Origin of the sequence: Micromonospora sp. NPDC023644 (genome assembly GCF_040640115.1) — a bacterium.
Lineage (GTDB): Bacteria > Actinomycetota > Actinomycetes > Mycobacteriales > Micromonosporaceae > Micromonospora.
In genome coordinates, this window is the sequence record NZ_JBFABA010000012.1 from 57672 (window position 1) to 114428 (window position 56757).

At 71.9% G+C, this 56757-nt stretch carries 48 protein-coding genes, 3 tRNA genes and 2 pseudogenes (2 of these 53 running past the window's edge); 29 read left to right on the forward strand and 24 right to left on the reverse strand.

The features are described from left to right. Both AB0G08_RS12200 and AB0G08_RS12205 read right to left on the reverse strand, forming a co-directional pair. Nucleotides 1-4224: the 5' portion of an amino acid adenylation domain-containing protein gene (locus AB0G08_RS12200; RefSeq protein ID WP_358086528.1), read on the reverse strand. It extends 18 nt beyond the left edge of the window; the window shows 4224 of its 4242 coding nt (coding positions 1-4224); the start codon lies at nucleotides 4222-4224; its stop codon lies beyond the left edge, outside the window. Further along, nucleotides 4221-5558, reverse strand: coding sequence for an MFS transporter (locus tag AB0G08_RS12205; protein ID WP_358086530.1), 1338 nt, complete (start codon nucleotides 5556-5558; stop codon nucleotides 4221-4223). The genes AB0G08_RS12200 and AB0G08_RS12205 overlap by 4 nt, the downstream gene beginning before the upstream one ends. 680 nt (nucleotides 5559-6238) lie before the next feature. Between AB0G08_RS12205 and AB0G08_RS12210 the strand changes: the two genes are divergently transcribed. Beyond that, complete coding sequence (locus AB0G08_RS12210) at nucleotides 6239-7684, forward strand: serine hydrolase (protein ID WP_358086532.1); 1446 nt, start codon at nucleotides 6239-6241, stop codon at nucleotides 7682-7684. Here AB0G08_RS12210 and AB0G08_RS12215 read toward each other — a convergent pair. Next, a complete protein-coding gene (locus AB0G08_RS12215) occupies nucleotides 7636-8442 on the reverse strand; it encodes a hypothetical protein (RefSeq protein ID WP_358086534.1) in 807 nt (268 codons plus the stop codon). The genes AB0G08_RS12210 and AB0G08_RS12215 overlap by 49 nt on opposite strands. Before the next feature lie 483 nt (nucleotides 8443-8925). On the opposite strand from AB0G08_RS12215, the gene AB0G08_RS12220 reads away from it, so the two are divergent. Beyond that, complete coding sequence (locus tag AB0G08_RS12220; RefSeq protein WP_358086536.1) at nucleotides 8926-9975, forward strand: MupA/Atu3671 family FMN-dependent luciferase-like monooxygenase; 1050 nt, start codon at nucleotides 8926-8928, stop codon at nucleotides 9973-9975. A gap of 198 nt (nucleotides 9976-10173) precedes the next feature. Here AB0G08_RS12220 and AB0G08_RS12225 read toward each other — a convergent pair whose 3' ends face one another. The 3 genes from AB0G08_RS12225 to AB0G08_RS12235 form a co-directional block, all read right to left on the reverse strand. Further along, on the reverse strand, nucleotides 10174-10545 hold the full coding sequence (locus AB0G08_RS12225; protein ID WP_358086671.1) for a metalloregulator ArsR/SmtB family transcription factor: 372 nt from the start codon (nucleotides 10543-10545) through the stop codon (nucleotides 10174-10176). Between the two features lie 200 nt (nucleotides 10546-10745). Beyond that, nucleotides 10746-10818, reverse strand: a tRNA-Arg gene (locus AB0G08_RS12230). 36 nt (nucleotides 10819-10854) lie between these two features. Next, a tRNA-Ser gene (locus AB0G08_RS12235) sits at nucleotides 10855-10945 on the reverse strand. 1210 nt (nucleotides 10946-12155) lie between these two features. Between AB0G08_RS12235 and AB0G08_RS12240 the strand changes: the two genes are divergently transcribed. Next, nucleotides 12156-12758 carry a hypothetical protein gene (locus tag AB0G08_RS12240; RefSeq protein WP_358086538.1) on the forward strand — a complete coding sequence of 201 codons (603 nt, stop codon included), beginning with the start codon at nucleotides 12156-12158 and terminating at the stop codon, nucleotides 12756-12758. A gap of 154 nt (nucleotides 12759-12912) precedes the next feature. Here AB0G08_RS12240 and AB0G08_RS12245 read toward each other — a convergent pair whose 3' ends face one another. Next, on the reverse strand, nucleotides 12913-13683 hold the full coding sequence (locus tag AB0G08_RS12245; RefSeq protein ID WP_358086540.1) for a CPBP family intramembrane glutamic endopeptidase: 771 nt from the start codon (nucleotides 13681-13683) through the stop codon (nucleotides 12913-12915). 145 nt (nucleotides 13684-13828) lie between these two features. On the opposite strand from AB0G08_RS12245, the gene AB0G08_RS12250 reads away from it, so the two are divergent. Further along, nucleotides 13829-14947 carry a globin domain-containing protein gene (locus AB0G08_RS12250; protein WP_358086542.1) on the forward strand — a complete coding sequence of 373 codons (1119 nt, stop codon included), beginning with the start codon at nucleotides 13829-13831 and terminating at the stop codon, nucleotides 14945-14947. Nucleotides 14948-15111: 164 nt separating this feature from the next. On the opposite strand, the gene AB0G08_RS12255 is transcribed toward AB0G08_RS12250, so the two are convergent. Next, nucleotides 15112-16629 (reverse strand): peptide deformylase, encoded by a 1518-nt coding sequence (locus tag AB0G08_RS12255; RefSeq protein WP_358086673.1) that lies wholly within the window; start codon nucleotides 16627-16629, stop codon nucleotides 15112-15114. A 296-nt stretch (nucleotides 16630-16925) separates the two neighbouring features. Between AB0G08_RS12255 and AB0G08_RS12260 the strand changes: the two genes are divergently transcribed. Next, complete coding sequence (locus AB0G08_RS12260) at nucleotides 16926-17708, forward strand: IucA/IucC family C-terminal-domain containing protein (protein ID WP_358086675.1); 783 nt, start codon at nucleotides 16926-16928, stop codon at nucleotides 17706-17708. Nucleotides 17709-17721: 13 nt separating this feature from the next. Here the strand turns inward: AB0G08_RS12260 and AB0G08_RS12265 are convergent, their stop codons facing one another. Then, complete coding sequence (locus AB0G08_RS12265) at nucleotides 17722-19542, reverse strand: hypothetical protein (RefSeq protein WP_358086544.1); 1821 nt, start codon at nucleotides 19540-19542, stop codon at nucleotides 17722-17724. 212 nt (nucleotides 19543-19754) lie between these two features. Here AB0G08_RS12265 and AB0G08_RS12270 point away from each other — a divergent pair, with 212 nt between their 5' ends. Further along, a complete protein-coding gene (locus AB0G08_RS12270; protein ID WP_358086546.1) occupies nucleotides 19755-20465 on the forward strand; it encodes a class I SAM-dependent methyltransferase in 711 nt (236 codons plus the stop codon). Nucleotides 20466-20580: 115 nt separating this feature from the next. Here the strand turns inward: AB0G08_RS12270 and AB0G08_RS12275 are convergent, their stop codons facing one another. Then, nucleotides 20581-21114 (reverse strand): YbhB/YbcL family Raf kinase inhibitor-like protein, encoded by a 534-nt coding sequence (locus tag AB0G08_RS12275; protein ID WP_357874804.1) that lies wholly within the window; start codon nucleotides 21112-21114, stop codon nucleotides 20581-20583. 469 nt (nucleotides 21115-21583) lie between these two features. Further along, nucleotides 21584-21859, reverse strand: a complete 276-nt coding sequence (locus AB0G08_RS12280; protein WP_358086548.1) for a hypothetical protein — start codon at nucleotides 21857-21859, stop codon at nucleotides 21584-21586. A 608-nt stretch (nucleotides 21860-22467) separates the two neighbouring features. On the opposite strand from AB0G08_RS12280, the gene AB0G08_RS12285 reads away from it, so the two are divergent. The 5 genes and pseudogenes from AB0G08_RS12285 (at nucleotide 22468) to AB0G08_RS12305 (ending at nucleotide 29214) form a co-directional block, all read left to right on the forward strand. Continuing rightward, entirely contained in the window at nucleotides 22468-23202 is a 735-nt protein-coding gene (locus AB0G08_RS12285) for an HAD-IA family hydrolase (protein WP_358086550.1), read from the forward strand. Nucleotides 23203-23362: 160 nt separating this feature from the next. Continuing rightward, nucleotides 23363-24109, forward strand: a pseudogene (locus AB0G08_RS12290) (class I SAM-dependent methyltransferase); the annotation flags it as partial. 757 nt (nucleotides 24110-24866) lie between these two features. Then, a complete protein-coding gene (locus AB0G08_RS12295; RefSeq protein WP_358086552.1) occupies nucleotides 24867-26726 on the forward strand; it encodes a TOPRIM nucleotidyl transferase/hydrolase domain-containing protein in 1860 nt (619 codons plus the stop codon). A 786-nt stretch (nucleotides 26727-27512) separates the two neighbouring features. Then, on the forward strand, nucleotides 27513-28121 hold the full coding sequence (locus tag AB0G08_RS12300) for a hypothetical protein (RefSeq protein ID WP_358086554.1): 609 nt from the start codon (nucleotides 27513-27515) through the stop codon (nucleotides 28119-28121). Beyond that, on the forward strand, nucleotides 28087-29214 hold the full coding sequence (locus tag AB0G08_RS12305; protein WP_358086556.1) for an ImmA/IrrE family metallo-endopeptidase: 1128 nt from the start codon (nucleotides 28087-28089) through the stop codon (nucleotides 29212-29214). Before AB0G08_RS12300 ends, AB0G08_RS12305 begins: the two co-directional genes overlap by 35 nt. A 73-nt stretch (nucleotides 29215-29287) precedes the next feature. Here AB0G08_RS12305 and AB0G08_RS12310 read toward each other — a convergent pair. After that, nucleotides 29288-29761: pseudogene (locus AB0G08_RS12310) on the reverse strand (HAD family phosphatase); the annotation flags it as partial. A 3-nt stretch (nucleotides 29762-29764) separates the two neighbouring features. Between AB0G08_RS12310 and AB0G08_RS12315 the strand changes: the two are divergent. The 7 genes from AB0G08_RS12315 to AB0G08_RS12345 all read left to right on the forward strand — a co-directional run bounded on the left by AB0G08_RS12315 (nucleotide 29765) and on the right by AB0G08_RS12345 (nucleotide 36416). Continuing rightward, nucleotides 29765-31846, forward strand: coding sequence for an FtsK/SpoIIIE domain-containing protein (locus AB0G08_RS12315; RefSeq protein WP_358086558.1), 2082 nt, complete (start codon nucleotides 29765-29767; stop codon nucleotides 31844-31846). Between the two features lie 148 nt (nucleotides 31847-31994). Continuing rightward, nucleotides 31995-32312, forward strand: coding sequence for a hypothetical protein (locus tag AB0G08_RS12320; RefSeq protein WP_358086560.1), 318 nt, complete (start codon nucleotides 31995-31997; stop codon nucleotides 32310-32312). 20 nt (nucleotides 32313-32332) lie between these two features. Then, complete coding sequence (locus AB0G08_RS12325; protein ID WP_358086562.1) at nucleotides 32333-32653, forward strand: hypothetical protein; 321 nt, start codon at nucleotides 32333-32335, stop codon at nucleotides 32651-32653. Then, nucleotides 32653-32955 carry a hypothetical protein gene (locus tag AB0G08_RS12330; RefSeq protein WP_358086564.1) on the forward strand — a complete coding sequence of 101 codons (303 nt, stop codon included), beginning with the start codon at nucleotides 32653-32655 and terminating at the stop codon, nucleotides 32953-32955. The genes AB0G08_RS12325 and AB0G08_RS12330 overlap by 1 nt, the downstream gene beginning before the upstream one ends. Nucleotides 32956-33232: 277 nt before the next feature. Beyond that, on the forward strand, nucleotides 33233-33763 hold the full coding sequence (locus AB0G08_RS12335) for a hypothetical protein (RefSeq protein ID WP_358086566.1): 531 nt from the start codon (nucleotides 33233-33235) through the stop codon (nucleotides 33761-33763). A gap of 98 nt (nucleotides 33764-33861) precedes the next feature. Continuing rightward, complete coding sequence (locus AB0G08_RS12340) at nucleotides 33862-34863, forward strand: bifunctional DNA primase/polymerase (RefSeq protein ID WP_358086568.1); 1002 nt, start codon at nucleotides 33862-33864, stop codon at nucleotides 34861-34863. Then, nucleotides 34860-36416 (forward strand): hypothetical protein, encoded by a 1557-nt coding sequence (locus AB0G08_RS12345; RefSeq protein WP_358086570.1) that lies wholly within the window; start codon nucleotides 34860-34862, stop codon nucleotides 36414-36416. The genes AB0G08_RS12340 and AB0G08_RS12345 overlap by 4 nt, the downstream gene beginning before the upstream one ends. Nucleotides 36417-36698: 282 nt before the next feature. On the opposite strand, the gene AB0G08_RS12350 is transcribed toward AB0G08_RS12345, so the two are convergent. Then, entirely contained in the window at nucleotides 36699-37178 is a 480-nt protein-coding gene (locus tag AB0G08_RS12350; RefSeq protein WP_358086571.1) for a hypothetical protein, read from the reverse strand. A gap of 236 nt (nucleotides 37179-37414) precedes the next feature. Here AB0G08_RS12350 and AB0G08_RS12355 point away from each other — a divergent pair, with 236 nt between their 5' ends. Genes AB0G08_RS12355 through AB0G08_RS12365 form a run of 3 tightly spaced genes read left to right on the forward strand, consistent with a single transcriptional unit; the run spans nucleotide 37415 to nucleotide 39152 of the window. Beyond that, the gene (locus AB0G08_RS12355; protein WP_358086573.1) at nucleotides 37415-37582 is read left to right on the forward strand and encodes a hypothetical protein; all 168 of its coding nucleotides are present in this window, start codon (nucleotides 37415-37417) and stop codon (nucleotides 37580-37582) included. Continuing rightward, nucleotides 37579-37779, forward strand: coding sequence for a helix-turn-helix domain-containing protein (locus tag AB0G08_RS12360; RefSeq protein ID WP_358086575.1), 201 nt, complete (start codon nucleotides 37579-37581; stop codon nucleotides 37777-37779). Before AB0G08_RS12355 ends, AB0G08_RS12360 begins: the two co-directional genes overlap by 4 nt. Further along, complete coding sequence (locus tag AB0G08_RS12365; RefSeq protein ID WP_358086577.1) at nucleotides 37776-39152, forward strand: tyrosine-type recombinase/integrase; 1377 nt, start codon at nucleotides 37776-37778, stop codon at nucleotides 39150-39152. The genes AB0G08_RS12360 and AB0G08_RS12365 overlap by 4 nt, the downstream gene beginning before the upstream one ends. 134 nt (nucleotides 39153-39286) lie before the next feature. On the opposite strand, the gene AB0G08_RS12370 is transcribed toward AB0G08_RS12365, so the two are convergent. After that, nucleotides 39287-39373, reverse strand: a tRNA-Ser gene (locus AB0G08_RS12370). A gap of 97 nt (nucleotides 39374-39470) precedes the next feature. Between AB0G08_RS12370 and AB0G08_RS12375 the strand changes: the two genes are divergently transcribed. Then, entirely contained in the window at nucleotides 39471-40010 is a 540-nt protein-coding gene (locus AB0G08_RS12375) for an AAA family ATPase (protein WP_358086578.1), read from the forward strand. A gap of 9 nt (nucleotides 40011-40019) precedes the next feature. Next, nucleotides 40020-40997, forward strand: a complete 978-nt coding sequence (locus AB0G08_RS12380) for an NAD(P)H-quinone oxidoreductase (protein WP_358086580.1) — start codon at nucleotides 40020-40022, stop codon at nucleotides 40995-40997. 48 nt (nucleotides 40998-41045) lie between these two features. Here AB0G08_RS12380 and soxR read toward each other — a convergent pair whose 3' ends face one another. Further along, on the reverse strand, nucleotides 41046-41510 hold the full coding sequence (soxR, locus tag AB0G08_RS12385; protein WP_358086582.1) for a redox-sensitive transcriptional activator SoxR: 465 nt from the start codon (nucleotides 41508-41510) through the stop codon (nucleotides 41046-41048). Nucleotides 41511-41556: 46 nt separating this feature from the next. Here soxR and AB0G08_RS12390 point away from each other — a divergent pair, with 46 nt between their 5' ends. Together AB0G08_RS12390 and AB0G08_RS12395 are read left to right on the forward strand one after the other, a co-directional pair. Next, on the forward strand, nucleotides 41557-42318 hold the full coding sequence (locus AB0G08_RS12390; RefSeq protein ID WP_358086584.1) for a transketolase: 762 nt from the start codon (nucleotides 41557-41559) through the stop codon (nucleotides 42316-42318). Nucleotides 42319-42320: 2 nt separating this feature from the next. Further along, nucleotides 42321-43223, forward strand: coding sequence for a transketolase (locus AB0G08_RS12395; protein ID WP_358086586.1), 903 nt, complete (start codon nucleotides 42321-42323; stop codon nucleotides 43221-43223). A gap of 66 nt (nucleotides 43224-43289) precedes the next feature. Here the strand turns inward: AB0G08_RS12395 and AB0G08_RS12400 are convergent, their stop codons facing one another. Beyond that, the gene (locus AB0G08_RS12400; protein ID WP_358086588.1) at nucleotides 43290-43994 is read right to left on the reverse strand and encodes a glycosyltransferase family 2 protein; all 705 of its coding nucleotides are present in this window, start codon (nucleotides 43992-43994) and stop codon (nucleotides 43290-43292) included. Nucleotides 43995-44115: 121 nt separating this feature from the next. On the opposite strand from AB0G08_RS12400, the gene AB0G08_RS12405 reads away from it, so the two are divergent. Together AB0G08_RS12405 and AB0G08_RS12410 are read left to right on the forward strand one after the other, a co-directional pair. Further along, entirely contained in the window at nucleotides 44116-46341 is a 2226-nt protein-coding gene (locus AB0G08_RS12405) for a hypothetical protein (protein ID WP_358086590.1), read from the forward strand. 213 nt (nucleotides 46342-46554) lie between these two features. Continuing rightward, complete coding sequence (locus AB0G08_RS12410) at nucleotides 46555-48153, forward strand: ricin-type beta-trefoil lectin domain protein (RefSeq protein WP_358086591.1); 1599 nt, start codon at nucleotides 46555-46557, stop codon at nucleotides 48151-48153. 96 nt (nucleotides 48154-48249) lie between these two features. Here the strand turns inward: AB0G08_RS12410 and AB0G08_RS12415 are convergent, their stop codons facing one another. From AB0G08_RS12415 to AB0G08_RS12440, 6 genes are all read right to left on the reverse strand, one after another. Continuing rightward, nucleotides 48250-48840, reverse strand: a complete 591-nt coding sequence (locus AB0G08_RS12415) for a hypothetical protein (protein ID WP_358086593.1) — start codon at nucleotides 48838-48840, stop codon at nucleotides 48250-48252. Nucleotides 48841-48895: 55 nt separating this feature from the next. Then, the gene (locus AB0G08_RS12420; protein WP_358086595.1) at nucleotides 48896-50317 is read right to left on the reverse strand and encodes a HAMP domain-containing sensor histidine kinase; all 1422 of its coding nucleotides are present in this window, start codon (nucleotides 50315-50317) and stop codon (nucleotides 48896-48898) included. Further along, nucleotides 50310-51002, reverse strand: coding sequence for a response regulator transcription factor (locus AB0G08_RS12425; RefSeq protein ID WP_358086597.1), 693 nt, complete (start codon nucleotides 51000-51002; stop codon nucleotides 50310-50312). The genes AB0G08_RS12420 and AB0G08_RS12425 overlap by 8 nt, the downstream gene beginning before the upstream one ends. 67 nt (nucleotides 51003-51069) lie before the next feature. After that, nucleotides 51070-51582, reverse strand: a complete 513-nt coding sequence (locus AB0G08_RS12430) for a hypothetical protein (protein WP_358086599.1) — start codon at nucleotides 51580-51582, stop codon at nucleotides 51070-51072. 135 nt (nucleotides 51583-51717) lie between these two features. Next, nucleotides 51718-52719, reverse strand: coding sequence for a phosphotransferase (locus tag AB0G08_RS12435; protein WP_358086601.1), 1002 nt, complete (start codon nucleotides 52717-52719; stop codon nucleotides 51718-51720). Nucleotides 52720-52771: 52 nt separating this feature from the next. Continuing rightward, on the reverse strand, nucleotides 52772-53944 hold the full coding sequence (locus AB0G08_RS12440; RefSeq protein ID WP_357875144.1) for an acetyl-CoA C-acyltransferase: 1173 nt from the start codon (nucleotides 53942-53944) through the stop codon (nucleotides 52772-52774). 88 nt (nucleotides 53945-54032) lie between these two features. On the opposite strand from AB0G08_RS12440, the gene AB0G08_RS12445 reads away from it, so the two are divergent. After that, nucleotides 54033-54461: a PH domain-containing protein gene (locus AB0G08_RS12445; RefSeq protein WP_358086603.1), complete on the forward strand. Its 429-nt coding sequence runs from the start codon at nucleotides 54033-54035 to the stop codon at nucleotides 54459-54461. A gap of 63 nt (nucleotides 54462-54524) precedes the next feature. On the opposite strand, the gene AB0G08_RS12450 is transcribed toward AB0G08_RS12445, so the two are convergent. Beyond that, entirely contained in the window at nucleotides 54525-55439 is a 915-nt protein-coding gene (locus tag AB0G08_RS12450; RefSeq protein WP_358086605.1) for a rhomboid family intramembrane serine protease, read from the reverse strand. 94 nt (nucleotides 55440-55533) lie between these two features. Then, nucleotides 55534-56064 (reverse strand): peptidylprolyl isomerase, encoded by a 531-nt coding sequence (locus AB0G08_RS12455; RefSeq protein ID WP_357875150.1) that lies wholly within the window; start codon nucleotides 56062-56064, stop codon nucleotides 55534-55536. 84 nt (nucleotides 56065-56148) lie between these two features. Between AB0G08_RS12455 and AB0G08_RS12460 the strand changes: the two genes are divergently transcribed. Further along, a protein-coding gene (locus tag AB0G08_RS12460; protein WP_358086607.1) for a hypothetical protein crosses the window boundary here: on the forward strand, nucleotides 56149-56757 show its 5' portion. 207 nt of this gene lie beyond the right edge of the window; the window shows 609 of its 816 coding nt (coding positions 1-609); its start codon is at nucleotides 56149-56151; the stop codon falls past the right edge of the window.

Sequence of the window (56757 nt, forward strand, 5' to 3'; positions counted from 1 at the left end):
GGCCCCGGCGCCCTCGGCCACCAGGCGCCGTACGAGTCCAGACAGCCCGGCGAACGTCGGTGCCCGCACGAACTGCGGCAGGCGCAGGGTGATGCCCAGCCGGCGGCGCAGGTCGGCGAGCACCCGCACCGCGCCGAGCGAGTCACCGCCGAGGCGGAAGAAGCTGTCCGACCCGCCGAACCGGTCGTGGCCGAGCACGCGGATCCAGGCCTCCCGCACGGCGGACTCGACGGGGTCGGCCGGCTGCTCGCCGGGTTCCCGTCGTGTCCGCAGGTCCTCGAGGACCAGCTGCCGGGCCCGGTGGCGGTCGACCTTGCCGCTGGGCAGCAGCGGCAGGGCGGCGGCCGGCACGATCACCTGGGGCACCATGTAGGAGGGCAGGACCTGACGCAGCCGGTCGACGGCGCCCTCCGGGTCGAAGCCCGCCGCCGGGGACGGCCGCGGCTCGCTGACCAGGGCCCGGCCCGGGTCCACCGGCGCCCGCGCGGCGTCCTGCTCCGCGTGCCGGCGGGCCCGCTGCGCCGACCGGTCGAGGTAGGCGCAGATCAGGGTGGCGTCCCGCGGGTCGACGCGCACCACGGCGGCGCAGCCGTGGGCGCGGGCGAGCTCGACCAGGGCCGCCGGCGTGGGCGCCGCCTGCGGTGGGTCGGCCAGCCATGCCGCGTTCTGGCCGTGCGGAATCGCCCGGACCACCGCGCCGACCCGCCCCTCGCGGACCCGGGAGCAGACGTCCGCGAACCACTCCGGTCCCTGCCAGTCGTGTTCGTCGAGGGCCGGGTCGGGCGGCTCCGGCACCGGGACCCGGGCCAGCACGGCGTCGAACCGGAACGCGGACATCTCGCTCCACTCGCGCAGGTGCTTCGGGCGGAGGGAGACCGTCAGGTCACCCCGCTCCCGGGCGAGCCGGTACAGGTACGCGGGGTCGATGAGCAGCTCCCGCTCGGCGGCGGCGAGCCGGTCGGCCACCGCGGCCAGTCGCTGCTCGTCCGCGCCGGGATGACGTGCCTGCGCCGTCGCGCGGTACTGCGCCGGCGCCAACGGCCACGAGCGGACGTCGCCGATGAAGATCCGGCCGCCGGGGGACAGGTGGTCCAGGCAGGCGTCCACGACCTTGTCGAGGTACTCGCGGGACGGGAAGTACTGGACCACCGAGTTCAGCAGGATCAGGTCGAACCGGTCCGGCAGCCCGTCCCATTCGTCGGCCGACCGCAGCAGTGCCGCGAAGCCCGGCCCGAGCGCCGCCCGCTCCGCGTTCAGCGCCGCGACCGCCCGGGGCGAGATGTCGGTCGCCAGCCACGTGGCCGCCTTCCGGGCCAGTGGCCGGGTCACCATGCCGGAGCCGGCGCCGATCTCCAGGACGTGCTCGAATCCGAGGCGGGCGACGACGCCCACCGTGTGGTCGGCCCACTCGCGCATGACCGCGTCCGGGTAGCGTTCGCCGGTCAGGTTGCTCGTCCAGCCGCTGAACACCGACTGGTCGAGGTCGGTGTAGGTCTCGTCCCACTGGGTGCGCCAATCGTCGACGGCACCGCTCTCCCCGTCGCGCCCGCCGGGCACCACCACGGCCGCGAGGCTGCGGTTGTCGTCGACCTCCACCTCGACGACCACGCACGCGTGCACCCCGGGCAGCCGGTTGACGGCGCTCTCGACCTCGCCCGGCTCGATCCGATGGCCCCGGAGCTTCAGCTGGTCGTCCACCCGGCCGCGTACCTGGTAGCGGCCGTCGCGGGTGCGCCGGCCCCGGTCGCCGGTGCGGTAGCCGCGGCCGACCCCGTCGAGGTGCACGAACGCCCCGGCGGTCAGCTCCGGGCGGTTCAGGTAGCCCCGCGACAGGGCGGGGCCGCTGATCCACAGGTCACCGAAGGTGCCGTCGGGCGCCGGCCGGCCCCACTGGTCGCGCACCAGGAAACGGTTGCCGCGCAGCGGCACGCCGATGGAGATCTCACCCGGCTCGAGCTGCCACGCCGACGACCAGATGGTGGTCTCCGTCGGGCCGTAGACGTTGAAGGCGACGTCGGCGAGGCCGAGCAGCGCGTCGCGGACGTCCTCGGTCAGCGGTTCGCCGCCGCAGAGCGCGACCCGTACGCGGGTGCCGAGATGCTCCGCCAACACCCGCCACACGCTCGGTGTCGCCTGCACCAGCGTCACGCGCCGGTCCCGGACCAGCTCGGCGAGCCGCACCGGGTCGGCCGCCGTCGCGGACTCCGCGATCACGCACTCGACGCCCGTGGTCAGGGGCAGCAGGAGCTCCACCAGCGAGATGTCGAAGGTGACCGTCGTCGACGCGACCATCCGGTCGGCCGGCTCCGGCCGGACCAGGCGCGCCATCTCCGCGATGAGCCCGGCCAGGCTGCCGTGCTCCACCAGGACACCCTTCGGGCGACCGGTGGAACCCGAGGTGTACATGACGTACGCGAGTGAGTCGAGGCCCGTCCCGGGTTCGCCGCCGATCGGGGCGGTGTCGTCGTCCTCGCCCAGCAGTACCGCCGTGCGCCGGCCCAGCTCGGGAACCGCGCGGTCGGTGACCAGCACGTCGATCCCCGCGTCGTCGAGGACGAACAGGTTGCGCGGCAGGGGGTTCTCCGGGTCCAGCGGCACGTACACCCCACCGGCCGCCCAGACACCCAGCATGGACACGACGAGGTCGACGCCTCGGGGAAGGTACGAGCCGACCAGCGTCCCCTCCACCACCCCGGCGCGGCGTAGCCGGGCGGCCAGCTGGAGGCCGGCCCGCCACAGGTCCGCGCGGCTGAGCCGCGTGCCACCGCAGCTCACGGCGACCGCGTCGGGCGCCGCCCGGACCGCCTCCGCGATCGTGACGAGCACCGGTGGCGTCGTGGCCGCCGGCCGGTCCGCGCCGCCGGGCAGTTCGGCGGACGGCTCCCCGGCGGGCAGGTCGACCTCCCCGATCCGGACGCCGGGGTCGGCGAGGCACCGCCGCAGGACGTCGCCGTACGACCGGGCCGCCTCGGCGATCGACCGGTCGTCGAACATGGCCGTGCGGTACTCGAACCGCACGTTCATCCCGTCGCCCGCCGGCGCCACGTCGATCAACAGGTCGAACTTCGCGCCCGACGGGAAGACGGGAAGGGCGTGCGCCCGGGTGGCCCCGAGCCGCAGCCGGATCTCCGGCACGTTCTGGTAGGTCATCATGACCTGGAACAGCGGGTGGACCCCGGAGGTGCGGTCCAGTCCCAGCGAGCCGATGACCTGGTCGAGCGAGGCGTCACGGTGCAGCAACGACTCGATCGTACGGGCCTGGACCCGGCCGATCACCTCGTCGAAGGACGGGTTGCCGCCGAGTTCCAGCCGGATCGGGAGCGTGTTGACGAAGAAGCCGACCGCGTGCTCGGTCGCCTCGTCGCGGTCGTCGGCGACCGGCACGCCGACCACCAGGTCCGCCACGTTGCACCACCGGGCGAGGAAGACGCCGAGCGCCGACATCGCCACCACGAACGGCGTGGTGCGGCGTTCGGCGGCCCGCTTCCGCAGTGCCTGTGCCGTCGGCCGGTCCAACCGGTGGACGTGGATGCCGCCGTCCCAGTCGAGACGGTCGCCGCGCCGCGCCCGGTCGACCGGAAGGTCGAGTTCAGCCGGCACCCCGCTGAGCGCCTCCCGCCAGTGGCGCACCGCCTCCTGCTGTGTCTGCTCGGTGCGGTCGCGCTGCTGCCGGGCGGCCAGCTCGGCCATCCCGGGAACCGGCGGGAGCCCGGCCCCGCCGGGGTCGGCACCACCGGCGGCCAGGTGCGCGTAGAGGGCGGACAGATCGTCGGCCAGGATCGCGGCCGACCAGCCGTCCACCACCGCGTGGTGCATGACCAGCGCCAGCAGTGCCTCCTCGTCCGGCAGCACCCAGACGGCGGCGCGGAAGACCTCACCGCGGCGCAGGTTCAGCGGCCGGTCGAGGAACTCGGCCAGTTCCGCTTCGGCCTGCTCGGTCCGCTGCGCCGCCGACACCCGCAGGGCACCGTCGGCCGGTGCGCCGACCTCGATGGTCACCTGGTCGCCCTCGTCGACGAACGCACAGCGCAACGCCTCGTGCCGGGCCACCAGCGCGTCCACCGCCGCGGCGAGAGCCGGCAGATCGAGCTCGCCGTAGACCCGCCAGGCGAGGGGGACGGTGTACGCCGACCCGCCGCCCTCGTGCTGGTCGACCAGCCACAACCGCCGCTGTTCAGGACTGGCCGGCACCCGGTGGGGGCCGGTCGGCACCGATGAGCTCACTGCACCGCCTCCTGCTGCCGGGCCGCCGGTTGCGACTCCCCGTCTCCGTCGGGCTGCGCGGCCGCCCACACGGGGACGCCGCCGGCCGTGTAGCGGGGGCGCGTCCGCTGCGCCCACCCGACCACCGGCTGGATCGCCACGGCGAACGCCACGAACAGGACCACGAGGACGAGCCAGCCCCGGCCGGTCCACACCCCGAGGACGTAGGTCACCAGGGCCGGGCCGCAGATCGACCGCATCGTCGACCCGAGGGAGTGGATGGCCCCGTACTCGCCCTGCGCCTCGGGGTGGGCCAGCTCGAAGCGGAGGGCCCAGTCGGCGGCGGAGGCTCGCAGCTCCCCGGCGGTCAGGACGAGCACGCCACCCACCAGGAGCGCGGCGGTGACCAGACCGCTCTCGGTCCAGACCGTCAGCCCGAAGACGGCGCAGGCGACGGCGGCGGCCAGGCTGCCCTGGAGGAGGGCCCGGCGCGCGTTTGGCACGGTCTCGACGCCGCGCGCCGCCCGCACCTGGAGGAAGACGACGAGGAGCGTGTTGATGATCATCAGGCCGGCGAACACCGTGGCCGGGGCGTTGGTGTGATGGGTGATCCACAGCGGCAGACCGACCACCAGCACGGTGTCGTAGATGGCGACGAGGCCCGACAGGATGCCCACCGTGAGGAACGGCGGGTCCCGGAAGACGCCGCGCGGGCCGGACCGGACGCTGCCCCGTCGCCCGGGCACCCGTGGGTACTGGAGACTGATGACGCTCACCGCCAGGGTGAGCGCCGCGTAGACGATGAGCAGCACGACGAAGGCCGTGCGGGTGTGCAGCGCGAGGGCGACGGCCGCGAGCATGTTGCCCAGCGTGATGCCGATGTTCGCGATGCTCCGGCTCCGCGCCGCCGTGGTCACCCGGCGCTTCTCGTCGACCACCTGTGCCAGGAGGGCCTCCCGGCTGATGCTCGCCGCGCGTTCGGCGATGCCCAGGACGCACATGAAGATGAGGAACGACGTGAACCCGTTGATCAGCGGCAGGCCGACGAGCAGGACGCCCTGCAACGCGCCGGACCCGACGGTCATGTCCCGTGACCCGACCCGGTCGACCAGGCGGCCGACGGGGCCCGCCGCGACGATCCAGACGGAGGCGGTGACGGAGAAGCCGAGCCCGACCTGCACCACCGACACGTCCGCGAAGGTGGAGAAGTAGATGACGCTGACCGCCGTGTAGAGGCCGAACCCGACGCATCCCACGAGCGTGTTGACGAGCAGGATCATTTCGGGCTTCGGCAGCGCCCGGATGTCGGCCGACCAGCGCGTCAGCCGATCGGCGGTGCCCCTGAGACCCGTCATCTGAAGAGCTGCCCCTTCCGCCGCACCGGGCCTGCGCCGCTCCGATGGGCGTACGCCGCCCACCGCTGGCACAGGAAATTGACCGCCCTGGCGGGCCGCACGGGGTCGCTTGCGCTCACCTGTCGCACCTTCGGGCCGGCGACAGGGAGCAGTGGACGGGGGCACACCGGGTGACGAACAATGCGCGGCGGGCGAGACAAGAGTGGCGGCGCGGCCCGTTCGCCGCTCGGCCGGGAGTCATTACGGATACGCACGGCCACAGCGTCATCACGTCGCCCGTCCCCCCATGATGGACCCTTTCGGCGACGGCCCGTACCCGCTTGAGTGATTGACGGTGCGCCACCATGCAAGCCCTGAATCGCGGCTCAGGCTAGCAGGAGTCGGTCGGTGTCTCAACAGGAAACAATGTCGGTGATTAATGGCCACTTTGCAGCGTCCGAGCAGGACAGACGCGCCCTCGTCCCGTTCGGATATCCTCGGATCGACCTGCGGTAAGGCGCGCGTGGTCCGACCCGATGGCTACAATCTCGGGACGCGGCCGGCCGGCCTCGGCCCGTGGTTGCGTTCACCGTGGAATTCCCGCACCGGAAATACGGCCTTCATTGTCGAGAGGCGAGATGCAGGACAGCAAGGCGGACGACCGTCGAGAGCACGAGCCGCTGCCGTCACACCCTCGGCCGGTGGATCCCGGCGACCAACTCCTGGACGACATGCTCGCGCTCTGGCGGGAGGTTCTCGATAGGCCGGAGCTCACGGCGGACGCCGACTTCTTCGCCTCGGGCGGCCGATCGCTGCTCGCCATCCAGCTCGTCCAGCGCATCCGCCGGGAGCTCGCCATCCCGATTCCCCTCGACACGCTCATCTCGGCGCCGACGCCGCGCCGGATCGCCGAGCGTCTCGCCGAGCTGCGTGCCGAGCACCAGCGGCGTGAACCGGCGGTGGACCGGCTCGTCCCCGACACGGGCGCCGGTGAGCTGGACCGGATCCTCGCGGAGACGGTGCGGGGCGGCTGGCACCAGGGCATCCAGCTCTATGTCTCGATAGCCGGCAGGCCGGTGTACGACCGGGCCGTCGGACTGCGCGAGGACGGCGAACCCCTGGAACCGGACGACGTGCTGCCCTGGTTCAGCGGAGGCAAGCCGGTGCTCGCGGCGGCGATCTGCGAGCTGTGGCGCCGCGGGATGCTGGATCCGTCCGAGCCGGTGGCGACGTGCCTGCCGGCGTTCGGCGTCCACGGGAAGGAGGCGATCACCCTCCGCCACCTGCTCACCCACTGTTCCGGGCGGCTGATCCCGGGCGGGCCCGGCGAGGCCGATCCCTACGCGGGGGGCTACGAGCAGGCGGTCGAGGAGGCCGTCACGGCCCGGCTGCACCCGGAGGACACACCCGGTCGGCAGCCCTCCTACTCGTCCTCGGTGACCGGCTGGCTGGTGCTGGCGGAGGTGCTGCGCCAGCTGGACGGCCGGCAGTTCGACCAGTTCGTTCAGGACGAGGTGGCGGGCCCCCTCGGCGCGACGTACCACTACGGCTTCTCCCCGCGCCAGTTGTCCGAGTTCGGTGGCCGGGTCGACGCGTACCAGCGCCACCGGATGGCGGAGTTCAGCAGCCCGCAGGAGGCGCAGACGGCCGCCGGCATCCGACGGCTGCTGGCCAGCGGCCTGGTGCACACGACCAGGAACCCGGCCGACGGCCTCTGGTCCAGCGCCCGCAACATCGGCCGCTTCTACGAGCTGCTCTGCTGCCATGCCGTCGGCGGCAGCTGGAGCGCCGCCCGCGACGCCCTGCTCGACGCGCCGACCGTCCGGCAGATGGTGACGCCTCAGCGGCCGAGCTTCTTCGGGGAGGCCCTCCTCATCGACTTCGGGCTCGGCCTGACCCTGGAGTCCCGGCGACACGGCGACGAGTACGCGTACTTCGGGACGCAGACCTCCGCACGTACCTTCGGTCACCAGGGGCACGGGTCGTCGCCGATGGCGTACGTCGACCCGGAGCACGAACTGGTCGTGGTCTTCAACGGCAACGGGCTGCCCGGTTTCGTGCCGGGCAGGGCCATCTGGCACCGGGTCAGTGACACGATCTACCGGGAGCTGGTCGCGCGGCCGGCCACGAACTCGGTCAGCAGCTGACCCACCCGCGGGTCCGCCAGCAGATCGGCGCGTGCGACGTCGAACCGGACGCGCCGGTCACCGACCTGCGGGAAGCTCTCCTCCGGGTGCGCGGCGGACATGACCGTCAGCGCGGGAACCGGGAGCTGCGCGGGCGGCCTGGCCAGACCGGTCACCACCAGGTACGACAGGTAGCGTCGCATCCGGACGACCAGGTCCTCGACGAGGTCGTCCTCGATGTCGAGTTCACGGCCGACGTCCCCGGCCACCCCGGCGTAGCGGTCGGCGAGCTGCCTGGCCAGGTGCACCAGGCCGGCCCCGTCCGGCGCCGGGCCGTCACCTCGGCCGTCTCGCTCCGGCGGGAGGTCGCACGCCCTCCCCAGCGCCTCGACCGAGCTGCGGTAGACGTCCACGAGCAGTTCCCGGGTCGCCCAGGCGGGGTCGACCAGCACCAGGCCGACGGGCTGTCGGTGGGCGGCGAACTCCCTCGCCAGGTGGGCCGCCGTCGCCGCGCCGGAACAGTAACCGATCACCGCGGAGATCCTCGCGCCGGCGGAGAGAGCCAGGTCCCGCCAGGTGTCGATGTGCCGGGCCGCTTCGGCCGGCCCGTCGACGACGTGGTCCGGCGGCTGGGTCACCCAGACGGCGCAGTCGGACGGCAGCCAGGCGGCCAGGTCCTCGAACCCGGCCTCCTCGCGCGCCCCGCCGAAGTCGACGGCAAGCACGAGATCGCCGCCGTCGCCGCCCGGCCGGAGCGGATACCACATCACCGTGTCCACATTGTCTCCCTGCTCCGAGGCTCGGCACCACGCGTCCGGCGAAACGGACCACCGCCGGATCGCCGGGTGGTGCGGGGCGCAGCCCTTCCGTGCCGCCCGGCGGCGAGCCGGTCTCCCGCTGCGGGAAGGGCGTGACGGTCAACTTCGCGGCATGAGCCGCACCCTACCGGCTCACCCGCACCCGTCGCAGGCGCGCGGCCATGGGCCCTGAGCGGCGCCCCGGACGACCGTCCGCGCCCGAGAGTGCAGCCCGGAGCAATGTGGACGGTGCGGGGCGCGCTCGGCGGTTGCGGCGGGCCAGCGACGGTTCTAGATTGACCTTCCTCCCGTGACGCGGAGGCAGGCAGCCTGCGCGTCGCGGCCGATCGCGCGGAAGAACGCCGAGGCGGCGATGGAGGGTGACCCCGTCACGCGACCCGCGGTCCAGTGACCGGTGGCGTGACGGGCCGGCTTCACCGCCCCGCCACGACCGGAGGAAGCGCCATGGATCTGAGCCTGTTCTTCTTCGGTGACGACGCCGACTCGACGCGCGACGGCTATCGCCTGCTGATGGACGCGGCCCGCTTCGCCGACGAGCAGGGCTTCGCCGCCGTCTGGACCCCGGAGCGGCATTTCCACCGCTTCGGCGGCCGGTACCCGAGCCCGGCGGTGCTGGCGGCGGCGGTGGCGGCGGTGACCAGTCGGATCTCGGTCCGGGCCGGCAGCGTCGTGGCGCCTCTGCACCATCCGGTCCGCATCGCGGAAGAGTGGTCGGTGGTGGACAACCTGTCCGGCGGACGGGCGGGCGTGGCCTTCGCCTCCGGGTGGCACGCGGTCGACTTCACCCTGCAGCCGGAGAACTACGCCCAGCGCAAGCAGGTCCTCGTCGACACCGTCGAGAAGGTGCGCCGCCTGTGGCGGCAGGAGAGCGTCGAATTCGTGGACGGGTCCGGCGACCGCACCCCGGTCCGCGTGTACCCGGCGCCGACGCGTCCGGACGTTCCGGTCTGGCTGACCAGCGCCGGGCATGCCGACACGTTCCGTACCGCCGGCCGTCTCGGAGCCGGCGTGCTGACGCACCTGCTCGGGCAGGACCCGGACGAACTGGCCGGAAAGATCCGCGAATACCGGCGCGCGCTGCCCGGGTCCGCCGGTCCGGGACACGTGGTGCTGATGCTCCACACCCTCCTGGGCGACGACCGGGAGGCGGTCCGGGAGAAGGTCCGGGAGCCGTTCAGCGCGTACCTCCGGAGCTCCATCGAACTCATCATGCGCAACTCGGGGGACGTGGTGCCCGGGGTGAACTTCGACGAGCTGACGCCCGAGGACGTCGATTCGATGGTGAAGATGTCGTTCGACCGGTACTTCGACACCAGCGGGCTGTTCGGGACGGTGGCGGACGGGACCCGGATGCTGGAGCGGCTGGTCGACATCGGGGTGGACGAGGTGGCGTGCCTCATCGACTTCGTCGACGACACCGACGCAGCCCTGGCGGGGCTGGACCACCTGGCCGAACTACGGAGGACCTGGGCCGCCATGACGGCCGGCGAGTGATCACCGCTCGCCCGGGCGTTCCCCGCAGATCGGCGGCGGCCGACCGCCTGGATGCACCCTGCCTCATCGTGCCGGGAGACGCGGCTACAGCGTCAGCAGTTCGCCCCGCGTGGACGAACGCCGCCACCCGAGCCGGCCAAAGGTGCGCGGGTTCGGTGTCGGGTCAGCCGGCATGGCGCCGGTCTTCGACGGCGCCAGTCAGCGGGTCTTCTTCGTCGCCCGCTTGCGGGGTGGCGTCAACACGTCGGCGATCGCGGCGATCGCGGACGGCACCAGGCGGTAGTACGCCCAGACGCCGCGCTTCTCACGCTCGAGCAGGCCGGCCTCGGTGAGGATCCGAAGGTGGTGACTCACGGTGGGCTGGGAGAGACCGAGCGGCGCGGTCAGGTCGGTCACCGACGCCTCGCCCTCCGGCGACGACTGGATCAGGCTGAGCAGTCGCAGCCGGGCCGGGTCGGCAAATGCCTTCAGTACTCCCGCGAGCCGCTCGGCATCAGCGCGCTTGATCGGCTCACCGGCGAGGGGCGAGATGGCAGGCGTCGTAGTTTTCGCAGTTCCCACGTCTTGCATCGTTGCAGCAACGCCGCCGATAGGCCTGCCAAACGAGGGCTGGATCACGATGGGTTCGTTGGGAGGGTGCGACACGAGTTGCGGCGCGGCAGCCGGTCCGGCGAGCACCGGCCTCCCACCTTGCGGAAGATCACGGCACATCCCGGGAAAAGTTCGAGGCCGTGATCAGCCTTCTGGCTGGTCACGGCCTCGATCAGTTGTGCGCCCGAAGGGACTCGAACCCCTAACCTTCTGATCCGTAGTCAGATGCTCTATCCATTGAGCTACGGGCGCTCGGTGCTTGGCCAGTCTACACACCCGGCTTTCGCGCGGAGACTCCGGGATTCGAACCCGGGAGGGGCTTTAAGACCCCAACCGCATTAGCAGTGCGGCGCCATAGACCAGACTAGGCGAAGTCTCCCTGGTGGCCCTTCAGACCACCGCGCCCGAGGATACAGGGCCTCACCCACCGGGAGCAAAGCGACTTGCCCGGGTCCGCCCCACCGTCTGGTCGACAGCGACCGGGCCGCCGCCCGGCGCACCCGCGCCGAGCTGTCTCCGGGAGGGCGCGGACTCGCCCCGGCCTCGCCTTTCTCTGCTGTGCGCCGGCGTGATCAGGACTACGCTCCATCGATATGCAGGAGCAGCCGCCGCGCGAGCCGACCCGCCGAGAGCCTGCTGAGGGAGCGCGCCGACGCTCCCCGAAGGCGACCTTCAGCCCGCCTCCCGCGCCGCCGGAGCCGGCCGAGCCGGAGGACGCCGGGAAGCGACCCCGGCGGGCGAGGCCGGCGCCTGCGGTGCTCTTCCAACCGCCCGCGGCCGATTCGCCGCTGCCCCGCCAGGCCGATCGCGCGGCCGAACCGGGGCCGCCGAAGCGCCCTGGGCAGCCGGAGGAGGCCGGCGGACGTGACGTGCCGCACACCGGGGGCGGCGCGTCTGCCGCCGCCGGGGACCTGCCGGCGTCCGCCACCGCTGGGGGCCCGCCCGCCCTGGACACGGGGACCTCCGGAGGGAGCACCGCCGCGCGGAAGGCCCCCGCGACGCGGAAGGCGACCAAGGGCAGGCCCTCCCCGGACGCCGGAAGCTCCGGCGGGGACGCCACCCCCGTCCCCCGCAAGGGCCCCGGGAAGCGGGCGGTCGCGAAGAAGGCCGCCTCGACGCAACCGACGACGGCAGCGGGGACGACGGAGGCAACCGAGACGACGACAGCAGCGGGGACGACCGCAGCGACAGAGCCGGCGACGGCAGCAGCGGGGCCGGACACGGCGAAGGCACCGGAGGCGGCGGAGAGCGGGACGCCCCCGGCGGCGACGAGGGTCACACCCGCCCGGAAGACCGCATCCGCCCGGAAGGACACGCCCGCGAAGAAGGCCACCCCGACCGCCAGGACCGAGCCCGCCCGAAAGACCACGCCCGCAGCGAGGACCGCGCCCGCACGGAGGACCACTCCCGTCCGGAAGGAGGCGCCCGCGAAGAAGGCCACCCCGGCGACCCCGACCCCGGCCCCGGTCCCGACACCGGCCGCGGTCCCGACCCAGGGCCCCGACACCCATACCGGCACGCACACCGAGGCGGCGGGCGCTCCGCTGGCGCGTACGCCGGAAACGGTCCTTCGGCTGGCGGCCGCGCGATTGCTGGAGCATCCCGCGTTCGCGCCGGAGCTGCTGGCCCTGGCCGCCGTCGAGGCGATCGGGCCGCGCGCCCGTGACTGGGCGCAGCGGCTCCGCGACGCGTACCCCGACGCGGGTGCCGACGGGTTGGCGCGGCTCGCGACCCGGCGGTTCGTCCGGCAGGCCGGGGCGGGCGGGGCGACCGCCGCGCTGGCGGGGCTCTTCGCGCCGCTGGCCGAGCTGGCGGCCGTGCTGTGGGCGCAGGCCAACCTGGTGCTGCACCTGGCGGCGGCGTACGGCCGGGACCCGGCCCATCCGGAGCGGGCGGTGGAGCTGTTGGTGCTGACCCGCGTGCACCCGGACGCCGAGAGCGCGCGGGCCGCGTTGGCGGCGGCCCGGGCGGCGGAGGAGCCCGGTGCGGCGGGCTGGCCCCGGGCGGCGGAGGCCGCGTGGCGGCTGGCGGCGCCGCTGGTCGCCCAGGCCGGCGGCTGGTTGGCGCTGCGGCTGGCGTCCCGGCTACTGCCGGGCGCGGCGGTCCTCGTGGCGGCGTCCGGCGACGCGGCGGCGGCCGAGCGGCTCGCCGCCCGCGCGATCGCCGCCTACCGGCGGCCCGCGCCCCGCTGACCACCTCCGCCCACCCGCCTGAGCGGAGCACGCCCGGGAAGGACGCGGATCGCCGGAGATCTTGGCAGGGAACGGCCCCCGGAGGGGCGCTTTCCTACCAAGATCTACCAGCAGAACCGGAGCAGGGCGGCAGCAGAACCGGAGCCGGGCGGCGTCAGAGCCAGTCGAACCACTCCTTCGGCAGCAGGGCGTAGCCGACGAAGGCGACGAGGTCGAGCAGCGTGTGCGCGACGACCAGCGGCATGACCCGGCGGGTGCGCAGGTAGAAGAGGCTGAACACGACGCCCATCACCACGTTGCCGAGGAAGGCGCCGAAGCCCTGGTAGAGGTGGTAGGAGCCGCGCAGCAGGGCGCTCGTGGCGACGATCGCGCCGATCCGCCACTGGAGCTGGCGCAGCCGGGTGACCAGGTAGCCGACGACGATCACCTCCTCCAGCACCGAGTTCTGCACGGCGGCGAGGATCAGCACCGGCACCGTCCACCAGAGCTCGGGCAGCGCGGCCGGCACCAGCGTGGCGTTGACGCCGAGCTGGGCCGCCGCCCAGAACAGCGCCAGGCCGGGCAGGCCGATCAGCGCGGCCAGGCCGGCGCCGCGGGCCAGGTCCTGGCCGGGCCGCCGGGCGTCCAGGCCGAGCGCCCGTGCCGGGTCGCCGGGGTCCCGCGCCAGCAGGTGTACGGCGAGCAGCACCGGCAGCAGCGCGAAGACGATCCCGAGCAGCTGGTACGTCAGGTCCAGCCACGGCCGGGGTGACGCCGAGGTGTTGAGCGCGGCGGTCTGCTTCGACAGCGGCCCGTCGGCGGTCAGCTTCGCCACGATCGACACCGTCGCGTAGACGGCGGACTGGCCGAGCGAGAGGCCGAGCACGAGCAGTGTCTCGGTGCCGAGCATCCGGCGGGTCGCCGGGCGTTCCAGCTCAACGGTCACCGCACCACTCTGCCCGACGGCGACGGCCGCCGGCACCGCCCGAACGAGCCTCACGAGCCGATCGCACATTCTGTGCGACCGGTCGACACGCTCCGTGGACATTCTATGGGTGCCCGATCCGCCGTCAGGAGAAGGAGCGCGCCCCGTGGACGACTTCGCAAGGCTGCTGAAGGAGAGCTGGACCCTGGTCGAGGAGCACCGGGAGCGGCTGAGCGGTCACTTCTACGCCCGGCTCTTCCTCCTCGACCCCGAGCTGCGCAAGCTCTTCCCGGTGGAGATGACCGGGCAGGGCGACCGGATCCTGGAGGCGATCGTCACCGCCGCCCAGACGGTGGGCGACCCGGAGAGCTTCGACGAGTACCTGCGCTCGCTGGGCCGGGACCACCGGAAGTACCACGTCGAGGCGGCGCACTACGAGACCATGGGCGTCGCGCTGCTGGACGCGCTGCGCAGCGTCGCCGGCGACGGCTGGAACCTGGAGTACGACCAGGCGTGGCGGGACGCGTACGCGGCGATCTCCGCGAAGATGCTGGCCGGCGCGGCGGCCGACGACAACCCGCCGTTCTGGCACGCGGAGGTGCTGACCCACGAGCGGTACGGCAGGGACACGGCGGTGCTGACCTGCCGGGCGTTGCAGCACCCGCTGTCGTGGCGGGCCGGCCAGTACGTGAGCGTGGAGGTGCCGCGCCACCTGCCCCGGGTGTGGCGCACCTACTCGGTGGCGAACGCCCCGAACGACGACAACCTGCTGGAGTTCCACGTCCGTACGCCCGAGGGCGCCGGCTGGGTGTCCGGGGCGCTGGTCCGCCGGGTGAAGCCCGGCGACCTGCTGCGGGTGGCCGCGCCGATGGGCTCGATGACGCTGGACCGTTCCTCGGAGCGGGACATCCTCTGCGTGGCGGGTGGCGTCGGGCTGGCCCCGATCAAGGCGCTGGTGGAGGAGCTGGCCAGCTACAACCGGACCCGCTGGGTGCACGTCTTCTACGGCGCCCGCACGGCGGCGGACCTGTACGGCCTGCCCGGGCTCCAGGAGCTGGTGGCCGCCCACCCGTGGCTGTCGGTCACTCCGGCGTGCAGCGAGGACCCCGACTTCGACGGCGAGCTGGGTGACGTCTCCGACGTGGTCAGCCGGTACGGCCCGTGGACGGCGCACGACTGCTACGTCTCCGGTTCCGCCCGCATGGTCCGGGCCACCCTCCGGGTCCTCGCCGAGGACGGCGTCCCGCCGGAGCACACCCGCTACGACACCTTCGGCAACCTCTAGAAGCGTTCCTCCCCCCGAACCGGGGCGCGTGCCCCTGCCCCCTGGGGCACGCGCCCCGGTCCCCCCGACGGGCGGACCGGCACCGCCCCGCACGACCACGTCCGCCCGGCCGTCCTTCCCACCCGCGCGGACGTGGTCGTGCCGCCGGGCACGGTGGGCGGAGGTCAGTAGCGCCAGGGACGGCCGGTCTCGCGGTACTCCTCGACCGGGACCAGCGGCACCCCCGGCGCCATCCGGTCGACGTAGAGCCGCCCCTCCAGGTGGTCGATCTCGTGGGCGACGAGCCGGGCCATGCCGAACTCGAACGAGGTGATGATCCGGCTGCCGTCGTACTGGGCGTGCTCCACGTCGAGCCGGAGCGGGCGGGGCACCAGGCCACGGTGGTCGAAGAAGGAGAGGCATCCCTCGTACTGCTCGTCGCTGTCAGGAGAGGCGTCGACGACGCGGGGGTTGAGCAGCACGACGGGGTCGGCCGACCGGTCGGGGGGCCGGACCACCGCCACCGCCCGGTTGAGGCCGAGCTGCGGCGCGGCGATGCCCACCCCCTTGCGGAACGGGTGCAGCTCGTCGAGGCGGACCAGGGTCGCCGCGAGGCGGTCGGCCACGTCCCGGGCCGCCTGTTCCTCGCGGGGCAGGTCGAACGGGCGCGCCGGCTGGCGGAGCAGGTCGGCGCCGCGCTGCACGATGCCGATGCCGCGCATCCGGTCGCTGGGCCGGACCCGCCCGGGCTCCTCCGGCTCGGCCTCCGGCCGGCTGCGGAACCGCCACTGCAACCGGTACCGGGCGTTGAGCGGGGGGTCCTCGGTCGCCCAGTCGAAGATCACCCGGTCGCCGTCCTCGTGCCTGGTCACGGGCGTACGCAGCGGGCCCTCCTCCGCCGAGAGCGAGGTCTCCGCGCCCCAGACCTGCGGGTCGACGGCCGCCGGAAGGTCCAGGCGTACGGCCATCTGCCGGGTGGGCAGCCGGACCGCCCGCTGGAACCAGGGGCCCCACTTGTCGTGCCCGACGCAGTACGCGTACTCGATGGTGGCCCGGTTTCCGGGGTAGAGCGGGAAGCGCCGGTCGGCGTTCTCGAAGAGCAGCCACAGCTCCTTGAAGGCGTCCCGGTCGTGCTTGGCCCGCCAGTGCATCGCCTCCCGCTCGTCCCCCTCCTCCCGGTACGCCCGCAGCCGCAGCTCGGCGAAGGTGAGCGGGTGTTCCCGGTGGTGCAGGTTGGAGCGGCCCGGGTCGTTGGGGTAGCGGTCGACGGCGACCCGCACCAGGTAGCGGGTGACCGGCTCGGTGCCGGCGTTGTAGAGCTCGCGCCGGATGACGCAGCGGTAGGCGTCGTCCAGGTGGGTGAGGGTGGCGAGTTCCCGCTCGACGATCAGGCCGGTGCCGGGCGGCATCCACTGGCCGGGCACGGGCGGGTCCCGGTGTGCCCGCTCGGAGCGGGCGTGGCGCAGCTCGTCGTACTCCTTGAAGCGCTGCCAGATCGCGCCGCCGGCCTCCAGCACGGCCTCGGCGCGGCGCGCGAAGTCCTCGGTGGGGCGGTGCCGCCGCCCCTCGACGTGGCTGACGTACGACGGGTCGAACCCCATCAGGGTGGCGAGCTGTTTCTTGGACAGCCCCCGCCCCGTGCGGTGCCGGGCGATCTCGGCGGCGAAGGACTCGGCAGCCCGATCGAGCGGTGAGGTCATCAGCTTCCTCGTGGCCGGGAGTATCAGTTTCACGTTCTGTGGCGGCGCGCACACGGAACTGGCACCTTGCCGACACGAATCTTGACAGGAAGAGATGACTGTCGATACTGGGCGCCCGTTTCCCGCCCGGTTGGCCGGGTAGTACGCCGACGCGGGCAGCGTGACCGGCCCCTCCGGATCCGACACAGGTGAGGCTTCCCTTAGCCCGCGAGCTGTGGTTAGGCTAGCCTTAGCTCAGCGACGGGCGGGTTGCCCGCCGACGGCGATGACGGAGCGGGGTGGGTCGAGTGACAGCGGTGCTGCCGGAGCGGGACGTCGCCGCCGCGCCGCTGGCGCCGGTCACCGCCGCCCTGCGCGCGATGTTCGGCACCGACGACGTGCCCGGCCTCGCGCCCGGCCTGCTGGTCCGCGACGAGCTCGGCTGGAGCCCGGCGACCACCCTGGTCGACGGCACCCTCCTGCCGGAGTTCCTGCGCTCGGCCAGCTCGCGCTGGGGCGGCACCCCGCACGCCTGCGCCGCGCTGGCCTGGAAGTCGTACAGCTACTGGACGGCGCTGCCCGTGGCGCTCGGCTGGGCCTCGGCCCGACGGGTGCCGCTGCTCGACCCGGCCGACGTGCTGATCCACTTCGAGGACCACCGACCGCTGCTCACCATGGGCCTGCGCCGCTCGACCACCGTCGCGGTGCTGCCGAGCGACCCGCTGGCGCTCGCCGGGCTGCCCGAGGTGCGGGTCGTCGCGGACGAGGCGGAACTGCTCCAGGCGCTCCGGGCCTCGCTGCTCGACGCCCACCTGGCCCCGATGGTCGCCGCGATCCAGGCCGAGGTCCGGATCGGCGCGCGCACCCTGCTCGGTTCGGTGGCCTCGGGCATCGCCCACGGCATCCTCCGGGCCGCCGACGGCCTGCCCGGCTCGTCGGTCGAGACGATCGAGACGCTGCTCGGCGCGCTCGACCTCGCCGACCTGGTGGAGCTGGTCCCGGGCCCGAACGGCGAGCCGACCGTGCAGCGGCGCACCTGCTGCCTCGCGTTCACCCTCCCCAAGCCCAAGATCTGCCAGGGCTGCTGCGTCCGCCAGGCCTGACCGGCCCCGGCCGTCAGTCGGCGAGCGGGCGGACGTCCCAGAGCCAGACCCCTCCGGTGTACGTGGGGCGGATCCCGGTCAGCTCGGTCATGCCCCGGCGCAGCGCGTCGGCCTGCCGGTGCGGCCCGAGGACGACCGCGCCCGCCCGCCAGTACCGCAGGTCCCCGACCGCGTCGACCCGTGCCTGCGGTGTGATCGGCGGCACCGCGCCGGTCCGCCGGATCTCGGCGAAGAACTCGCTGGTGGGGCGGGGCGGCGCGGAGAACAGGGCGACCCGGTCCCGGCCGGGACGGGTGTCCGGCCCGAGGAAGTAGCCGCGGGCGATGGGCATGTCCAGGCCGGTCCGCGCCGACCAGCGCAGCGGATCGGCGTAGTGGGTGTCGGGCAGCGGCAGGGTCACGATGCTCCGCCCGCCGTCCGCGTACGCCCGCCAGGCGCCCGACGTGACGAAGGCGGGCACGGGGTCCAGCCGGGTGGTGGGCAGCGGGGTCGGCAGGATCGGCAGCAGGGCCATGGCCAGCACCGTGGCGGTGGCGAAGCGGATCTGCGGGCGCGCCCGCGGGTGCCGCGCGGCCAGGGCGCGCACGTGGTCCGCCCCGTAGGCGAGCAGCACCCCGACGATCGGGGTGATCGCCAGGGCCCACCGGGTCGGCACCACCGAGTGCAGGACGGGCAGGCCCTCCAACGCCGCCCACGGGCCGGGTATCCCGGTCCCCCTGCCGCCCAGCTGCACCTCCCGCCCGAGGGAGAGCAGGCCGAAGAGGAGCGCGAGGGCGGCGAGGCCGCGTACGACGACGTGCCGGCGCAGCCACCAGACCAGGGCGACGACGAGCACCACCAGCGGCCAGCCGAAGAAGGCGTTCTCCTCGGTGGGGTTCTTCGCCAGCCCCTGCGCGCTGCGGGCGTCGCCGGCCAGGGACTCGCGCGAGTACGCCACGAACGACGCGAGGTCCGTCGAGTAGCCCCGGATCAGCCGGGACAGGCCGTTGTAGGCGCCCGGGCCGAAGAACTGGACGTAGAGCGGGTACGCGAGCGCCACCAGCGCCACGGCGGCGGCCACCGCCAGGCCCGCGAGGAACGGCCGGGCCCGGCGGCGCAGCTCGGGCCGGCCGAGGGCGAGCGCCCCGACCACCACGCCCAGCCCGATGGCGGTCATCAGCAGCACCTCGAGGTTGATGAAGGCCTGCCAGACGATGACCAGCGCGAGCAGCAACCCGTTGCGCAGCCAGCGCCCCGGCTCGGCGAGCCGCAGGGTGCGCCAGACGATCAGGGGCACCACGTACTGCGAGACGATGTTGGGGTGCGCGTTGGCGTGCGAGATCATCGCCGGGGCGTACGCGCAGAACGCCGCGCCGAGCCAGGCGGGCCCGCGGGCGCCGACCACCACCCGGGACAGCAGCAGGTACCAGGCCGTCGCCGTGGCGATCATGCCCAGGGTGAGAAAGAGCAGAAACGACGCGCGGGTACCGAGCAGGAGCGTGACGGGCGTCATTGGCAGAGATACGGATAATACGGACGTATTTGCCATGAGATTGACGGTCTCCGGCACGTTCATCCGGTCCGACGTGAATGGATCAACAAAATCGGTCACCACGCGCGCGCCGTGCGCCATCATCCACTCGAACTGCGACTGGTCCGTCCGGTTGTCGCGAATCCCGTGCGACGGGCGCAGCCAGAGCCGCGCGGTCACCCAGAAGCCGAGCGCGACGAAGCTCGCCACCGCGGCGACGTCGGTCCACCACCCCTTCCAGGGCCGTACGCCCCGGTCGGGCGCGCCCGCCGACGCACCGGGCCCCGGGTCGCCGGCGGGGAGGCCCGATTCAGGAGTAGTCATGACGATTCGTAGAGTAGTCAGGCTATGACGCCGCCGTGACATGTTTCGGGGTACTGGCGTACCATGTGCCGGGTTCGCCGACCGCCGATCACGTGCCCACCCCCGACCGCATTTCGGCCACCACGGGTGCCCCGATTCTTCTGCCGCCAGTGCGGATGATTCACTCTGTCGGTCCAGGCGCGGGTCGAGTTCATATCGTGAGGAATCGACGCATGGCAGAAATCACTGGGGATCAGCGTGTGCAGTCCGAGGTCCTGGAGGGCCTCGCGACGGCGGTGAACCACCGTCGCTGGTTCGTCGAGCTGGCCCTGCCGTACCTCGGTGACGACCCGATCGAGATCGGCAGCGGGCTCGGCGACTACGCGCTGGAGTGGGCGGAGCACCTGCCCCGCTTCACCGCCACCGAGGCCGACCCGGACCGGCTCGTCTCGCTGAAGGAGCGGCTGGCCGACCAGCCCCGCATCGAGGTCCGGCAGATGCTGCTGCCGCACTCCGACCGGGGCGACTACAGCGCCGCCGTGTCGTACAACGTGCTGGAGCACATCGAGGACCACGTGGGCGCGCTGCGCAGCATGCGCGACCTGGTCCGGCCGGGCGGCAACGTCATCATCATCGTGCCGGCGTTCCAGTTCGCGATGAGCCCGGCGGACATCGCCACCGGCCACGTACGCCGCTACACGAAGAAGACCCTGGGCGCCGCGATGACCGACGCGGGCCTGACGGTGGAGAAGATCCACTACGCGAACGCGCTCGGCCTGATCGGCTACTTCATGGCGACCAAGGTCTTCCGGCTGATGCCGAAGGAGGGCCCGATGGTCAAGGTCTACGACACCCTCGTGCTTCCCGCCACCAAGGCGGCGGAACAGCGCGTCCTCCCCCCGTTCGGCCAGTCGGTCTTCGCGGTGGCGCGCGTCCCCTCCTGACCCTTTCGGCCCGTCCCATCCGCGATCTTGCACTCTCGGCCCCCGCGCCGCGGCGGTCACCGCTTCCGCCGGGGCGACAAGTGCAAGATCGCGGAGAGGCCGGACCGGTTCCGAGTTACTCCTTGACCTGGTAGGTCGGGCGGATCACGGCCCGGGCCAGGGTGTGGAAGGCCAGGTTGAAGCCGACGTAGGCGGGGGTGGCGTCGGGGGTCACGTCGAGGCCCTCCACGTCCAGGGCGTGCACCGCGAAGACGTAGCGGTGCGGCCGGTCGCCGGCCGGTGGGGCGGCGCCGCCGTAGCCCTGGTCGCCGTAGTCGTTGCGGACCGTGAAGGCGCCGCCGAGGTCGTCCCCGGCCGCGCCGCGCGGCAGCCGCGTCACGTCGGCCGGCACGTTGACCAGCACCCAGTGCCAGAACCCGCTGCCCGTCGGCGCGTCCGGGTCGAAGCAGGTCACCACGAAACCCTTGGTCTCGGCCGGGAAGCCGGACCAGGCGAGCTGCGGCGAGACGTTGCCGCCCCCGACGCTGCCGTGGGCGTACGCGGCGTCCATCGGCTCGCCGTTCTGCACGTCCTCGCTGGTCAGGGTGAACGACGGAACGGTCGGCAGCAGCTCGTACGGGTCCGGGGCGATCGGTCGTTCCAGGGTCATCGGGTCGGTCCTTCCGGTGAGCGGTTGTCCTCCGCCCCTTCTTACCCCCTCGACGCCCGCGAACGAACCGGGAACGCCCGGTGTCCGGTCCCGACCGCCGCGCCCCGGCCGAGGCCCTCGACGACCCGGTCGGCGGCTACCTCAGCGGCGTCCGGGGCTCGGACCGCGGGCGAGTCAGGCCCGCCTCGTCCCGGTCGCCACTCGGGCCAGCCATCGCGTACAGCCCGGCGAGACGTACGGCTGCCTTCTCCGATCCAAGCTGCTCGGACGCCTTGGCAAGCCGCTCATTGAACAGGCGCACGCCGTTGCGCGCAGCCCCCTGACCGGCGTTGCGCGGGTCAGGGGGCGTTCTACTGCTCGCGGGCGGAGAATGTGGGATTCGAACCACTCGCTCAATCGTCGCCTAGGCCATGGGACAAAGCGACTCGACCTCGTCGTCCCTGACCGAACTCACGCCACCTGGCCAGGGTCAGTAGCAGGGCGAGATGGAGTAGACCGGGTCCCAGTCGGCGGAACCCGAGGACGGGCTCTTCGCGAGGACCCGGATCGGAATGCCTGAGGAGCCGAGGAGGTACGGGTTAGGAGCGCTGCTGGTCTGGTTGTTCCGCCAGTAGCCCGTACCCGTCCAGTTGTACAGGTCGTAGATCTGGCAGTCGTAGAGGAAGAAGACCTTCCAGACGAAGCCGGCCCAGACCTGCGCACAGAAGTAGCCATAGGGACAGGTGTAGGTGTCCCCCGGCGCCACGCCCAGAGTGCTGACGGATGGCGAGATCGTGGGAGTCGCGGCGACGCCCATGTCGCTGGGCGCCGGAGGCGCGGTTACGAGAATGCCGCCCGCGTCGCGGCTCGGGGGAGCGGCCACCCGGACCGATTCGGCGGTGACGGATGCGGGTCTGGTGGCTGCGGATGCTGTGGCGGGGACGCCGGTGGCCGCGACCACGAGTGCCGCGGCGACGATCAGCGCTGACGCAAATCGCTTCATGAGTAGTCCTCCCGTGATGGCATGAACTGCCCCTACTACCCGAGCAGTATTCTGCATCCGGACGATCATGTCGAGCGACGTCAATACGTTTGATTGCATCGGCACCTGGGGCACCGCCGTGCGACACGTTCCCCTATGGGACGGGAGTCGACCAAGGCGCAGCCCGTCCTGGAACGCGACATGACGGACTTCGGCGACGCCATGATCCCGCAACGGCTGAGGACCGGCCGTACGCGGGACGCCGAACTGCCATCGCTTCCGGCCGAGTGGTCGGTGATGCCCTGGGTCCGGCTACGGGGAAATCCATGGACCATGACCCGCGATACCGTGAGCGTCGTGCGGACAGCGGTCGACTTCCAGAGAGTCGTGTGATGACGATGCGGGTGAAAGCCGTCCTGCTGGACCTAGACGGCACTCTGCTGGACCACAAGGGTGCCGCGGAGAAGGCATTCCTCGCCGCCTGCCTGCAATGGCTTCCCGACCTCGACGAGGAGGCGCGGTACGAGGCTCACACAGAGTGGCAGCGGCTTGAGGCCATCCACATGCGGGCGTACTTGGACAGAACAATGACCTTCCAGGAACAACGGCGGGCCAGGCTCCGCGGTGTGCTGTCCGCCTGTGGACGAGACACCGGAGCCGTGAGCGACGACCAAGCCGATGACCTCTTCACGATCTACCTGCGCCACTACGAGAATTCCTGGGCAGCGTATGGCGACGTCCCCGAGGTGATGCGTTTCCTCGGCGGGGCACCCGCCGGTGTGGCGGTGTTGAGCAACGGCGATCGCGCGCAGCAGGAAGCTAAACTGGCCTCGCTCCGTCTCCCCTCGACGCCACCGCTGTTCACGCCCTCCGACGTCGGTGCTTCGAAGCCAAATCCCACAAGCTTCCTCGGCGCCTGCGAGCGGATGGGCTGGGAACCCTCCGAGGTTCTGTACGTCGGTGACGATCTTCAGGGCGATGCCTTGGCCGCCGCCGCCGCGGGATTACGGGGATGCTGGCTGGACCGGCAGCAGACGTACGGGGCCGCGGCGCCCGAGGGCATCCTTCGCGTACACAGCCTGTTCGACCTTGCGACGGCCGACCTCTTCGACCGGAGCACGGCCTAGCCGTGCTGTCCGGGGACGTGGCGAAGCAGTACCCGAAGTCGAGATGAAAGCGCTCCGGGCTGACGCGAGCCGCAATCGAAAACGTGACCTACTCTCCGGGGCAGCGACGCCAGGCCCCGTGCGCGGGCGTGGGGCTGGTGAGACCCAGGGAGGCGGCGACATGTCCGGTACGCAGTTGTACGACACCATCGGAGCCACTTACACCGTGACGCGGCGCACCGAGCCGCGGATCGCCGCACGGGTCTGGGCTGCGCTCGGCGACGCGCGGACGGTGTTGAACGTCGGGGCTGGCACCGGCTCCTACGAGCCCGCCGACCGTGAGGTCACCGCGGTGGAACCGTCGGCGCTCATGCGTGCGCAGCGCCCCGCGGGCGCGGCGCCGTGCGTGGCCGCCACCGCGGAGAGCCTCCCGTTCGAGGACCGGTCCTTCGACGCGGCGATGGCCTTCGCCAGCATCCATCACTGGCAGGACCCGATCGCGGGCCTGCGCGAGATGCGGCGCGTCGCTCGCCGGGTGGTGGTGTTCACGCACGACACCAGTGATGCCGGATGGCTTCGTCGGTTCTGGCTCACCCGCGACTACCTTCCCGAGGCCGCGGACCTCGTTGTCGGCCGGCCTTCGCTGACCGAGCTGGCCGGCGCGATCGGAGCCCGCGTGGAGCCGGTGCCGATCCCGTGGGACTGCGTCGACGGCTTCTTCGAGGCCCACTGGCGCCGGCCGGAGGCGTACCTGGACGAGGGCGTCCGTCGCGGGGTGTCGGTCTGGGCCAGAGTCGGGCCGGACGCCGAGCAGCGGGCGGTGCACAGCCTCCGCGACGACCTCGCCTCGGGTCGGTGGGCGGAACGCAACCGCGACCTCGTCGGTCTGGAGGCGGCGGAGCTCGGCCTTCGCCTGCTCATCGCCTGACCCGGACCCCACACCGACCGCCCCTCCGACCGGCGTTCGCGCTGGTCTGATGGCGGTTTGCTGTGTGGGAGAGCGGAGGGTGTGGGATTCGAACCCACGAAGGACATCGCTGCCCTTACCGGTTTTCAAGACCACGAAGCTCACGCGGCTGACCTGCTGATATGCGAGCCATCGCCCCCTCTGCGACACGGACGCGACATGAGCCTGGGCGACATGGGAGCCGCTGGAATGCGGGGTGCCTCGGTCATAAAAATGTGACCCACACGCCTTCCAAGTCTGTCGTCTCGCGATCGCCGAGCCCCGCGGCCGTACGAGGCAGCGACGCCGGCGCAGGACCAAACGTCACCGATCACCTTGGACGTGGCCGAACGAGACGACAACTGAGACGGCCCAAGACCGACCTCCGGGCAGGTATGGCGGTCGCTGACAAATGCGGCCTGCGCCCACGGATCGTGGTGAAGGCGACCGCAACTGAGATGCCCTGCCACCACCTCGCCGCCCTGCGGATTTCCCCTCGCATCACGTAGGGCAGCGCTGCGGCGCGTCGCAACGCCGGGGCCCCTGAGGCCGCTACGCTGTCTCCCCCCGAACGGGTCACTATGTCCTCTAGCGCCCGGGTGGTAGAGGCAGACAGCGAGAGGCCCTAGAGTCGGGATGCCTGTGTAGACAGACGGCATCTGGGCCGTTGCGCTCGACCCGGGCAAGGGTCAAGTTCACGGCCAGCGGCTAATCGATGGTGGGATCCGAGGAGGTGCGGATGCGACTCGCATCCATGACCGTGCGTGGCTTCCGCAGCCTGGGCGATGTTGGCCCCATTCCTATCCGGCGCCCCACCATCCTTGCCGGGCATAACGACAGTGGGAAGACGGCATGCCTCGATGCGCTCGCATTCCTGCTAGGCGTACGGCAAGTCACCGACGAAGATCGGACGTTTGCGAGCATTTCGGCTGGACCTGGCGACCCGCTCTTGAACCCCGAGTCCGGTGAGGACCGAGAAGCGCGGGTGAGCAGCACGTCCGTCGAGGGATTCTTCTTGTTGACAAGCGAAGAACAGTCCTCCCTTGGTCTTTCCAATGAAGTCCGCATCCGTCGCACGGCCGATTCAGCGGGGCTTACCGCACTTGAAATCGAGGCAACTGTACCTGCGGATCCAAATCTTCGCGATCTCGACAGGAAAAATGTCGCGCAATTGAAGCAGTTGGCCGCAGAGCACAGCATCCCGATTCGCTCCAACGCGTTAAAACCTGAGATCCACGCGGCTGTAGCCGATTACGCTTCTTCTCAACCGCAGGTCGTCGCATGGGCGAACGCCTCGGCGGAAGTCGTTGCTGCTATGCCAAGACTTCTGCGTTTCGGTGACGCCACCTCGGCCGAGCTGGCCGTGAAAGCGGCACTGGCGAACAGTTACAAGTCACACCTTGACGATGAGGATCTTCGCGGCCGAGTTCAGGAACTAGAGGATGAACTGAGAAGTCGTGTTCGCGCAGACGCAGTGGGGCTTGTAAACCACATCCAGGCTCGATGTCCGGACCTAGTAGTTGTAGAGGTTGACCCAGACATCTCCTTCAACCACGGTTTACGGGCAACTCGCTTGAGGCTGGCCAAGGTAGACGGAGAAGAGGTAAGCATCGCATCCTCTGGTGCTGGCCGTGCGCGCCGCATCAGCCTTGCAATCTGGGAATGGACCAGCGACGTTCTTCGTGGCCGGGTACTTGCGAGCAATGATGGACCGCCGACGATCCCGGACATCGTGATTGCATACGATGAGCCGGATACTCACCTCGACTACTTGCAGCAGCGCCGAGTGATGAAGCTGATTCGGGAGCAATGCCAACTTGCTGGCGTCGGGATGGTGGTCGCAACTCACTCTATGAACTTGATCGACGGCGCTGCGGTAGATGACATCATTCATCTGAAGTTGGTCGACGAACGCACCACCATGGAGCGGCTGCTCGACGAATCCGACGACGAGAAGAACAACCACCATCTCGCAGATATCGCGGCGGCGCTTGGCCTCCGGAACACGGTGCTATTGCATGAGCGGTGTTTCGTCGGGGTGGAAGGTCCGAGTGAACAGCAGGCAATGCCGATTCTCTTTCGCCTCGCGACCGGCCGATCTCTTCAATCGGCTGGTATCGTGATCGTCGGTTGCAACAATAACGACGGGGCGTTGCTATTCGCCGGCCACCTCGCGAAGAATGGCCGCCAGGTAGCTCTCGTAGTCGACGCAGATAGCCGCAAGACGAAGTATTTTTCAGACGCTAGGCTGGTGGCGGCTGGACTTGACCCTAAGAAACATCTGCATTTGATCGGCGAGCCTGACAAAGAACTGGAATTCGTCTTCACCGACGAGCAGTGGGCTAGCGTTGCCAACGCCGCCTGGCCTCGGAATGACGGTGAGTCCTGGTCTGCGGGCGATGTAGAGGGCCTGCGGAGCAAGAAAAAATTCTCCGACGAACTCTTGACCATGTTTAAGGAAGGAAGCGAAGAAGGACCGAGCAGGAAGACTGCAATGGTGTATGAGTTGGTTTCGCGACTCAAGAGCCGCGAGGAGATCCCTCAGGAGATTCTGTCGATCTTTTCGGACCTAGAGGACCTGGCGGCGCTGGATAGTTGAGCTGAGGCTCGGGAACGCCTACTTAGCATCCGAGCCCTGCGCTGTGCTGACGTTGGAACCTCCCAAGCGTGCCACTGCTTGGACGGTGCCCAACGGCGGGCATGCTCACGCTCAGGAACGCCACACCAACGGCAAGCGTTAGGGACTGGGGCTTCGGTATGCCGGACACGGATCGCGGGGGACATGCTTCTACCTCCCTTAACCGCCTGTGTCAACCATGACACGACCCTCTGACATTTTCTAGAGCCGCCTCACATGCCCTGCCCACAGCGTAGCCCGATTTGCGCCCTTAGGTAGCTTTAAAGCGTCTTGCCCGCTCTACCAATATGCGAACGGGCAAGCGCCGGTGGTGCAGTTGCATGTGCGCCGCACTGTGAACCGAGGCAAAGCCCCCCGTTACCCACAGGCACAGCCGCAGGCGCGGCTCTTGCCTAGCCGAGCTACCTTGAGCGCGGTCGAACGAGACGACAACTGAGGCGGAAGCGGGCGTGTCCGTCGTCCCATCGGACCGCCGTCGCCGGGCCAGCAGCAGAGGCGGGCATCTCCTCATGAGAGCAGGAACGAACCCGGACCTAACCTCTCTCAATGGACATCCTTCCCATGGCTTGTTGCTACGACACGCCGCACTCCTTCCTCTTTTCTCGCCTCAGGTGAGGTACGGTATGAGGAAGTTGATCAGATGGAGGCGTGATGTCACTCCACCCCTCAGCAGGGCATCCCCCTGCGAGCGGCCCCAGCCGCTGCAAGATAGTGCCCCCCTCTCAAGCTGATGCTCGGCTGCGGGAGTTGGGCCTAACTGTCGAGCAGATTCATCGCAGCATCAAGAACGGCGATGATGCGCGGCAGCGCGTTAGATCCAATTACTACCCTCGGAATTTCGCCGGCGTCACAATGTGGGGTGAAACGCTTGCCGGACTGCGTCGGGAGTTGGTCAAGACCCGTCAGGGCTGGCAGATCGGCTACACCGGTAATTATGAGACGGTGTATTCCGAAGAGCGACGCCTAGCCTTCGCTGTCGTTGCCGCCGACCGCTACACCGGCAAGGACGAGACGCGCCATCCCAAGCTGAAGCGGAAACGCGGACCAAAGACCAAGCAAAGAATCGACCGTAACGTCATCATGGGCCAGTTGGCTCTAGATCTTGAAATCCCTGAGTTTGCTGCGACGCTTCCCCCGGACGAAGCGTGTCAAACCTGGTTCCTGCTCGTTCATCCTACTGATGACGAGATAAGGATTGAGGTCTCGCTGGCAACCGAGGTCGACGATGATGGGTTTGTCGGCAGTTGGATTGAGCGAATTCTCATGGAACCAGTTGCGATCTCTGGGGCTATCGCGCCCGTGCAGCCAGACGAGGACGATGATGACGGCGACACTTTGGTCACTCGACCAGCATGAAGGGAAACCATTCAACCCAACTCGTCTGGCTGCCGCTCGGGAACGGAGGGGGCTAACAAAGCAGGCCTTTGCTGAACTATGTGCAGTAAGCCGAAGGGCTGTTACCGCGTGGGAGTCAGGCGATGTGGATCATCCCCCAGTGGGCCTGATCTCGAAGGTGCTCGACTTCCCGGAGCAGTTCTTCTTTGCCGACGACATCCCAGAAGTGCCGGAACACTGGGTTAGCTTCCGTGCGCTCTCCTCGATGACTTCTCGCCAGGTTCACCGCATCTTGGCGGTCAGTTCCTTGGCTGTCGAGTTTGGTCATTGGATCGATGCCCGATACGGAACACCTGCGCCGGACTTACCTGATCTGGGGGAAACCCCGGGCTTAGTCCCTACCCTGGCAGCGGAAGACGTCAGGTCAACGTGGGGAATTCATGAACGGCCAGTGAAAAATATGCTCGCACTCCTTGAGAAGAGAGGGGTGCGAGTATTTTCACTTCCAATGAACGACAGGGAGATTGACGCATTCTCCTTTACGAGAGAGGGTCGCCCGTTTGTATTCATTAATACAACGAAGAGCGCCGAACGCATGCGCTTTGACCTAGCTCACGAGCTGGGTCACCTTGTGTTGCATCCACATGAGAATAAGAGCCGCTCGCGGCAGTTGGAGCAAGAAGCTAACGACTTTGCCTCCAGCTTCCTCGTTCCGGCTGATGCACTGTACTCCCAGATCAGGGGAACTCCCCGCCTTGAGGATGTCTTCACTCTCAAGAAGTATTGGAAAGTCTCGGCGCTCGCAATGGTCGAAAGACTGTTTCAGCTCCAACTCATTAGCGAATGGACCAGACGGCAATGGCTGGTCGCCCTATCGCAGCGCGGATACCGCACGTCCGAGCCCGACGGCATGCATCCGGAGAAGTCGATGCTGCTTGAGCAGTTGTTTCGCGCGGCGCGTGAAGACGGCTGGACATTGCGGCGGATCGCGGAAGAGTTGTGCGTGTATGAACGAACGCTAGACGAGCTAGTTTTCGGCCTCGCGGTCGCGCCAATCTCCGGTCAAGGCCAGTTGACTCCTCCGATCAAGGGTCACCTACGGCGCGTAAAATAGGCGTTGAGGGCTCGTCCTCGGGCGAGCCCTCAACGCTGAGTAGGCTGAGTCGCCGCGGCCGGAGGCCCGCTCCTCAGCTACCAGACCGCTCGACGAGAGCACCTGCGATGGCTCCCATGCTGGTGACGACCACGTCCGCGCCAGCGGCCCAGAACGCCTTGACCTTGGGTGGCCGATTCGCGTAGCCGATCACCCGCGCCCCGGCGGCCCGCGCCCCCTCGATGTCCGACAGCGAATCGCCGACGAGGACACAGCGGTCCGGCTCTTCGCCGAGCGCTCTCACGGCTTGCAGGATCGGTTCCGGGTTGGGCTTCATGCGTGCTGGCTCAACGTACGCCCGGCCAACCACTGGGGAGACGTGTGCGGCCAGCCGGTGCGCTGTCAGGTAGGCGGTCACTGCGCCGGCCGAGTTGTTGCTAACCACTGCGACCGGCATCCCGGCCTGCCGCGCGGCCACTATGACCTCCCGCCCGTACGGCGTTGGCCTGGCAGTCTCGACGGCACGGCGCTCCGCCGCGCAGAGCGCATCCTCCACTGCTCGCGTGATGCCATGGTCACCGGGATCGTGGATCTGGCGCAGCGGCGCGCGGACCGGGCCGCCGCCGCGCAGGGCCTTGCCGCCGCCGACGCGGCCGACGCCGAAACCGTCACCCCGGAGCCGGCCACCCTCGGTGGGCCGGTGGACCCGCCGGAGCGCCGCCCCGATCTGGCCGAGCTGTTGGACCGGCGGTCCGGGCCGGTGCTGCCGCTGTGGTTGACCGACCGCTACCAGCGCCGCGAGATGCTGCGCCGCGCGGTCGGCGCGGCCGGTTACCACGCTGGCACGCACGTGGTGCTCTCGCCGGTCTACCTGGGCAAGGTCGCCTGGTACGCGCCGAAGGGCGCGGCGCGGCTGGCCTCGCGGGTGCTCGGGTGGACCAGCGCCGAGACGGGGAATTGGCACCTGCGGCAGGACGCGGCGAACCGCAACGACCCGAAGACGTGGCTGGACCTGGACCGGCACCGGATGCGGCAGGCGTCGTGGCGGTGGTGGGTCACCGGCGCGGGCACCCTGGCCACCGGTGCCGGCGGTGTGGTGCTCGCCTCGGACATCACGCCGTGGTGGGTGCATGCCCCGATCCTGGCCGCTGGCCTGGTCGGGCTGGCCCGCTACGGGCGGCCCCTCGATAAGCCGATCCTGGCCCGCACCGTGGTCCGCCCGGCGTACCGGAAGCTCACCGCGGAGTTGACCCGCAAGGGCATCATGGCCACCGGCCTGGTCAAGCGGCCGGAGGACATCGTGTTCCCGGCCGGGGTGGGCGAGATCCGCCGCGACGGCCCCGGCTACCTCGCGATCGTGGACCTGCCCGACGGCGTGATCGCCGTGGACGTGGTGGAGAAGCGCGACCAGTTGGCCGGTGGGCTGCGCCTGCCGATGGATCAGGTGTGGCCGGAGGTCATGCCCCGGGAGCACCCGTCACGGCTGGCCCTGTGGGTGGCCGACCGGCCCGTGTCGGCGATGAAGCAGCCCCCGTGGCCGCTGCTGCGCGGCGGGCAGACGGACTACTTCAAGCCGTTCGTGTACGGGTTCGACCCCCGCATGCGACCGGTGGAGTACCGGATGGACGAGCGCAACAGCCTGTTCGCCGGCTTCCCCGGCTCCGGCAAGAGCCTGTCGGCGCGGGTGGTCATGGCCGGCATGGCGCTGGACCCGCTGGTGCAGTTCGCGGTGTTCGACCTGGCCGGGCGCGGTGACTTCGACGCGTTCGAACCGCTGTGCGCGACCGAGCTGTTCGGCTCCGGCGCCGACGAGGCAACCAAGGCCAACGCCTACCGGATGCTGATGTGGCTGCTCAAGGAGTGCGACGTGCGCGGCCCGCGCATCAAGCACTACGCCACGCAGGGCATGAACAGCGAGAACAAGCTCAACCGGGCCATCGCCGCCAAGGACGCCCGGCTGCGGCCGATCGTCGCCGCGATCGACGAGGTGCAGGAACTCATCACCGACCCGGAGATCGGCAAGTCCGCCACCGCCGCGATGACCAGCATCATCAAGCGCGGCCGGGCGCTGGGCATCCACCTGGTGCTGATGACGCAGCGCATCGACGCGCAGTCGCTGCCCAAGGGCGTCACGTCCAACGTCGCGCTGCGCACGTGCCTGGCCGTGCCGTCGCACGTCGAAACCGACCTGGCGTTGGGCACCGGGGCGTACCGCCAAGGTGCCCGGCCGACGCAGTTCGAGATCGGCGTGGACGCCGGATGGGGCGTGCGGGTCGGCTACGGGCCGATGACCTCCGTGCGCGCCGCGTACCTCGACCGGGCGGCGGTGGAGAAGATCTGCGCCCGCGGCGTGGCGCTGCGCGGCGGGATCACCGGCCCGGCCGACCTGCCCGCCGCCCGAGATGTGCTGGACGACCTCCGGGCGGTGTGGGTGCCAGCCGAGCGCGGCCAGCACTGGGACACCCTCGCCGGACGGCTGGCCGACCGGTTCCCCGAGGCGTACTCCGCGCTCACCCCGGAAGCCCTGTCCGCGCTCGTGCGCGGCAAGGGCGTCGAGTCACGCAACGTGAAGTCCGGCGGTGCGACCCGCAAGGGCGCGTACCTCGCCGACATCACCGCCGCCGCCGAACAACGCGACGGCGACGCCGGCTGACAGCCGGTAGCGCGGCGGGTAGCGGACCGAACAGGGGTAGCGGCACCGCTACCCGACCCGCTACCCGCCCTACCAGCACCGATCTTCACCGGTAGCGGTAGCGGCCCCTGCCGCCTACCGCCGGTAACCCCCCTTTTTGGAGCATCCAGTGACCCCCGTCATGGCCGCTACCAGCGCAAACGCACCCGAAATGTCCAAAGTCCTGTTCGCCGGAATTGCCCTTATCGTCGCTATCGGTTACGCCGGGGCGTGTTACGTCAAGCCGTTCACTGCCTGTCACCGCTGCAAGGGCTCTGGCACCGCGCCGCCGACCTGGTGGCAGCGGCTGCGCCGTCGCGCGGTCAATCCCCGCGCGCTGCGGGGGCGGCCCGACTGCCGCCGCTGCTCCGGCACCGGACTGCGGCTGCGGATCGGCCGCCGCGTCTTCAACCACTTCCGCCGGCTGCGCCGCCAGGGCACCCGATGACCACCCGCGAGGGAGACACCGTGACCACGACAGCCACCGGGGCGCGCTTCACCAACGGCCAGCGCGCCGCCATCATCGTCTGCGCGCCCGTCCAGCTCGCCCCGGGCGTGCTGGCGCACAAGGCCGCCCACCACAGCATCGGTGCCGAGGGCAACCCGCCGACCGGCGGTCGGCCGGTGTTCACCCCCGACCGGCGGTGGGTGATCGGCCCGGCTTGCCAGCCCACCCCCGACCCCGCCGACCCGCACGCGGGCCGGGGCTGGGCGGAGTACTCCGCCGGGTGGGCCGACCACCTCGGTGCGCTGGCCTGCCCGGTGTGTTTTCCGCCCGAGGGCGTCTGATGGCCGGCGGCTACGGCGACCGGCCCTCAAGGCGTGACGCGCCGTTGTCCGGCTTGGAGGTGTGGTTGACCGGCACGCCGGCCGAACTCGACGCCGCCGCGCGCGCTCTGGCCGTCGCCGGCCACGTCGCGTGGCGCGGGCCGCACCGGCCGCTGACCGGTGCCGACGCCGGCCGCGTCCGGCTCTACCTGCGCCTGAACGTCACCCCCACCTGGCGGACCGGACGACCGACGCGCTCAGTCAGCGGTGACGGCGGGACCGTGCTGCCGTTCCCCGACCTGCTCTCCGGGGGTGCGGCGTGAGGGTGTTCTCCTACGGCGGCGGGGTGCAGTCCACCGCTGCCCTGGTCCTCGCGGCCACGGGCCGGATCGACTTCCCAGTGTTCCTGTTCGCCAACGTCGGCAACGACTCCGAAGACCCGACCACCCTGGACTACCTGGAACGGCACGCCAAGCCGTACGCGGCGCGGCACGGCATCCAGCTCCACGAGCTGCACCGCGAGCGCCGCGACGGCACCCGGGAGACGCTGTACGGCAGGCTGACCCGCCCGGCTCGCGGTCGCTGCCGATTCCGGTGCGGATGTCGAACGGCGCACCCGGCACCCGCTCGTGTACGGCCGACTTCAAAATCAAGGTCATCGGCCGGTGGCTCAAAGCCCACGGCGCGAGCGCCCAGCACCCGGCCACGGTCGGGGTGGGCATCAGCCTGGACGAGATCGAGCGCGTCAACAACCGCCGCTCCGAACCCTACGAGCGCACCGTCTACCCGCTGCTCGACCACGCGCCGCCGCTGCGCCGCCACGACTGCGCCCGCATCATCACCGCCGCCGGCCTGCCCGTGCCGCCCAAGTCCGCGTGTTGGTTCTGCCCGTTCCGGCGGCCCGCCACGTGGGCCGAAACCCGCCGCGACCGACCCGACCTGTTCAACCGGGCATGCGACCTGGAAAACCTGCTCAACGCCCGGCGGGCCGCGCTCGGCAAAGACCCCGTCTACCTCACCCGCTTCAACCGGCCGCTGTCCGCCGCCGTCGCCACGGCGCAAGACATGCTGCCCGGCTTCGACCCCGCCGACGATGACGCGCTGTGCGACAACGGCGCGTGCTTCACCTGACCCGAAACCCCTGACCGGCGCGCTTCGCGCGCTCACCTCCGGTGGCCAGCGCCCGTGCGGCGCTGGCCACCGGCACGCCGCTGCCAGGAAGGACCGTCATGCCCGACCTTTCGCCGCTGCTGGCCGCCGCCCTCGCCCACGCCGCGCGCGGCTGGCACGTGTTCCCGCTGCGCCCCGACGACAAGCGGCCCGCGTTCCCCGACCACACCGCCGACGACTGCGCCGGCCGCGACCCGCGCTGCCGCGCCGGCCACACCGGGTGGGAGCAGCGCGCCACCACCGACCCGGACCGCATCCGCCGAGCGTGGTCGACGCGCCCCTACGGCGTCGGCCTCGCGTGCGGCCCGTCCGGTCTGGTGGTGGTCGACCTGGACGTGCCCAAGCACCCCGACGACACCCCGCCGCCGGAGTGGGCCGGAGCGTGTGACGGCCTCGACGTGTTCGCCACCCTCGCCGCCCGCCACGGCACACCGATCGACCCGCTCGACGGGTTCGGCCCCGACGCGCCGCCGCGCGGCGGGATCGACGCCACGTACACGGTGTCCACGGCCAGCGGCGGCAGCCACCTGTACTACCAGCACCCCGAAGGCGGGCCGGAGCTGCGCAACACCACCGGCGACCGAGGCGGGTTGGGCTGGAAGGTGGACACCCGCGCGCACGGCGGCTACGTCGTTGCCGCCGGCTCGACCGTCAACGGACGCCCCTATGAGGCGGTGTTGGACTGCGAGCCCGCGCCGCTGCCCGCATGGGTCGCCACGCTGCTCGCCCCCACCCCGCGGCAGACCCACCGGCCCGCCGCGCTGACGCTGCCGCCTGACCGGCACGGCCGCTACGTCGCCGCCGCGATCCGCCGGCAGGTCGACCACCTGACCTCCGCCCCAAAGGGGGAGCGGAACAACGTGCTGTTCATCAGCGCGGCGGTGCTCGGTGAGCTGGTCGCTGGCGGCGCGCTCACCGATGTCGACGTGTACGCCGTGCTGGAACCCGCCGCCCTGTCCACAGGGCTGTCGGCGCGTGAGGTGGCGCGCACGATCGCCTCCGGCCTGCGAGCCGGCGCGCGGCGGCCCCGCTACCTGCGCGACATCCGGGAGGCAGCATGACCGAGCGGTTGCAGATCGGCACCGGACCGGAGAGCATCCGCGCACTGAAATCTGCCCTGGTAGCCGGGCTGCTACCCGACACGTACGTGTCGGGTGGGTCGCTGGTGCACATGGAGGCCATCTCCGGCGGGGTGGCCGCCGCCGCCGACGAGGATTCCCCGCTCCCGGTCAGCGCGAGCACGATCACCGCCGCCAGGTTGGCCGGGCTACTCGCCGAGCACGCCTACGTCTACCGGATCAAGTCCCGCAAGGACGAGCAAGGCAACCCGACCACCTACGAGGAAGAGGCCACCCCGTCGCGGGAGGTGCTGGCGTCGGTGCTGGCCGGCAAGACGTGGCCTGGCGTGCCCGGTCTGCGCGGGATTATCGGCGCCCCGGTGCTGCGCCGCGACGGCACCCTGTTGCAGGCCCCCGGCTACGACCCGGCCACCGGGTTCTACCTCGCCTCAAAGGTGGCGCTGCCCCCCGTGCCGGACGCGCCCACCGCCGAGCAGGTGGCCGAGGCGCGGCGATTCCTGCTCGGCCGGTTCCTGCGCGACTTCCCCTGGGCCAGCGCCGCCGACCGGGCGAACTACATTGCACTGCTGGCCACGCCAATCCTGCGGCACTTCACCCGCTCCCTAACCCCGTTCGCGCTGATCGACGCCACCATGCCGTCATCCGGCAAATCGATCCTCACTGCCGGTCCCGGCATGCTCTACGGCCAGCGCGTCATGCCCTGGGCCTATGCCGAAGAGGAACTACGAAAGTCCATCACGGCCGTGTTCGCCGAACAGGTCGGCGTTGTCATCTGGGACAACCTGGCCGAGGGCACCGTCATCGACTCGCCCACCCTCGCGCTACTCGTCACCGCCGGAGAATGGTCCGACCGCCAGTTGGGCGCGTCCCGCAACATCGCCACCGCCAACGACCGCCTGTGGATGGCCACCGGCAACAATTTGCAAGTCGGCGGCGACATGGCCAGTCGCACCGTGCGCGTGCACCTCGACCCGGACATGCCTCGTCCCGAGCTGCGCGACCAGTCCGGGTTCGGCATTCCGCATCTCGACCAGTGGATCACCAACCCGGCCAACCAACTGATCGTCCTGTGGCACCTGCTCGTGCTCGTGCTCGACTGGACCCGCCAGGGAGCCCCGCGCGTTACGGGGGTGTCGATGCGGCAGTTCACGCCGTGGGCGCAGTACCTCGGTGGGTTCCTCGCCCACCACGACATCGACGGGTTCCTCGCCAACGCCGCCGATGTGCGTGAGATCGACCAGGGTGAACAACGGTGGGGGGCGTTCCTCGCTACCTGGCACGAACGCCACGGCGACCGACCGATGACCGCCGCCGAGCTGCGCCGCGACGCCGAACCGACGCACTTCGGCAGCGACATGCACGACCCGTGGGACGGGCAGTTCATCACCACCGACGCCGGCCGCCTGCCCAACCCGCTGCATCTCGGCAAACTCTTGACCGGGCAGTCCGGGCGGTGGCGCGGCCAGTACGTCGTACGGACCGGCACCAACGAACGAGGCCGCGCCGTCTACTGGGCCGAACACCGCGACGACTGAAAACCGCTGAACCAACTCGGCAACTCGGCAACTCGGCACAACCGGCCTCCAAGCTGGGAAAACACCCTGCCGAGTTGAAGTCATCGACAAAAGTTCAACTCGGCAACTCGGCATGATCATGCCGAGTTGAACCCCGTTTGCCGAGTTGCCGAGCTGCCAACCGGAGCCAACTCGGCACACGTTTCCGCAGGTCAACAGCACGTTTGCCGAGTTGCCGAGTTGCCGAGTTGGTTCAGCCCCGCTCGCAAACGAGAAGGGCTGAACCCACGCCGCTCAGCCCGACTACGACGAGGGCCGCGTGGTCGCCTCCCGGGCCGCCTTGCGCTGCGCCGCGACCTGCCGGCGGTGCGCCGCCTGCTCCTGCTCGTGACGCTGAAGCGCCGGCAGAGCGTCCGACGCGCCAAACGCGACCTTCGCCGCCACCAACTCGGCGAGGCCGTCCTTGTCAAGGCCGTAGGAGCGCAAGTCATCCACCGCCGCCACCATGGCAGCCGCCTGAACCGCCGGAGCCCACCGCGCCAACAAGTCCATCAAGTCCCCGAAGTTGTCGACCTTGACCCACGGAGACCCCTGCACCACGTCCCACACATCGACGATGAACTCATCCCGCCCATCGACCGTCCGCCGAAACGACCGAACACGCAGAACCGAATCCTCATCACCGACCCCTAGGAACTCCGACCATCCCTGCCCCTCCAGCCATCCCGTCACCTCAACGGTGTCCGGCGCGCCCTCGAACGGATCGAAGATCTCATAGCTCATCAGCACATCCTGCCGCCCCGACCCCGCCCGGCGCAGCACGCACACGTCGCGCCGCACGCCGACTTCCCGGAGGCCGGCCTGCTGAGAGCCACAGAGACGAATCTGTGCATGGGCTAACACCAACCAGGCCGAGATCTTGCCTCTACGGCGCTCTCAGCGAGTCGCCCTACGTCCTCCTGCCGAACCGAACCCCGGACCCACCAGCGGACCCGCCCGAGACCCGAGAGGCCGCCAGCATGCGAATCAGGCTGCACGGCACCCACGCCGAAACCGCCGCCACCCTCGCCGCACTCGCCTACGTACTCACCATTCGCCGGGCCAGCCGGCCCTACCCCGACCGACCGCCGTCCACCTGGCACCGCATCTACCTCGACGCCACCCCGAGGGAGGACACCCGCCAATGACCACCCGACGCACCACGACCGGGAACCTGCTCACCCTCGCCGAAGTCCTGGACGAGCTGCGCGTGCCCCGCTCGACCTTCTTCCGCTGGAAGGCCACCGGCCGCGCACCCCGAACGATCAAGTACCCCAACGGCAGCCTGTACGTCCGTCGCCGCGACCTCGACGCCTGGCTCAACGATCATGAGGAGGCCGCTTGAGCAGTTACAGCGTACGAATTCACGCGATCCTGACGAACGAATTGGCCGGCAAGAAGAAGTCCTATACGGTCCGGTGGAAGGTCGCTGATAAGCCCTTCCGGCACACGTTTGCAACCCGGGCACTCGCCGAGAGCTTTCGGTCGAAGCTGGTCGTGGCACAGCGCGAAGGAACGGCGTTCGATGAAAAGACCGGGCTACCTGAACCGATGGCCCGGGAACTGAACAGCCGGAGTTGGTACGACCTGGCCAAGGCGTTCGTGGACATGAAGTGGCCGCGTGCCGCCGCGACTCAGCGCAAGAGCATTGCCGACGCGCTCACCACGGTCACGCCCGCCCTGCTCGCCACGTCGCGTGGCGCGCCCGACGAAGCGAAGACACGCCACGCTCTTTACACATGGGTCTTCAACAAGCAGCAGCGAGACCGCGACAAGGAGACGCCGCCGGACAATATCGCGCCGGTTGTTCGATGGCTCAAGGCGAACACGCTACCTCTGTCGGAAGTAGCCAATCCGGCGACCATGCGGAAGGCGCTCGACCTGTTGACCACTCGAATTGACGGTGGCCCGGCCGCCGCCAACACCGTGGCGAGGAAGCGCGCAGTCCTCTACAGCGCCTTGAAGTACGCCGTCGAACTGCGGTATCTCGACGCGCATCCGATGGACTTCATTCAGTGGCGAGCGCCGAAGAACACCGACCAGGTCGACCGGAAGGTGGTGGTGAACCCAGAGCAGGCCCGGTCACTGCTCACGGCGGTACGGCAGCGCGACCCGCACTTGGAAGGCTTCTTCGCCTGCATGTACTTCGCTGCCCTACGCCCGTCCGAGGTGATCCACCTACGCGCCGACGAATGCGAGCTACCCGACGACGGTTGGGGCTGGTTGCACCTCAGCGGCTCGACGCAGCAGGTTGGGGAGGACTGGAGCGACGGCGGGACGTCGCTGGAAGACCGGGAACTCAAGCACCGAGCGAAGAAGGCGACCCGCGACGTACCGGCGTGCCCCGAGCTGGTTCGCATCCTGCGGCACCACCGACAGGAGCACTGCCGGAACGCCAACGGTCGAATGTTCCACGCCGCTGGCGCCAGGGCGGCCCCGGTGTCGAAAAGCACCTACCTGCGAGCCTGGCGGCAGGCCCGGGAGACAGCGTTGACGCCCACGCAGCAGCGGTCACCGCTGGCGCACCGGCCGTACGACCTGCGGCACGCCGCCGTGTCGCTGTGGCTCAACGCTGGCGTACCGGCGACGCAGGTAGCCCAGTGGGCCGGGCACAGCGTGCACGTGCTGCTGAAGGTCTACGCCTCGTGCATCGACGGCCAGGACGAAGCGGCCCGGAAGCGCATCGAGGGGGCGTTGGGCACCGGAGAGGCCGGGTAGCGCCGACACGCATACGACACGACCAGTGAGACGCGACGAACCCCAACGGGACGAAGTGAGACTGATTCGCGAGCCATAAAATGCCCCCTGGCCGGCATTCGCGCTGGTCAGGGGCATTTCCGCTGCTCGGGATGCGGAGGGTGTGGGATTCGAACCCACGAGGACATCGCTGCCCTACCGGTTTTCAAGACCAGCGCCATCGGCCACTAGGCGAACCCTCCCGGACCACGCCCCCGTGAGGTGCGCGACCGTGCCTAGTCTGCCACGGACCCGCGCCGGGCGAGCGGGCACCGCACCCGCACTGGGATGATCGGCGGCGTGTGGGAGATCCCGTCGGTGGTGCTGATCAGCGGAATCATGGCGGCCGGAAAGTCCACTGTGGCCGAATCGCTGGCCCGGCGGCTGCCCCGCGCGGTGCACCTGCGCGGCGACGTGTTCCGGCGGATGTTGGTCAGCGGCCGGGAGGAGATGACCGCCGAGCCGTCGGTGGAGGCGTGGCGGCAGCTGCGGCTGCGCTACGACCTCGCCGCGTCGGCGGCGGACCGGTACGCCGCCGCCGGCTTCACCGTGGTGGTGCAGGACGTGGTCCTCGGCGCGGAGCTGCCGGCGATGGTCGACCGGATCCGGCACCGGCCGCTGGCGGTCGTGGTGCTCGCGCCGAGCCCCGAGGTCGTCGCCGCCCGCGAGGACGCGCGGGAGAAGAAGGGGTACGGGGACTGGCCGGTCGCCGCGCTGGACGCGGACTTCCGGGCGGAGACGCCCCGGATCGGGCTCTGGCTGGACACCTCCGCACTGACCCCGGCGCAGACGGTGGACGAGATCCTGACCCGGGCGTGGACCGACGGACGGGTGGGGTAGACACGGAACATGCGCGCGATGACGATCCCGGAGCCCGGCGGACCCGACGCACTGGTCTGGAGCGAGGTGCCCGATCCCGAGCCCGGGCCGGGCGAGGTGGTCGTCGACGTGCGGGCCAGCGCGGTCAACCGGGCCGACCTGCTGCAACGGCAGGGGCACTATCCGCCGCCGCCGGGCGCGCCCGCGTACCCCGGGCTGGAGTGCTCCGGGGTGATCAGCGCGATCGGCCCCGACGTGGCCGGCTGGGAGGTGGGCCGGAAGGTCTGCGCGCTGCTGGCCGGCGGCGGTTACGCGGAGCGGGTGGCGGTGCCGGCCGGGCAGCTGCTGCCGGTGCCGGCCGGCGTCGACCTGGTCGACGCGGCGGCGCTGCCCGAGGTCGCCTGCACGGTCTGGTCCAACGTCGTGCAGGTGGGCCGGCTCGGCAAGGGCGAGACGCTGTTGCTGCACGGCGGCGGCAGCGGGATCGGCACCTTCGCGGTCCAGCTCGCGGTCGCGCTCGGCGCCACCGTGGCGGTCACCGCCCGGTCGGGCAAGCACGAGCGGCTGCGTGAGCTGGGCGCGACGCACACGATCGACTACCGGGAGCAGGACTTCGTCGAGGAGGTCCGGCGGGTCACCGGCGGTCGGGGCGCCGACGTCATCCTCGACATCATGGGCGCCGCCTACCTGCCCCGGAACGTGGCGGCGCTGGCCACCGGCGGCCGGCTGGTGGTGATCGGCATGCAGGGTGGCCGCAAGGGCGAGCTGGATCTCGGGGCGCTGCTGGCCAAGCGGGGCACGATCGCGGCCACCGCGCTGCGGTCCCGGCCGCTGGCGGAGAAGGCGGAGATCGTGCGCGGCGTCCGCGAGGAGGTGTGGCCGCTGGTCGAGTCGGGGGCGGTCCGGCCGGTCGTGGACCGGCGGGTGCCGATGACCGAGGCAGCGCGGGCGCACCGCCTGGTCGAGTCGAGCGACCACGTCGGCAAGGTGCTGCTCACCACCGGCTGAGGCGGGTCCGCCGTGGGCGGGCGCTCTCCCTCGACGGGGATGCCCTGGTCAGGGCGCCGGCGTCGACTCCTCCGCCGCGCGGGGGAGCACGAGGCGGGCGCCGGGGCCCTCGCCGGCGAGCGAGTCGCCGGGATTGTTCAGCGTGCAGCGTTGCAGGGACAGGCAGCCGCAGCCGATGCAGCCGTCGAGGTCGTCGCGGAGCTTGGTCATCAGCCGGATCTTCTCGTTCAGCCGCTCCCGCCAGGTGGCCGAGAGCCGCGCCCAGTCCTCCGCGGTGGGCGTGCGGGACGCCGGCAGGGAGTCCAGCGCCTCCCGGATCTCCTCCAGCGAGATGCCGACCTGCTGGGAGATCCGGACGAACGCCACCCGGCGCAGCTCCGTGCGGGCGTAGCGGCGCTGGTTGCCGCCCGTCCGCTCCGCCCGGATCAGCCCGAGCCGCTCGTAGTAGCGCAACGCCGAGGGCGCCACGCCGCTGCGGCTGGAGAGCTGGCCGATGGTCAGAGACTCGTGCATCACGTCGCCTTGAGTTGAAGGGGACTTCAACTTGCAGGCTAGCGGCATGACAACGACCACCGCCAGCGCGGCCCCGGTCGCCGCGCCACCCCGTGACCCGAGCGCCGCGCCACCCCGTGACCCGAGCGCCCCGCCGCTGCCAGGACCCGTCGCGCCGCTGTACGAGCGGATCCGCGCGGGCCGGGAGTTCGGCCCGAACGTCCGCTCCACCGTCGACGTGCTCTGGGTGCTCTACGACCGGATCCTCCGGATCACCCCGGAGACCGTCGACGACCCCGGGCGGGACCGGTTCCTGCTCTCCAAGGGGCACGCCGTCGCCGGCTACTACGCCGTGCTCGCCGCGAAGGGGTTCGTCCCCGCCGAGTGGCTGGACGACCAGGGCGGGCCCGACAGCCGGCTCGGCGACCACCCCGACCGGATGCTGGTGCCCGGCGTGGAGATCGGCTCCGGCTCGCTGGGCCACGGGCTCGGGCTCGGCGTGGGCACCGCGCTCGGGCTGCGCGCCCAGGGCCTGCTGACGCCCCGGGTCCACGTGCTGCTCGGCGACGCCGAGCTGGACGAGGGCTCCAACCACGAGGCGATCGCGTACGCGGGGGCGACCGGGCTGGCCAGCCTGACCGCGATCGTGATCGACAACGGCTCCGCCACGCACGGCTGGCCGGGGGGCGCCGCGGCGCGGTTCACCGTCAACGGCTGGACCGCCACCACCGTCGACGGGCACGACCACGAGGCCCTGCACACCGCCCTGACCGGGCACGACAACCACCGGCCGCACGTCGTCGTCGCGGTCGTCGACCAGGGGGAGTGACCGTGCGGAACCGTTTCATCGACACCACCACCGCGCTGCTGGCGGAGGATCCGCGTACGGCCCTGGTGCTGGCCGACATCTCCGCCGACGCGTTCGCCCCGGCCGCGTACCGGCACCCGGACCGGGTGCTCAACGTCGGGATCCGGGAGCAGCTGATGGTGGGCGTGGCCGGTGGGCTCGCCCTGACCGGGCTCCGGCCGATCGTGCACAGCTACGCCCCGTTCCTCGTCGAGCGGGCGTACGAGCAGCTCAAGCTCGACCTGGACCACCAGGGCGCGAGCGCGGTGCTGGTCAGCATCGGCGCGTCGTACGACCGGGCGGCCGCCGGCCGGACCCACCTGTCCCCGGCCGACGTCTCCCTGATCGACTCCCTGCACGGCTGGACCGTGCACGTTCCCGGCCACCCCGACGAGGTGCCGGCGCTGCTGCGGGACGCGGTGGCCGCCGACGGCTCGGCGTACCTGCGGCTGTCCACCCTGCACAACGCCCGGCCGTACGGCGGCGACGGGGCGCTGCGGGTGGTCCTGGACGCGGGACCGGGCGCGCCGCTGCTGGTCGCGGTGGGGCCGGTGCTGGACGCGGCGCTGGCGGCGGTCGCCGGCCTGGGGGTCACGGTGGCCTACACCCACCGGCCGCGGCCGTTCGACACGGTGGGGCTGCGGGCGCTGGCCGGCGACGCGGTGATCCTGGTGGAGCCCTACCTGGCCGGCACGTCGGCCCGGGTGGTGTCGGCGGCCCTGGCCGACCGGCCGCACCGGCTGCTGGCGCTCGGTGTGGGACGGGAGGAGCTGCGCCGCTACGGCTCGGCCGAGGACCACACCCGCTGGCACGGGCTGGACGCCGCCGGGCTGCGCCGCTCGGTCGCCGGGTTCCTGGACCCGGCGCTGGTGCCGGCCGGCCGCTGAGTCACGCCGGACGTCGACGCCCGCCGGCGGCGAGGGGCCGCGCCGGCGGGCGACGCGGGAGGGGGGTCAGCGGGTCGGGGCGCCGGTCCGGCGGCGGGTGCGCTCGCGGCCGAGGATCCAGATCGCCTCGACGCCGTCCTTCCAGGTGATCTTCTTGCCCTCTTCGCGGCCCCGCGCGCGGTAGCTGATCGGCACCTCGTAGGGGCGGATGCGCCGGCGCAGCAGCTTGCCGGTCACCTCGGCCTCCATGCCGAAGCCGCGCGAGCGGATCTCGAGCGAGCGGTAGAGCGCGACCGGCATCAGCTTGAAGCAGGTCTCCAGGTCGCCGATGTAGGAGTTGAACAGGACGTTCGCGGCCATCGTGACGCCCTTGTTGCCCATCACGTACCAGAAGCTGTAGGCGCTGTGGCTGCCGAAGGTGCGGTTGCCGTAGACCACCGTGGCCCGCCCGTCGAGCACCGGGTCGAGCAGCTTGGGGATGTCCTGCGGGTCGTACTCCAGGTCGGCGTCGAGAATGACCATGTAGTCACCCTCGGCGTTGTCGACCGCCGTCTTGATGGCGGCACCCTTGCCGGCGTTGCGCTGGTGGGTGATGACCCGCAGGCGCGCGTCGTCGGCCCGGCCGAGGATCTCGCCGGTGCCGTCCCGGCTGCCGTCGTCGACCACGACCAGCTCGATCTCGCACGGATAGTCGACTGCCAATGCCTGCTTGAGGGCATCCGCGATGCGTTCTTCCTCGTTGTAGACCGGCATGAGGATCGAGAGCTTCACGGGAATCTCCACGGTGGCGACGGCATGTCGGCCCTAGCCTAACCTGGCTGCCAGCGACGCGTTGCTCAGCACTGCGGGCATTGGGCGCGGCGGCCCCAGGTTCATGGTGTTTACTGCCGCCATGTCGGCAGTCGGCTACCCGTTCGCCCTGGCGCCGGTCGCCGCGATCGGACTGCTCGCGGTCGCGTTCCGCCCGGTCGCGGCCGGGACCACGGCGGGGCTCCGCCTCGCGCTGGTCCGGGCGGCTCTGGTCACCGGCGCGTACGCGGTGCTCACGGTGGAACTGCTGGGCGTGCTGCGGCTGCTCACCCCGCCGGCGTTCGCCGTGGCCTGGCTGCTGCTCCTCGCCGCCGCGGTCGCCGGCTTCGGCTGGCGACGCCGCCGGGACGCCGAGCGCCGCGCGGCGGGGATCGTCGTCGCGCGCCGCGCGGTCGAGGTCGTCGCCGCGCCGGAGCCGGCGCTGGTCGGCGCGACGGCCGGCCCGGCCGCCGGTCCCCCGGCCCCGCCGCCGGCGCCGGTGGCCGCCGCGCGACGCGGCGCGTCCCCCCACGCCGCCGGCTGGCCGACCCGGCTGGCCGACGCCTGGCGTACGGCGGGTCGGGGCGAGCGGCTGCTCGCCGGCACGGTCGGCGGACTGCTGCTGGTCGAGCTGCTCATCGCCCTGCTGGCCGAGCCGAACAACTTCGACTCGCAGACCTACCACCTGCCCAAGGTGGAGCACTGGGTGGCCCGGGGCGGCCTGGACTTCTGGCCCACCGCCATCCACCGGCAGGTGACCATCCCGCCCGGCGCCGAGTACCTGCTGCTGCACCTGCGCCTGTTCACCGGCGGGGACGCGCTGCACAACCTGGTGCAGTGGGCGGCCGGCGTCGGCGTACTGCTGGCGGTCACCCGGATCACCGCGCAGCTCGGCGGGGGACGGCGGGCCCAGTTGCTGACCGCGTTCGTGCTCGCCACCACCCCGATGGTGGCGCTCCAGGCGACCAGCACCCAGACGGATCTGGTCTGCGCCGCCTGGGTGGCCTGCGCGGGCACGCTGGCGCTGGACGGGCTGCGCCGGCGCGCCGGGCTCGGGGCGGCGCTGGCGCTGGGGGCGGCCACCGGGCTGACCGCCCTGACCAAGACCAGCGGCCTGGCCGCGGTCGGGCCGCTGCTGCTGCTCTGGGGGCTGGCCCAGCTCCGGCTGGCCCGGACCGGCTCCGCGCCGGACCGCCCCGGCCCGCCCGGCCGGGGCACCGACGCGTCCCGGACCGGTGGCGGCCCGTCGCGGTGGCAGGTGCGCCGGACGGTCGCCGGGTCGGCGCTGATCCTGCTGGTCGCGGTGGTGGTGGTCGGGCCGTTCCTGGCCCGGGTGACCGCCGAGTTCGGGCATCCGCTCGGGCCGCCCCGGCTGCGCGAGTCGATTCCGATGGAACGGCACGACCCGCCGTCGTTGCTGGTCAACACGCTGCGGATCGCGCACACCGCGTTCGACACGCCACTCGCGCCGCTGCGCCGGGCCGGTGCCGGGGCGATCATCGGCGGTGCCGGGCTGATCGGGGTGGACCCGCAGGACCGGGCCACCACCTTCGGCCGGGAGCGGTTCCCGGTGCCGTCCTGGTACCCGGACGAGGACCGGGTGGCCTTTCCGCTGGCCGGGGCGCTGGCGGCGATCGGGGCGGCGGCCGCGCTGGCCCGACCCGGCCGGGTCAGCCCGACCCGGGCGGGGCCGCTGCGCGCGTACGCGGTGGTCGTGGTGGCGGCCTTGCTGCTGCACACCGCCATGATCAAGTGGCAGCCGTGGGGCAACCGCCTGCTGCTCTACGCGCTGGCGCTGGCCGTACCGCTGGCGGGGCTCTGGCTGGACGCGCTGTTCCGGCGCCGGGCCGGCGGCGCGGGCGGACGGCGGCCGGTGGCGGCCGGGCTCGCGGTGAGCGTGCTGGCCACCTGCGCGCTGGCCGGGGTGCTCGCGGTGTCGTACGGCTTCCCGCGCCGGCTGGTCGGGGCGGGCTCGGTCTTCACCACCGCCGAGTGGGAGACCCGGTTCCTGCGGCGTCCCCAGTGGGCGGAGGAGTTCCGCTGGGCGGCCGACGCGGTACGCGCGACGGGCGCCCGCCGGATCGGCCTGGTGCAGCAGAACGACAACTGGGAGTACCCCTGGTGGCTGCTGCTGCGCGACGCGGACGGGCGCCCGCCGGAGCTGGTGGCGCTCCAGTCGGTGCTGCCCGGGCGCCCGCCGGCCGACCCGGCCTCGGTGGACGCCGTCGTCTGCACGGGCAGCCGGCCGGCGTGCGCGGCGCTGGCGCCGGCGGGCTGGCTCGTGCAGTTCCGGGGCTACGTGGGTTACGCCCTCCCGCCGGGCAGCTGACCCGCCGGGAAGCCGCCGCGCGGTCCCCGCGGTGCCAGCCGATCCGCCGGGAGCCCGGCCGATCGCTCCGGTGACGCCGCGCGGTTCGCCCGGATCGCCCGGTTCTGCACTCTGCGCGCAACGATTCCGAGACGCATTAACATACCTCGAAGCCGACGCTACCTTCTGGTAACTCGATCGACGTCCCGCGATCGAGCCGAAAGGAGTGCGTCGATGCTTGGTTCCCCTGCCAGGCGCGAACGCGCGACCCGACGACGGGCGCTCACCGTCGTCGCCGCCGCCGCTCTCGTCCTGCCCATGCTCGCCGGAACGGCCTCCCCCGCCACCGCGGCCGACCGTCCGGCCATCCAGCCGCTCCCCGCCAACCTGGAGACGATCCGCGCCGCCGAGGCCACCGCGCTCTACGGCGCGCCCGCCGTCCGCCCCATCGAGCAGCGCCGCACCGCGCTGATCACCATGGGCGACAGCGAGATCTCGGGCGAGGGGGTCGGGAACTACGTCCCCGGCACCCACCAGCCCGGCAACTGGTGCGACCGCTCGTACGACCAGGCGGTGTTCCGCACCGGCATCGCCGCCGACGAGAAGTACAACATCGCCTGCTCCGGGGCGACCCCGTGGAACCTGATCCGGGGCGGGCCGACCCAGCACAACGAGCTGAACCAGGGCGACCACCTCGCCATCAAGGCGCGCAACACGCACATCAAGCTGATCTGGGTGGTGGTCGGCGCCAACGGCGACGGCACGATCCAGTTCGGCCCGGTCGCCACCGACTGCACCGTCCGCCGGGTCCTCCTCCAGGGCGCCTGCTACCCCACCTACACCGACCAGTGGACCGTCCGCACCGACGGCAGCCGGCAGGCGGTCGAGGACGCCCTCGAAGACATCCGGCAGACCATGACCGGCGCCGGCTACCTGCGCTCGGACTACGAGCTGGTGCTCATGTCGTACCCGAGCCCGGGCAGCCCGGACGTGGAGGACAACCCGAACTTCCCCGGCTGGTACGCCGGCGGCTGCCTGCTCTACCTGGCCGACGCCGCGTTCGCCCGGAACAAGGCGGTGCCGATGTTCGAGTCGGCGCTGCGGGCGGCCGCGACCAACACGGGCACCCGCTACCTGGACGCCAGCCGGCTCTTCCACGGCCACGAGGTGTGCACGGACAACACGTCGGTGCGCGGGCTGCACATCGAGCTCGGCATCTGGGACGAGAACGCGGCGCGGCAGTCGTTCCACCCCAACAACCGGGGGCACGGCATGTTCGCCCAGTGCGTCACCCAGTTCTTCAACTCGGGGCGGGAGCGGGCGACCTGTGTGGACCCGGCCAGCACCGGCAACGGCGTGCTCTACGACGGGCTCTTCGAGTTCAGGCAGCTGCGCAACGCCGCCACCGGCACCTGCGTCGACGGCAAGGGCTACGACTCGCGCAACGGCACCCCCCAGCAGTCGTACGGCTGTCACGGCGGGCGCAACCAGGGCTTCTGGTACGACCCGACTCGCCAGTCGCTGCACTCGGAGCTCTCCCACGACCGCTGCCTGGACGTCTCGGGCGGGTCGCTGAGCGCCGGCACGGCCGTGAACGTCCACGACTGCCACGGCGGCGCCAACCAGAAGTTCGTCTTCGCCGGCAACCAGCTCAGGACGGCCGGCAACGGCAACCTCTGCGTGGCGTTCGACAACCCGTTGCTGGGCACCCCCCGGCTGCGGCTGGCCACCTGCTCCACCAGCACCCGCCAGCAGTGGTCCTTCGAGTCCCGCAACTTCGCCAACCCGGTGGGCTACGGGCACGACGACTTCATCGGCTCCCGCGTCTACTGAGACCGATTCGCCCGCGCGGGCGGCGCCGCCACCCCGGGCGGCACCGCCCGCGTCGGCCGGCGGGGTGTGGCCCGCCGGCCGACGGGCCGCACTTCCCTACTTCTGCCTGGCCGGCACGACGATCAGGCGGGCGACCCCGCCGTCGCCCTCCTTGGCGCCGGCCACGCCGACCGTCGTACCGACCTTGACGTCGGCGGATCGGATCATCGTGCGGCGCTCCACGACGCGCAGCTTGTCGCCGAAGGTCCAGGTCATGGTGAAGCCGTCGGCGGACTTCACGGTCATCGAGTCGCCGTCGACCGCGGTCACCTCGCCCCGCTGCACGGCGACGGTCCGCGTACCGCCGTCCTTCGTCCGCACCACGGCCTCGCCGTGCAGGGCGCCCCGGCGCAGCAGCACCCGGGCCTGCCGGCGCTCGCGCCGCTCCTCCGCGCGCTCCCGCCGCTGCTCCCCGGCCGCGCCCGGCGACGCCTCCGGCGAGGCGGGGGCGGCCAGTGGCTCGACGTCCAGGTCGCCGGCGTCGAAGCCCAGCGCGGCCAGCGCCTGACCCTCCGCGCCCAGCGCCGCAGCGACCTCGACGGCGGTCTCCCGGGCCGGCTGACCGGCCGGCCCGGCGGAGCCGCAGCCGCCGACGCCGAGCGCGACCGCCGCGAGCAGCGTGGTGGTGACGATTCCCCAACGTGCCATGAGTCTCCCTCTCGTCCGTGGAGCCCAAGCCTCCCGCCGCCCCGCGAGCGACAGGTCAGGCCGATGTTCGGGTCCGGTAAGGATCCGCCGGCAGCCGGACCGTGAACGCGGCCCCGCCCTCCGGGGCGTGCCCGGCCGCGATCTCCCCGCCGAGCCGGCGGACCAGGCCGGCGGCGAGCGCCAGCCCCAACCCGCTGCCGACCTTGCGCACTCCCCGGTAGCGCTGGTGCAGGGCGCCGCGCTCGAAGGCCACCGCCAGGTCGTCGTCGGTGAAGCCCGGTCCGCCGTCGCGGACCTCGACGACGCCGCCCGCCACCGGGTCCGCGCCGGCCGCCCGGACCGCGAGCACGATGGGCGCCCCCGGCGGTACGACCCGCAGCGCGTTCTCCAGCAGCCCGTCCACCACCTGCCGGATCCGGCCCGGATCGGTGTACGCCGGCACCGGCGCGTCCGGGACCTCCGCGCGGAACGGCACCCCCACCGCCGCGCACCGGTCGGCCCAGGTCCGACCCGCGTCGGCGGCCAGCCGAGCGAGGTCCACCGGCACCGGTTCGAGCGGGAAGTCGGCGGCCTCCAGCCGGGCCAACGCCAGCAGGTCGCTGACCAACCGGTCCAGGTGCTGCGCCTCCGCGAGCACGGTACGCCCGGCGCCGGGCGCGTCCGCCGGCCCGATCACCCCGTCGGCCAGCGCCTCGGCGTAGCCTCGGATCGCCGTCAACGGGGTGCGCAGCTCGTGCGAGACGGAGAGCAGGAACTCCCGCTGCCGCCCCTCGCTCGTGGCCAGCGCGGCGGCCAGCCCGTTCAGCGCGTACGCCAGGTCGGCCACCTCGTCGGGCGGCTCCACCGGCACGCGTACCGCCCGGTCCCCGGCGCGCAGCCGGGCGGCGGCGTCGGCGGCGCGCCGGATCGGCCGGGCCAGCCTGCGGGCGAGCAGCAGCCCGGCGACCACCCCGGCGGCGAGCCCCGCCAGCAGCGGCAGCCAGAGGCTGGGCACGACCTGCCGCCACGGCGCCGTGGACCGGGTACGGGTCAGCACCACCCCGTTGCCGCCGGGCAGGGCGCGTCCCTCGATCAGCGTGCGCCGCCCGTCGAGCGGGCGGCGGGTCGACACGTTGCGCCCCTCGGCGACGCGCCGCACCACACGCGGCGGCAGGCCGGGGCGCTCCGCGACCCCGCCCCGGACCAGGTACGCGTCGACGCCCTGGGCGTTCAACTGCCGGACGAGCCGCTCCTCGTCGGCGGTCCGGCCGGTCTCCAGCCGGGGACGCAGCACCTCGGCCGCGAGCCGGGCCTGGGCGGCCAGCGCCTCCTGGTCGCGCCGTTCCACGCCGCGTACCGCCAGGGGCACCGCGACGATCGCCGTGACCAGCACCGAGACCAGGGCCACCGCGCAGGTGACCAGCACCGCGCGGGAGGTCAGCGTCCGCCCGGGACGGTGTCGCGGCGCCGGCGGCGGCGCGCCGGTCGGCTCAGCCATCGGCGGCGTACCCGACGCCCCGGTGGGTGCGGATCACGCCGGCCGCGCCCAGCTTCGCCCGGACCTGCGCGACGTGCACGTCGACGGTGCGGGTGCCGGCGTGCGCCGCGTACCCCCAGACGCCGGCGAGCAGTTCCTCCCTGGTGAAGACCCGGCCCGGTCGGGCCATCAGGTACGCCAGCAGGTCGAACTCGGTGGAGGTGAGCTGGACCGGGGTCCCCGCGGCGGTCACCGTCCGGCGGGTCGGGTCGAGGGCCACCGCGCCGACGACCCGGGGCAGGCCCGGCCCCTCGGGCGTCCCGGCGCTGCGCCGCAGCACCGCCCGCACCCGGGCGACCAGCTCGCGGGGGCTGAACGGCTTGGTGACGTAGTCGTCCGCCCCCAGCTCCAGCCCGACGACGCGGTCCACCTCGTCGTCGCGGGCGGTGAGGAAGATGACCGGCGTCCAGTCGCCGGCCTCACGCAGGCGCCGGCAGACCTCGGTGCCGGTCAGGCCGGGCAGCGCGATGTCGAGGACGCAGGCCACCGGGCGCAGCCGGCGGGCGGCGGCCAGCCCGGCCGCCCCGTCCCGTTCCAGGTGGACGCCGAAGCCGTCCCGGGTCAGGTAGAGCCGGACCAGGTCGGCGATGGCCGGCTCGTCCTCCACCACGAGGACGAGCCCGCGAGGCGGGGCGTCGACGGTCACCGACCCATGATTGCCGACGCGGCGCCGCCGGAGGGGCAGCGGATGTTCGGGTTCGGTAAGAAGCCGGTCAGCGCACCACGGCGGGACGGAAGGCGGCGGGCCGCGCGACCGGCGGCGCCTCGCCGATGGTGGCGACGAGTCGCTCCCGGGGGGTCCGCAGCCGGGTCCGGAAGGCGTGGTTGAGCAGCGCGTCGAGCTGCCACACCTGCTTCGGGTGGCGGGTGCGGATGAGGAACCGCTCGCGGATCCCGTCGATCGCGGTGGCGGCCAGCTCGACCGAGTGCAGGCGCGGGTCGGGGCTCCAGGTGACGTTGCTGAGCTCCCGCAGCTCCGTGTTGAGGTGCAGGCGCAGCCGGTGCAGCACGCGGGTCTGCTGGGTGACGACCAGCCGCCGGTGGGTCAGCAGGAGGAGGTACTCGCCGGCCATCGGGCGGTCCGGCCGGGCGCACCGGGTGACGAGGATGGTGGCGTCGCCGGAGCCGACGCAGCGTCGGAAGACCGGCATGTGCCGGGTGACGGTCTGCACCGCCAGCCCGGCCTCGGAGGCGGCCGGGAGGAACGTTCGGGAGAAGACGTCCATGCCCTGCCCAACGAGGCGCGACCTGGGGTGACGCGGGTCACGCGGGAATTTTGGAACTTCCACGCGCGCGCGTCGCACCGCCTGTCCGGCTTCGCCGCCGACCGCCGGAGGGCCGCCGGACGTCGCCGCGCCGGCTCAGACCGGGTCCGGCGCGAACAGTTCCTGCAACCAGCCGGGCACGGCGGACGCGTACTCCGCCCGGGTCGGGTCGGGGCCGGAGAGGGCGCGGCGCCAGGAGAGCGCCCGGCTGACCCGGGTGACGCGGACGGCCAGGCGGGCCGTCTCGTGCAGCGTCGCCCGGTCGTGGCCGGCCGACCACGGCTCCAGGTAGGCGTCGCGCAGCCGCGCCAGAGCCGGGTCGCCCTCGGGCAGCCCGAACGTGTCCGCGACCGAGTTCAGCGTCACCAGCAGGGTGCCGAACGGGTGGGCCACCGAGGCGTCGCCCCAGTCGAAGAAGCGGTGCCCGTCGCCGGCTACGAAGACGTTGCCGTCGTGCAGGTCGTCGTGCTGGATCGTCGGCGCGACGCCCGAGGCGGCCAGCCGCCGGCAGTCCTCGGCGAACGCGGAGCGGTGGGCGCGCAGCCGCTCGTACGCCTCGACGGTGAGCCCGTCCGCCGCCCCGAGCAGCAGCGCCTCCTCGTCGTCGAGCAGCGCCTCGAACAGCCCCGGCAGCGCCTCCGGCCGGTGGTCGGGTACGCCGAGGGCTAGCAGCTCGCCGACCCCGGGCGCGACCGCGCGCTGGAGGTCGGCGTACTCCGGCAGGACCCGCTCCCAGCGGGGCAGCAGACTCCGGTCGCCGCCCAGCGCCGCGCGCAGCGTCCGGCCGCCGTCGGGCAGCAGGGACCAGCCGCGGTCGGTGTCCACGGCGACGGGGTCGAGCACCCGGCCGGGCACGAGCCGGGCCAACGCGGCCAGCAGCGCGGCCTCGTGCCGGGTGCCGGCGTTGTTCGCCTTGAACCAGACGTCCCCGGCGTCGGTGGGCACCCGCCAGACCAGCGACCAGGGCCGGACCCGGGGCTCGATCGGCCCGGCGATCCGGCGGCCGTGCCGACCGAGCCGGTCGCCGATCCAGTCGAGCGCGGTGTCCCGCCAGTGCGGGTCGACCCAGTCGGCGCGTGGCGTGGCGGCGTCGGTCACGCCCGGCAACCTAACCGCCGCCCCGCCGCCGTGCCAGGGGTTTTCCCGCCGCCTACAGCAGCTCGACGATGGTCGCGTTGGCCATGCCGCCGCCCTCGCACATCGTCTGGAGGCCGTAGCGGATGTCGTTGTCCCGCATGTGGGCGAGCATGGTGGTCATGATCCGGGCGCCGGAGCCGCCGAGCGGGTGGCCGAGGGCGATCGCGCCGCCGCGCGGGTTGAGCCGCTCCGGGTCCGCCTCGGTCTCCGCCAGCCAGGCCAGCGGCACCGGCGCGAACGCCTCGTTCACCTCGTAGACCCCGATCTCCTCGATGCCCAGCCCCGCGCGGCGCAGCGCCTTCGCGGTGGCCGGGATGGGCGCGGTGAGCATGGTGACGGGGTCGTCGGCGGCGACGACGGCGGTGTGCACCCGGGCCAGCGGGCGCAGGCCGTGCCGGCTGGCCCACTCGCTGGTGGTGACGGCGAGCGCCGCCGCGCCGTCGGAGATCTGCGACGCGGAGCCGGCGGTGACGACGCCGTCGGGGCGGAACGGGGTGGCCAGCTCGCCGAGCTTCTCCAGCGAGGTGTCCCGCCGGATGCCCTCGTCGGCGGCGAACTTGCCGCCGTCGGCCAGGGCGACCGGGGCGATCTCGGCGTCGAAGGCGCCGGCGTCCTGCGCGGCGGCGGCCTTCTCGTGGCTGGCGAGGGCGAACTCGTCGAGCTGCGCGCGGGAGAGGCGCCAGCGCTCGGCGATCAGCTCCGCCCCGACGCCCTGGTTGAACGGCAGCGGCGCGTCGTCGGCGAAGCCCTCGACGCCGCGGTAGCGGTCGCGCAGCTGGTCGCTGAAGGGCGACCCGCCGGCCACGCTGGAGCCCATCGCGACCCGGGTCATCGACTCGACGCCGCCGGCGACGACCAGGTCTGCCTGGCCGGAGAGGACGGTGGCGGCGGCGAAGTGCAGGGCCTGCTGGCTGGAGCCGCACTGCCGGTCGAGCGTGGTGCCGGGCACCGACTCGGGCCAGCCGGCGGCGAGCACGCCGTTGCGGGCGACGTTCCACGACTGGTCGCCGACCTGGGAGACGCAACCCCAGACCACGTCGTCTACCAGCGCCGGATCGATGCCGGTGCGCTCAGCGAGGGCGCGCAGCACGTGCGCCGAGAGGTCGACCGGGTGCACGGCCGCCAGGCTGCCCTTGCGCCGCCCCACCGGGGTGCGTACCGCGCCGACGATGACTGCGTCACTCATGACTACTCCCCGGTAACTTGGGCTGGCCCCGATCCTACGTCGTCGGCGGGCCGGGCGTCCTCCCCCGGTGCCCTGGCATGCTGAACGGATGCATCCAGACCCGGCCCCGGCCCGGCAGTGGCGGGTGCCGCCCGCCCTGCCGGCGCTCAAGCTGACCGGCGCGGTCGCGCTGCTCGCGCTGGCGCTGTTCCTCGACGGGGGCGACCGGATCCGGTTGGCGCTGGCCGTGCTCACGGCCGCCGGGCTCGCCGGCTGGGCGGCGCGCGACCTGGTGGCACCCGTCCGGCTCGCGGTCGACCCGGACGGGATCACGGTCGTCCAGGGCTTCGCGGGCCGCCGACGGCTGCCCTGGTCGGCGGTCGAGAAGGTGACCGTGGACCGCCGCGCGCGGCGGGGCCTGACCAGCGAGCTGCTGGAGATCGACGCGGGGGAGTCGCTGCACCTCCTCGGCCGCCACGACCTCGGCGCGGATCCCGCCGAGGTCGCCGAGGCCCTGCACGAGGCCCGCCCGCGCTGACCGGCAGGTCGCGGCGGTGTCCCCGGCCAACCCGCGCCCGGGAGGCGGAGCCCGGGCGGGAGGTCAGCCGCCGACGATGGCCGCGGTGCGGACCAGGGCCAGGCCGACCAGCGCCGCCACGATCACCGCGCCGCCCGCGAGTTGCACCAGCGTCCGGCGCGACCGCGGGGCGTACGCGAACACGAGCGCCAGCAGTGCGCCGACCACCAGGCCGCCCAGGTGCCCGGGGATCGAGATTCCTGGCACGGTGAACGTGAAGACCAGGTTGATCACCAGGACGGGGAACACCTGGGAGATGTCCCGCCCCATCTTCCGTTCGATGACCACCAGCGCGGCGAACAGGCCGAAGATCGCCGTGGAGGCCCCGGCGGTGAGCTGGTTCTGCGCGCTGAACAGGTAGGCGGCGACGTTCCCGCCCAGCCCGGCGACCAGGTAGAGCGCCAGGAAGCGCAGCGGCCCGAGGCTGGCCTCCAGCGACCGGCCGAGCACCCACAGCGCCCACATGTTCAGCAGCAGGTGGACCACGCCGTAGTGCAGGAACATCGCGGTGACCAGGCGGTACCACTCGCCCTCGGCGATGCCGCCGACCGTGCCGTCCGGGAAGATCGCGCCGCCGAGCACGGAGCCCCAGTCGGTCAGCGGGGTGCTGCCGCCCATGAGGCCGCCGAAGCCCGAGCCGCCGACCGCCGCGTCCCCGCCCCGGTCGGAGGCGATGGAGAGCAGCATCATCAGCACGTTGAGCGCGATCAGCGCCTTGGTGACGTAGCCGTGCCGGCCGGCGGCACCGCCACCGAAGGCGGTACGCGCCGGCCGCACGCTACGACGTCCCTCCGCCACGCACTCCGGGCACTGGAACCCGACCGACGCCTCCCGCATGCAGTCCGGGCAGATCGGCCGGTCGCAGCGGGTGCACCGCACGTACGTCTCCCGGCCGGGGTGCCGGTAGCAGACCGGGGTGGTGGGTGGCGACTCGCTCACCGCGCCCGCCCGCCGTCGCGGACCGCGCGGCCCACCAACCGGTCCCGGCCCTCGGAGCGCTCAGTCATGTCGGCAAAGGTACCTCGCGGACCGTTCAGGCAGCGGTGCGCTCGATCTCGACCCGCTCGATGACGACGTCCTGCAGCGGCCGGTCGTTCGGGCCGGTCGGGGTGTTGGCGATCGCGTCGACGACCTTCGCGGACTGCTCGTCGGCCACCTGCCCGAAGATGGTGTGCCGGTTGTTCAGGTGCGGCGTCGGCGAGACGGTGATGAAGAACTGCGAGCCGTTGGTGCCCGGCCCGGCGTTCGCCATCGCCAGCAGGTACGGCCGGTCGAAGCGCAGCTCCGGGTGAAACTCGTCACCGAACTTGTAACCCGGGCCACCGCGACCGGTGCCGGTCGGGTCACCCATCTGGATCATGAAGCCACCGATCACCCGGTGCGAGATGGTGCCGTCGTAGTACGGCCCGCTGCCCGGCTGACCCGTACGCGGGTCGGTGTATTCGCGGTTGCCCTCCGCCAGGTCGACGAAGTTCTTGACGGTCTTCGGGGCGTGGTTCTGGAAGAGCTCCAGCCGGATCGGGCCAGCGTTGGTGTGCAAGGTGGCGTAGACAGCCTCGGCCACGGGTACTCCTCACTCGTTGGTCAGTTCCATGCGGATCCTCCCATGTGCCCGATCTGGCAGTGCGGAGGCATCCGAAGGTGGAGGATGACGAAGGAACAACTCCCAGGAGGTGGGACCGTGTTTGGAATCGGGCGGCGTAAGACCCAGGGGCAGCTGGCCAAGGTGGAGCTGAACCAGGGCCTCGGTCACCTGAGGCAGGCCGCGACGTACGCCGCGAAGGGCGCCGGCGCCACCGTCGCCCCGCGGGTCCAGGCGGCCCGGGGCGCCGTCGCGCCGACGGCCGTCATCGTGCGCGACCGCGCGTCCAGCGGCCTCGCGTCCACGGTCGCCGCGCTCGCGCCGCTCGCCCTGGCCGTGCGCAAGGCGCAGGCCGAGGCGGCGGGCAAGGCGGTCACCGGCCGGAAGGCCGTCGCGGCCAGGCAGACCGCGGCCAGCCGCAAGGCCAAGGCGAAGAACATGAAGGCGTCCCGGAAGAAGAGCTCCCGTCGGGGCGGGTCCATGATGACGGGCCTGCTCGCGGCCGGCGCGGTGGCCGGGGTCGCCGCGATGGCGGTGCGGCGGCGCCGGGAGCAGCAGGAGTGGGCCGAGTACGACCCGACCCGCAAGCTGGAGCCGATGCGTGACGAGGTGGAGACCATGGAGATCCGTACCCCGGTGACCGACGCGTCGACGACGTCGAGCGGCTCGGGCGTG

What these genes read in the sequence shown, in the direction of transcription:
- AB0G08_RS12410 (WP_358086591.1), top strand. Translation starts at nt 46,555, where the DNA reads ATGCTTGGTTCCCCTGCCAGGCGCGAACGCGCGACCCGACGACGGGCG.
- AB0G08_RS12205 (WP_358086530.1), bottom strand. Translation starts at nt 5,558, where the DNA reads ATGACGGGTCTCAGGGGCACCGCCGATCGGCTGACGCGCTGGTCGGCC.
- AB0G08_RS12355 (WP_358086573.1), top strand. Translation starts at nt 37,415, where the DNA reads ATGCGAATCAGGCTGCACGGCACCCACGCCGAAACCGCCGCCACCCTC.
- AB0G08_RS12350 (WP_358086571.1), bottom strand. Translation starts at nt 37,178, where the DNA reads ATGAGCTATGAGATCTTCGATCCGTTCGAGGGCGCGCCGGACACCGTT.
- AB0G08_RS12295 (WP_358086552.1), top strand. Translation starts at nt 24,867, where the DNA reads ATGCGACTCGCATCCATGACCGTGCGTGGCTTCCGCAGCCTGGGCGAT.
- AB0G08_RS12330 (WP_358086564.1), top strand. Translation starts at nt 32,653, where the DNA reads ATGGCCGGCGGCTACGGCGACCGGCCCTCAAGGCGTGACGCGCCGTTG.
- AB0G08_RS12445 (WP_358086603.1), top strand. Translation starts at nt 54,033, where the DNA reads ATGCATCCAGACCCGGCCCCGGCCCGGCAGTGGCGGGTGCCGCCCGCC.
- AB0G08_RS12315 (WP_358086558.1), top strand. Translation starts at nt 29,765, where the DNA reads ATGGTCACCGGGATCGTGGATCTGGCGCAGCGGCGCGCGGACCGGGCC.
- AB0G08_RS12275 (WP_357874804.1), bottom strand. Translation starts at nt 21,114, where the DNA reads ATGACCCTGGAACGACCGATCGCCCCGGACCCGTACGAGCTGCTGCCG.
- AB0G08_RS12380 (WP_358086580.1), top strand. Translation starts at nt 40,020, where the DNA reads ATGCGCGCGATGACGATCCCGGAGCCCGGCGGACCCGACGCACTGGTC.
- AB0G08_RS12220 (WP_358086536.1), top strand. Translation starts at nt 8,926, where the DNA reads ATGGATCTGAGCCTGTTCTTCTTCGGTGACGACGCCGACTCGACGCGC.
- AB0G08_RS12345 (WP_358086570.1), top strand. Translation starts at nt 34,860, where the DNA reads ATGACCGAGCGGTTGCAGATCGGCACCGGACCGGAGAGCATCCGCGCA.
- AB0G08_RS12430 (WP_358086599.1), bottom strand. Translation starts at nt 51,582, where the DNA reads ATGGACGTCTTCTCCCGAACGTTCCTCCCGGCCGCCTCCGAGGCCGGG.
- AB0G08_RS12405 (WP_358086590.1), top strand. Translation starts at nt 44,116, where the DNA reads ATGTCGGCAGTCGGCTACCCGTTCGCCCTGGCGCCGGTCGCCGCGATC.
- AB0G08_RS12415 (WP_358086593.1), bottom strand. Translation starts at nt 48,840, where the DNA reads ATGGCACGTTGGGGAATCGTCACCACCACGCTGCTCGCGGCGGTCGCG.
- AB0G08_RS12390 (WP_358086584.1), top strand. Translation starts at nt 41,557, where the DNA reads ATGACAACGACCACCGCCAGCGCGGCCCCGGTCGCCGCGCCACCCCGT.
- AB0G08_RS12340 (WP_358086568.1), top strand. Translation starts at nt 33,862, where the DNA reads ATGCCCGACCTTTCGCCGCTGCTGGCCGCCGCCCTCGCCCACGCCGCG.
- AB0G08_RS12360 (WP_358086575.1), top strand. Translation starts at nt 37,579, where the DNA reads ATGACCACCCGACGCACCACGACCGGGAACCTGCTCACCCTCGCCGAA.
- AB0G08_RS12265 (WP_358086544.1), bottom strand. Translation starts at nt 19,542, where the DNA reads ATGACTACTCCTGAATCGGGCCTCCCCGCCGGCGACCCGGGGCCCGGT.
- AB0G08_RS12270 (WP_358086546.1), top strand. Translation starts at nt 19,755, where the DNA reads ATGGCAGAAATCACTGGGGATCAGCGTGTGCAGTCCGAGGTCCTGGAG.
- AB0G08_RS12285 (WP_358086550.1), top strand. Translation starts at nt 22,468, where the DNA reads ATGACGATGCGGGTGAAAGCCGTCCTGCTGGACCTAGACGGCACTCTG.
- AB0G08_RS12335 (WP_358086566.1), top strand. Translation starts at nt 33,233, where the DNA reads ATGTCGAACGGCGCACCCGGCACCCGCTCGTGTACGGCCGACTTCAAA.
- AB0G08_RS12305 (WP_358086556.1), top strand. Translation starts at nt 28,087, where the DNA reads ATGACGGCGACACTTTGGTCACTCGACCAGCATGAAGGGAAACCATTC.
- AB0G08_RS12440 (WP_357875144.1), bottom strand. Translation starts at nt 53,944, where the DNA reads ATGAGTGACGCAGTCATCGTCGGCGCGGTACGCACCCCGGTGGGGCGG.
- AB0G08_RS12225 (WP_358086671.1), bottom strand. Translation starts at nt 10,545, where the DNA reads ATGCAAGACGTGGGAACTGCGAAAACTACGACGCCTGCCATCTCGCCC.
- AB0G08_RS12420 (WP_358086595.1), bottom strand. Translation starts at nt 50,317, where the DNA reads ATGGCTGAGCCGACCGGCGCGCCGCCGCCGGCGCCGCGACACCGTCCC.
- soxR (WP_358086582.1), bottom strand. Translation starts at nt 41,510, where the DNA reads ATGCACGAGTCTCTGACCATCGGCCAGCTCTCCAGCCGCAGCGGCGTG.